The organism is Eubacterium oxidoreducens, assembly GCF_900104415.1.
Lineage (GTDB): Bacteria > Bacillota > Clostridia > Lachnospirales > Lachnospiraceae > Eubacterium_C > Eubacterium_C oxidoreducens.
Genome location: NZ_FMXR01000019.1, coordinates 1 through 57,538 on the forward strand (window position 1 = coordinate 1; position 57,538 = coordinate 57,538).

The window sequence follows — 57,538 nt, forward strand, 5'->3', positions numbered from 1 at the left end:
GTACGGTGGTTACTCCTTTCAGAGCATTTCACACAGACCTCCCTAGGTACCACACGTTTCTTCCTCTCCATCCATCTGCCTCATTTATCATGCATGATTCCGTGTAGTTATTGGGCTTCGACTTGGATTGCAGCCTTACCCTCATGCATAACCTCGTATGAGATTTCTGTTCGTCAGACCAGAGATTTGCCCGTGGGTTAGTGTGTTCCCCACATCCAGCTTCCTTCAGATTCCACCTCGCGGCGGACACCCTTGCCTTCGGCTATATCCTTCCCACTACCGGGCGGATTCGGGACTTGAACCCGTTAGAAACGTGCGCCGCTAGGCGCACAACGCAAGCGGTCCGCAAGATTTCTCCTGCAGACCGCTTACGTTCTAACTCAGCCGAAGCCCCTTCCCCGTCTGAGTTCACCTCTTCTTTATGTTACAGCATATTCTCAGCCGAGTTCTCATCTCGGCTAAGAATACGGATGTGGTCTCTTAGCAACACACGCAGCATAGAATATAACGTTCTTTATCCTTTGCTGTCCCCCCACATCTGTAAATTCACTCTGAAAGCTATTCTAAGGGCACCTGTCTTAATTGTATAGTACCCCTATGGTTACTTCGGCTGTTTTTTTATCTCTATATTTTTCTCTTTCTTCATCATCCACGATATACCCAGCCGATTCTTGCAGCTTTTCGTTCTGCTTCCGCTCTATTTTTCACACCTAGTTTCTTATAAATATTACGATTATGCTTTTTTAATCCATCATAACTAATCTGCAGTTCCCTGCAAATATCATCCATTGCCATTCCGGCACAAAGCATCGAAAACACCTGTGACTCTCTTTTCGTAAGAGATATGCTTTCCTTAGGAATAAATCGCATATAATCCGGGTAAAATCCAGCGACTCGAATGCTCTCCTCGTAGATCTGTTCAAAAAATTCCTGGTGGATATCCTTTAATCCTTCTTCTTTTATAATTTTTAAAAGCGGTAATACTGCGCATCCCTCAATGGAAACAAATCTTACAAAATGATACTCCTGTGCTTTTTTTAAGGTGTCATACATCTTCACTTTCCATTGATCATTTCCTAAGCGATACAGGATAATTGCTTTTAGAAGTTCATTTTCCATTCCGCAAAAGTGCCGATCATAGGACGAATAATATCCGGTCAAAAACATTGCGGTATCCATGGCCTCATAAAGCCTGTTTTGTGCAATCAGACACTTTATTTTCACCATTTGCCGGTATCTGTCCGAAATTTCAAATTTCTTCTTTGCATCCGTGGTCCCATCAATATAGGTACTGCTGCCTTCATTATTTCCCGAAAAAAGAGACATCCAGACTTCAAATGCTTCCAAATTAGGATATAGATATTCTGCTCTTTCCGCCCTTGCCTTTTCAAAAAACGATTGCGCAGCTCTCTTTGCTGACGGCAACCATCCTTCTATAATCTGCTGTCTTGCCTGAATCCCAATCGCCGCAAAACACATCTCAATCTTACCGCCATGCGTTGCCTGCCCATATCCATCACTACAACGCGACAACACTTCATACGACGACATCTTCCCTTTTTCAAAACCACTCTCTGCCAGAGCCAAGGTAACAAGTCCTTGTCCATACGAACCGGTAATTACCTCAACCGTCTTTCCCATAAACCGTGCAATATACGTATCATTTTTCGACCACTCGCTAAAGTCCAATCCTCCGTTCATAAGGGATGGCATATTTCCCGTAACCGAAAATTCCGGGAGTACCACATCGCCTTTGGTAATCAAATTAAAAACATCTCGCATAATGCGAAGAATCCCTTTTGTTCCACGATGTGGAAGCGCTATATCCAGATAGGCCAATCTTGTCCTCGCTTCTTTTCGAAGCTCTCTGCTATTGGCTTTATCATTTTCAAAATTCTCAAGTTTTGCATACCACTCTTCCGACTTTTCCGGCATCAGCATCAGTGCATACAACATGCTCATTCCTGCCATTAATACCGGTACTTGAGCAATGTCTTCCTCTGGCAATTGAAAATAATACTCCTTGGTATCTACATAATGTCCCACTCCCGGATGATTTTGTGCATTTCGAACCAGAATCTCCCTGATTTTCTTTGTCGCATGTGCCTTGCTGTAATACTTTAATGCATTTGGTACATCTTGCATTTTCTCATAATACTCCGCCGCCATACGATTATTTTGCTCAATCAACTCTTTTGTCCATAACAAATCCCGTTTCCACAGATAATATCCCCGAATTTCCGGTCTAAAATAATAATTACCATCATCATCGATCCATAGTTGATTCATTTTTTCGCGACAGTATTCTATTATCGCACTTACATTCTTATTTCCTGTTATGTACTCTGCCATCTCTTGATGAAATCGTTCAAATACGCATACGCAAAGTGCAAAATGCCAAAATTCTTCCGACCATTGCTTCACCAGCCGTGCATCCCACATGTGGTAGATGTCTCGCACAACATTTGCATTTAGACTTTCCGAAATCTTTTCTCCTGCGATGATTCTAGTCGCATAGCAATGAAGGGCACAGACATACCCTTTTGAAAACTTTGTGATTTTAGCTATTTGTTCCGGCGTAAGTAATATACCCTTATCTTCAAAATATTCACTTACTTGCGTTTCTTCAAACGCAAAATCTTTTTCAAAAATTCTTACAAATCCAAGTTCTATATCATCAAGCGCAAAAGCACTTGGCAATATTCCTCGGCTAATCATGATTACCTGCAGCCCTTCTGTATAAAGTAGTTTTCGAAGATATTGCACGGATTCTTCCTGGCTTAACCATTGCATATCCTCTATCACTACGATATTTTCACGAATTTTCCCCACCGTTGGCATCTCATTTATAGCTCCGTTTATGCAGCGCAATATACGCGTCGCCTTTCTGCGATAGTAGTATTCAACTGCCGCACTCTTCCCCCAACAAGTTGCAGCACTGATAAACACAGGTAAGTATAACTCCTCTGCTTTTTTTAGCTTTTCATAAACCTTGGGCACTTTAATATATCCCATAGTTTCCTCCCAAAATCCCTTTTTACGTTGATATTATACTATCTGTTTTTCCAAAGCAATACCCTGCCGCTATCTTAGCTGAGAACTTTTTTCTGCCAGCTTCGTTTTCCGCATTCCGGACATTTCATATATCTCGTTCTCCCCATATGCATAGCCAGGTTTGTCTGCCAGTATGTCGGAACATATCTGTGGTGGCAATTCTGGCATTCATAGTATCCGGCCTTTTGCTCAATGCCCACAGCGATAAACGTAGCTGTAAATATGAGCACGAGTCCAAATACGATAAGCACGATTCTAAGCCAAACCGGCATTTCTATGAATGACGCAACAAACCCCATAACCAGTCCCGCAATGACGGCAGGGAATGCAATCCCGTATTCCATCCTAAGCATCTGTCTGTTCTTTTCTTCAACCTCTCGTCTCATCGCCAGCAAGTTTTCTTCTGCCCTTTTGTCTGATACTTCTGTCATAATTCTTTCGCCCGACAGAAGTTCATTGACGCTAATTTTCAAATAATTACAAAGTTCCAACATAATTCCGGAATCCGGCATAGACTTTCCGTTCTCCCATTTTGATACTGCCCGGTTACTGATTCCAAGCTTTTCGGCAAGGACTGCCTGCGTCATGCCCTGTTCCTTCCTGCAGGAAGCAATGAATTTTCCAATTTTGATTTGATCCATATCGGGCACCTCCTTTCTTGACACAAGCATATCCGGTATCATCCTGTTTTTACACGAACCGTAGGTTGATTTCCTAAAACTCGCTATATTACGTGGCTTTCACACTTATTTTTTTCTTATCATCAAGACTATCGTCTCAAAAAGCGAGAGTATTACTAACATATCGACAAGCTGGAATTTGCGCTATTCAAACCACGCAACCGCGCGTATAGGCGACCCATCACAATCCTTGATCTTCAGTGGAAAGCAGCTGAACCAAAAAAGCTCAGAGCCACATTTTTCCAGATTGCATAAATTTTCTATGTTGACAATGTCCTTGCTCTTAAACAGTTTTTTGTGCCGCGTAAGATTTACATCTGCAATAGGATCAAGACCTATCACATCAAACCCTATCCCTTTATAGTTACCATCAAGAATATAATCCAAAACGGAGTCATCAACACACGGGTAATCTCCAAAGTATTCCTCTGTACTCCAGCGTTCATCCCAGCCAAGATAGAATAACAGGAAATCCGCTTCTTCTACCTTTTCTCCATAAGGCAGCAAATGCTCCATTGTGATCGGTTCGCCTTCATTTAATGATGTGCAGTCAATAACCAGTGCTTTGCCGATAAATTGATCCGGAGGAAAAGCGTCCAATGTAGTCCTGCCCCGGAAAAGGTGAGCAGGCGGATCCATATGAGTTCCTGTATGTGTAAACATGGAAAGTCTTGTTTCCTTAAACCCATCTTTCTCATATGTATTAGCTGGTTCAAAGGTTGGTGGTTCCGTACCCGGGTAAACAGGCATCGTACTTTCAATAATATGTGTTAAATCAATCACCCTCATTTTAGACGCTCCTTTACAAATCACTGATTATCGTCTTTGCTTAGTCTTTGATGAGCTTCACTCATACAGATCCGTTCTTCGAAGAGATGTGTATGGCCGCTCGTTACGCCTTATGGCAGCTCCACCGAGATTCACCTCTGCCAGTATCAGTTCTTCCTGATTGTCCGCCAATGCAATCGTCTCTCCATCAAATCCTACAACAATAGATTCACCGGAAAACTCCATATTTCCTTCTCGTCCAATTCTGTTGCACATTGCTACGTTTACGCTGTTTTGGAATGCCTGAACCTTAACTTCCCACCTAAAAAGCTCAGATGGCTCCGACTTTGTGTTTGCTGTAGGGACAATAATCAGCTCCGCACCGCGCAAAGCCTCGGTGCGAATGCTCTCCGGATAATGACGATCAAAGCAAACAACAATCCCTATTTTACCCAACCTCGTATCAAAGACCATAAACCCTTCTTCAGATGGAGTGTAATAGCTCTGCTCATAAAACATTTTACACTGAGCGACATGGACCATCTTCTGTCTTCCTATGATTTCTCCTTGATCGTCAATCAAAAGGCTCATATCGTATCTATGCCCTTTTTCCTCAATATAAAAATTGGGTGAAGCAAATATATGGTTTTCTCGGCAGGCATTTCTTATCCCCTTCACATAGCTACTGTCTTCCGTCATGGCATATTCGCTCACATCACAGTCTGGGAATTGGGGAAAGAATGGAGAGAGCTGGATTTCCGGAAAGCAAATCAGATCTGCTTTCTTTTCCGCCGCCTCACGAATAAGCTGCAATGACTTTTGGAAATTCTTTTCGATATCTGTATCCATTTTCATCTGCGCAAGAGCAATCTTCATCCCGTTTACCTCATAAATTCAATTCGATCATAACCCCACCGATTTCAACGCCTGATCCAAATCTGCTATGATATCATCCGGGTCCTCGAGTCCGACACTAAAGCGGATAAAGCCTTTTCTGAATTTCTCCGGATATAGGTTGATTCGCTCATCATAACTCGGTTGTGGGAAAATCAGGCTTTCATCATGTCCAAGAGATACGGCAAATGTTACGACCTTAAGTGCCGCGCAAAAGCGTTCAACGGTCTTATCATCTGTATTTACGCCAAAGGATATCACTCCACCGTAGCCGTTTTTCATCTGCCGCTTTGCTAATTCATGACCCGGATTACTCGGAAGTCCCGGATAGGATACAAAAGTTACGTTTTCCCTCTGCTCAAGCCACTCGGCTATCTTCTGTGAAGATTCATTGATTCGCTGCATTCTGAGAGGGAACGTCACCGAACCTCTGAATATCTGCCATGCATTGAAAGGGCTGATCACGGAACCCACATTGACCTGCGCTTCATAGCGGATACGATCCATTGCCTCAAGATCATTCGAGATAATTGCGCCGCCCTGCGCATCGCCATGACCGTTAATAAACTTTGTCAGCGATTCCACGACAAAATCGGCTCCAAGTTCAAGTGGTTTCTGATTGAACGGAGATGCAAAGGTATTGTCAACAGAAACGAGCGCTCCATTTTCATGAGCTATTTTTGCAATGGCTTCAATATCTGTAACGCCATTCGTCGGGTTATCCGGTGTCTCAATATGGACAAGCCTTGTTCCCGGTGTGATCACCTGCTTCACAGCATCAAGATCCGTCATATCCACCATTATCGTTTCTACGCCAAACTTGCGGTTAAACAGTTCATGAAACATGCGATAAACCGCCATATAGCTTACATTGGGATAAATCACGCGGTCGCCTGACTTAAGAAGCGTCCAGAACAAGGCATGTAAAGCTGCCACGCCACTTCCCAGTACAATAGCATCATCCGCATCATGTAATGCAGCCACCTTCTCCTCAAGCCAATGTTGATTGGGATTTCCATTTCTGGAATACATCAAAAGATCGGTTGATGAATAGTTGACCTGCGACAAATCGTCAGGCAGCTTATAGCTGTTTGCCATATGAAGTGGTCTTCTTACTGCGCCGGTTCCTTCATCATAATCTGTTCCTGTATGAATTGCCTGTGTTGTGATATCGTATCCCTTATATTTGTTTTCTTTCTTAGCCATCTTTAGTTTTCCTCCGCTTAAAACTTTTTCCTCACAAATCCTCCGCCCGATAGGTCACATAATTTAATTTTGAAAACTGCTCCCATATAAAATCCAGGTATTCCTTGCTTGATGCCATTACTCCGCCTCCCTTTTCGAATTCAATAATTCCTCCGCAGAAATATCACGTTAAAGTAACCAGGCCCAATACACCGGAATAAAAACAATTCCGTCCTTTTCATAATAATCGGCAGTGTGCAGAATATAAGGCACATCCAACTGCTCGTTAAATCTGCTCATAAATTTCCCCAGTGAAGAATATGTATATCGTTTTCCGGATTTCACTTCAATCGGAGCTACATTATGTCTGTTCGTCGGATTTTTCTTCGAGATAAGAAAATCGATTTCCATTCTCTCATCCTTGTTCTCTCTGGACGAGTTGGAGTAGAAATATAATCTATGTCCGGAAGCTGTAAGCATCTGTGCAACTACATTTTCAAAAACCATGCCTTCGTTTACTTCCAGCTTTCCCAGAAGCAGTTTTTTATATATTTCTTCTTTCACCAATCCGTTTTCGTCAAATGCATGGCTGATGAGAAGTCCGGTATCTCCCATATAAATTTTTAACGTGTTCCTGTTCCTATTTAATTTTATGCCAACATTTGGAGCCGTGGAATTATAACAAACATTACAGATCATAGAGTCTTCAAGCCATAGAAAAGAACTCTCGTAGCTTCGGTACTTCGCCCCTCTCCCAAGCGATGCTAACATAAACTTTTTTTCATGTTTCGACAGTTGCTCCGGGATTTCATCAAATACAGACTCCACTTTTCTCTCGTATCCTTTTGCATGCTTCGCTATATCTTCTCTGTAAAGAGATAGAATATCTCTTTTGATCTCATCTGTTTTTTCAAAGCTTTTTGTTTCAATATATGTATTTACTGCCTGCGGCATTCCTCCGACGATCACATATTGCCGGAATAATGTCATGGCCTTTCTGTGAAGTGCCTGTCCCATTGCCTTCTTTTTTTCAAAGGACAAGCGAATGACATCTATAAGCGGCTGTTCATTCATCGCCCAAAGGAATTCTTCGAAATCCATCGGATACATCCTGATGTGGCGTTCTTCAGAAGGAATAACAATATCCTTTACATTTTCACGAATCGACATCAGTGATCCTGTTTCCATATAATGAAAGCGGCCATCCGCAACCAAAAACTTTATTGCTGCCCGTGCTCTTGGAAACAACTGAACTTCATCGAGGATGATCAATGACTCCTGCTCATAGAGGGTGACCCCATAAATTGCAGAAAGATACATAAAGAAAGAATCCAAATCATTCAGATTATTAAGGAACAAGTCCCTTACCTCATCTCCTGCTCTGTTAAAATCTATCAAAATATAAGATTTGTAATTTGCTTTTGCAAATTCTTCCGCAATATAACTCTTTCCGACTCGCCGGGCTCCATCAATCAACAGCGCGGTTTTTCCAGCGCTGTCTTCTTTCCATTTAATCATCTTGTTGAATATTTTCCTCTTCATTTTCACACCTTTTCACCAACAATTCGTTCCGCATTCAACACCTTTTCACGATTTATTCGCTATCTGTTTTGCACCTTTTCGCGATTAAATTAACAATAACACCTTTTCACGTTTTAATCAACTATAAGTCAAGACTCGCTCGCGAGTCTTGCGCGCCGGATTCGGGTCTGCTTCAGCAGACAAATTCCTGTCCGAATCCGTGCGCATCCTCGCGGAGCGTTTAACTCAGTCGGAGCTTGTACCCCGACTGTATAGTAGATTATATTTCCCACTATGAACGCCCAGAACATAATCCTTTCAATATTTCCAACTTTTGCGAGGAATAATGCTGCAACAAATACCAGAGATGCCGCAAAAACAATATATCTGATCCATCCGATCTTTTTACGCGGTGTCTTTGGAATCTTGTACGGAAGGAAATCAAGTACCATTGCCGTCCAGCAGGCATATCCACACCATCCTCTGCCGAATATCAAAGGCCCGACTATCTTTGCTACGGCGTAGTGTATTGTTGCTGCTTCAAATACTCCTGTAAACAAATAATACCAAAAGCCCTCAATCTGCATATTCTCGTTGCAGATCAACCCTAAATATATCAGCATATATAGTCCGACAAGGAGCTGTACAACACGGCGGGCATGCTTATATTTCCTGATAAACAGAAAACCGCCAAAGGATATAGAAAGTCCAATATAGCTAAAATTAAAAAGATAAAACAGATTATCTTTTGTCAGCCATAACGTCACAGCTACTATTTCAAAGATCACCAGCATCACTATCGATGGCCAATACTTTTTCAAAGTGTCACACCTCTCTTCTCTCACCTTTAATCCGATGATAATCCTCCATCTCGACATCAAGAGTGATTGTTTTCTCCCGGGTGTTGCTCATTCGCTGTAAAAGCGCAATACTTTCCACATGGCAAGAGTGGACATTATGAATGTCAAAATCGTCTCTCCCCGTTTGCGGGAAATTGTCATACCCTTTTGCTCGTTGTCGGGAAATTGTCTACCGACAAACTTGAATTTGATATTCTTTCTTCATCATTCATTATCATTCTTTCCTTCACCAATCCCATGTGTTATTCTGAATATCAAGTTTCAGCAGTTTCAGTACTGCCTCTGCAGCTTGAGATGGAGAGATTACATCGTTGGATATGATATATTCAATCATAGAAAAGTATAACCCTCCGACCAGGAATTGTCGTTGAATGTCAAGCATCTCTTTGTCTGCGTGGTATTTGGACAGCATTGTATCAAGGTACTTGCTAAACGGGGCATAAAGCAGCGCGTCTAATCCATTTTCTTTCAGAGATACGATTTGCTTCGTATTCTTTTTCCAATAGGTGAAGCAAATCGTCAATGCTTCCAGCAGATTTTTTGCCTCTGTGTTTTCAATTGTCGAGAGATATTCTGAAAAAAGTGCCTGAAATCGATAGTTCAAAACTTCTTCCTTCGTCTCAAAATGCCTGTAAAAAGTCAGCCGCGCAACGCCTGCCTTTTCAGTGATGTCCTTTACTGTAATTTCGTCAAACGGCTTTTTCCTCATTAGTTCCGTCAGCGCATCGGAAATCCATTTTTTACTGCGCTTTGACTGTGCATTCTCCGCCATGTTCCCTCCAAACTGTAACACTTCATGTGGATCTGTATCTTTCAATTTTCAACAACTCAGCTATAATATAAAGTGTAACAGATGTTACTATAAAATCAAGTGCAACATGTATAGGAGGGCTTGTCAAATGGAAGTTTTAGCAATGTGTCTGCTGGTAATCAGTGCGGTGGCTTGGACTATCGTTTATATAGAAAGTATCCGTGTTGGCTTTCGTGACAAAACTTATTGTATGCCACTGTGGGCATTGGGGCTGAATATCTGTTGGGAAGTCATTTATGCTTGTAACGGGATCGCAAATCCGTCCGTTCAGGCTGTTGCAAATGCTGTATGGGCGGTGTGTGATGCATTGATCGTTGTCACCTACTTCAAGTTCGGAAAGGACAAATTGCCCGAAAAACTGAGAGATAAATTCATACCGTACAGTGTTCTGGCTTTTGCTTCCTGTTTGGTATTACAACTCTCGTTTTTCCTGTACTGTGAGTCCTATGTAGAAGCAGCTCAGTTCTCTGCTTATGCTCAGAATGTGGCAATGTCTATCCTGTTCATCATAATGCTCTATAAGCGTGGCAGCAGTGAAGGACAGACAATGATGATCGCTGTTGCAAAATGGATCGGAACACTTGCACCAACGATCCAGCAGGGATTGGTGCAGGGCTTTAATATTTATGTGCTGCTGACAGGCCTGCTCTGCTCTGTCTGGGATATTATCTACATTGTTCTTCTGAAGAAGCAGATCGGGAAAGAAAAATCGGAGGTATCTGTGTAATGGAAAAAACAATCAGTGAAAGACTGCTTTCTTCTGTTTTAGTATGCGGATATCTTTTTGCTGTCTGTATTCTTGGGGTGTTCACAAAAAATATGATAGTATTGATACCGTTCGTGTACGCTGCTGTTATTTTTTCTTCCTATGTGTTCTGGCTAAAAACGGAAATGAAGTTTCCTTTTTACGTCCATATTGGAATGACCTATCTTGTGCTTTGCCACTTAGAAAGCCTTTCTGTCAAGAATTGGATTTTAGTGTGGACAGCAATCGCTTCACTTGCCATATTGGCACAAATGGTGCTTGGTATCAAAAATCACGAATCTTTCGGAAAAGATTCTGCTTTAAAGGTCATATATGAAAGATACAGATTGACTGTCTCGAACAATAAAAAAAGACTTTACAGAACAACCGTTCATACACTTATTCTGTTCTTCATCGCCTGGTCTGAGCTTCTGTTTTACGATTATCGCGGATATTGGATCATGATCTCTGCTTGTGCAGTGTTCATCGGTGAGGATTACGGAAGGATACAGATAAGAGGTCTGAGAAGAATTGCGGGTGCTTTTCTTGGCTTTGCTGTCGGTTGGATAATAATGATATGTAACGCCGGAACAATATCATGTATTGCGTGCTTTGTATGTGCCGTTATCGTAACCGCGATAGTAATGCCCGATAAATATATCTTAGGCAGTGCAGGAATCAGCTTGCAGGCTGTATGCGGATATGCAATGTCTGAGGGCAGCCTTACTCTGGATTTACTTTCGGAAAGATTGGTATGGACGATAGTAGGAGCTTCGCTTGCTATCCTATTATGTATGTTGTCTGATAAAATATTTAACAGTCTGTATGAAGATAAAACGAGGTACAAGCTAATAGAACGCTAAATCCCGATTTATAAGTCTGTACTTCTCATCAATCTATAAAGCGTGACCCCTTCCGGTCTGAAATCCATTTGAACTTCCCAAAACTCGACACCTGCTTCTGCTGCTTCTTTGAAGGTTTGTGATACCTCCTCATAGTGCGTTGACCTGAGCCGCTCCTTCTTCTCTGTAATACGATACTGATAAACCTGCAGAAAAACAGCTTTCTCATGATCTTTAAGTGATCCGGCCAGCTCGTTAAGGTGCTTTACCATCCTGTCAGTTGATGAAAATGGCTTAGGGGGAAGAGTCTTTATGTCCTTCCCATACTTCACATTGATCGTTGTCAGCGGAGTCTTTACCTCCAAATAGGTATCTCCAACTTTGAAATCCAGCTTGGATATTCCCAGATTCACTTCTCGCTGAACTCTGTCAAAATCAGAAACGATCGCGTCCAGTTCGTGTTCGTTGAAAAAGAACTCTACCAGTCTGTTGGAAAGGATCTGATTGATCCCCACCCAGTTATCATCATCGGAAAGAAGCACCGCCTCGATATCATATTTCAGCTTGCGCTTCGGATTATCATGATATGACAGAAGGCACGGTAGATTCTTATTCTCCACATCGCCGATGCGGTTTGTCGTCGGAATATGAGCGATCAGTTCTTCTCCGTCTATATCCACCAAAGCTGTGAACTGGCTTTTTCTTTTTAACATCGTTCCTCTGATCAGAGGCTTCTCAAATACATATGTGCTCATTTCTTCACCACGATGGTCAGCATGACCAGATCTTCCTCTCCTGTATTAATGATAGAGTGTTCTGATCCTTTCGGACAGATATGCATGACGCCCGGTCTCAGTTCTTCTTCTGCACCATCGCAGATCGCTTTGCCTGTCCCGCTGATGATATAGTTCATGTCGTCTCCGGACTCCTGCCTATGGGTACCGATACTTCCTCTCGGATGAATCACTGTCGGGATGATCCGATAGGAATCATCATTATACATACGGGCACTCATAGTACCGGTGCCATTGTTCATGCCCGGAAACGTCATTGAATCTATATCATTGAAATCTATGAGCATAATCTTCACCTCTAAAAATCTTGTTTTTTCTATCTCTTCTTCCGAGTAAGCAGCTCTGGATACATTGTGTCAAGCAACTCTCTCAGAAACTCCCTGTTTTCCACATCAGCTACAAGCAGCATTTCCTTCGCACCTTCATACGGCAGTTCCATATCTGCGTCCGGCATCATGGCAACGGCTGCCTTCACAGGTTTCACAAGAAAGCGGTCATCGTAAATGCCACCGACAACCTTGCCCCGATAGTAGATGATGTATTCTCCCATCATTGCACAATAAGATATGTCATCCAGCCCGGAAAGTTGATCCAATATGTATTCCAGATAATCTTTAGATGATGCCATGTCATTTCTCCTCTTGCCATCCGCCGATGCACTCATTGATCTGATCTGTTGGTATCATCACACCATATCGAAAACGCCCAAAAACATCTCTGCCGCCGCCTATGTTGATACCGACCAGTTCCATGCTTTCGTTATACACCGCGCTTCCACTACTGCCGGGTGCTTCATATGCACTATGCTTTACGATCAGATTGTCAGACTGATCATCATTGAAACTGAAGTTCTCCGGTTTACTGGATTTGATTTTTCCGTATGTACTAACAAACTTCTCTCCTTCCGGATTGGATATCACAGCTATTCGATCTCCCTTCTTAGGCATTGTTTCTGAGATTTGTACGACGGGGATTTGCTTGTTAGACTCAAATGAAATTACGGCCAAATCAGATTCTTCTTTCTCAAATTCAACCTTTACTTTAGGAAGCTGATTATAATACTCTTCCTGTCCTGCGCCTTCATGCTCTCTTTTGTAGTCGAAAACGGACGGATCATCCGGTGTTATGACTACAAAATAATCGATTTCATCATGCGCAAGAACATGAAATGCGGTCAAAGCATAATACTTGTTCTCTGTTTTTTCTATTACAACTCCGCTGCTTCCGGCACCATATGCAATTCCCCCATCATGCTTATCGACTGAAACAATTCTGATGTTTGCATTCATCACATCAGAAAGATCAGTCTGCATATCAGTGTATATGCGATGCTTTGCCTGATAGTCTGTAACTGATGGAAGAATACCGATCAAAAGCGCGAGAGTAAGCACAATGCCAATTATTAGAATGATACCGATGCTCTTCTTCATATCATGCTGCTCCTTACAATTACAATCTGCCGTTTTCATCCCTGACATCTAAATAACGCACTCACCCCCCGACATCTAAATGGCCTACTCAACCCTCCGGCAAAATGACCTGTAGATAAGTTTCCGGCGAGCGTTTTTCAGGCTGCGCGAGTGGCCGTCCTGATAGGAGGCAAATCGACAAATGGCTTGTTTTCAAGCCTTTCAACACCTCTTACCTGTCAGCACGTGACATCAATACTACGCACTCAACATGCACACTATGCCCAAACTGATCCACTGCTCTTCCCTTCACAAACTCATAGCCATGCTCGCTCAGATACTTAAGATCCCTTGCAAGCGTTGCGCTGTCACAGCTGACATAGACAATCCTCTCCGGCGCCATCAAAACCATCGTCTCAAGAAGCGCCTCATCGCAGCCCTTTCGCGGCGGATCAACCACCATCACATCCGGTCTTAAAGCTTTTTCATCAAGATTAGATGCCCCTTCATTCATCTCTTTATAAAAGGAAGGCACAACTTCTTCTGCCTTTCCAACAAAAAAGTTTACATTCTCTATCCGGTTAAGGGCAGCATTCCTTTTGGCATCTTCGATTGCCTGCGGCACGATTTCAACACCGTAGACCTGCTTTGCCTTGCGCGATAAAAACAAAGAAATCGTACCAATCCCGCAATACAAATCCCAAACCGTTTCCTTCCCGGTAAGCTGCGCATATTCCATTGCCTGACGATATAGCCTTACAGTCTGACGTGGATTGACCTGATAAAAAGAAAGAGGCGAAATCTGAAATGCGATTCCGTCCAAGGTATCGGTAATATAATCCTGCCCCCAGATGGTTCGTATCTTACTGCCCAGTATCACATTGGTCTTTTTTTTGTTGATGTTCACGGTAATACTTGTCATCCCGTCAATCTCAGACAAGCGCTCTGCCAGGATCTCTTCCCCCGGCATCTGATTGGCATTAATCACGAGACAGACCATCACCTGCCCAGACTCAAATCCGTATCGAATCAGCACATGACGAAGAATTCCGCTGTGAGTCTCCTCATCATACGGTGCAATTCCAAGTTCATTAACCGTATCAAGAACTGTCTTCATCACCTTGGCATTCACCGGCGCTCCGATTGGACATTCCTTAACCTCAATCAGACTATGCGTTCTGGCTGCAAAGAATCCGGCGACAGCCTTTCCATCCTTTCCCTTACGAATCGGAAACTGCTCCTTATTTCGAAAATGATAAGGTTCCTCCATTCCGATAATCGGATCGAGTTTAAGGCCTTTCAGTCCGCCAATTCGCTCAAGATTACCTAACACCTTTTGTTCTTTAAATGTAAGTTGCCTTTCGTAAGACATTTCCTGAATCTGACATCCCCCGCACCTTCTAGCAAGCGAACATCTTGGCTCTACACGGTCTTTGGAAGGTTCTATCACCTCCATAAGTCTTGCATAACCATATTTTTTCTTTAGTTTGGTAATCTTCACACGGGCGGTATCTCCGATAATGGCATCCTTTACAAATAATGCCATACCATTTATTTTTCCGATTCCTTCCCCACCGTTTCCGATATCTGTAATTTCAATTGTAACTTCCTGATTCTTCCTAAGTTCTTCCACTTCTATCCTCGTATCTTTTTCCTAAACCATTTGCCGGTTGTGCTAAGCTGCGACTTCTTCCAGCCATACTTTTTTGCACAGGAAGACTTAATAAGAGCACTGTCTTCCCCTTTATTCGACAGATTCCAGGCCACATAAGAAATCTTATGCTTCTTCATCCACTTCATCCAGGCATTGCCTTCAGACTTATTGATATTGCCGTCCCCCGAAGCATCCGTAATATTACATTCACTGACAAACACCGGCACTCCGGCATCAATCGCTTTTTCAGCCTTGTCGCGAAGCCAGCTGCCATGCGTACCCGCATAAAAATGAAGCGCATACATCACGTTGTCATCCCCAAGCTGATGTCCTATTACCGCGTCCACATCCTGCGACCAGGTGCCTGTTCCGACGATTACAACCGCCTTCTTGTCATACTTTCGAATGGCCTTAACCACCTTCTTCGCATAAGGGCGAATCGTCTTGGTCCAGCTTACATTGCCACCATTTGGCTCATTGCAGATCTCGTAAATGACATTCGTATAACCCTTATACTTTTTCGCCATTTTCTTAAAGAATTTGACAGCTGCTTTTTGGTGCGTCTTCGGATTGCCATCGCTTAAGATATGCCAGTCGATGATCACATACATCTTGTTCATCGCCGCATACTTTACGCCTTTGTCAATAAGCGCTTCTAAGTTCTTTCGACCGGCCGCATTCGTATTGCAGTATCCGCCATACTCTTCGGTGTAAAGAGCGAGGCGCACAACATTGGCCTTCCAGTCCTTTTTTAATGTGGAAAATGCCTTCTTATTCACATACTGCGGATACCAGGCCAGTCCATGGGTACTGACGCCCCTAAGCTGTACCTTCTTTCCCTTCGCATTCACAAGCTTTGTATCGCTGACATGAAGTCTAGGAAGAGCTGTCTTACCAACTTCCAGCGATACTGCTGCCTGCGCCTTGGTAATACTTCCTGCCGTGCCCCCTATTGCACCAATGCAGATTACCATCGCAACAAGCAATGCCATCCATTTTTTCATAATCTCACCTGCTTTAATCGAGCGTTGTCTTTCTTACATTGGATTCAAGCAAACGGTTATACCCCAGCCATTCACCCGGAGCTGCTCCTGCATTTGCCGCAAACAGCTCTTTCATCGTTTCCATCTTCGCATCAATATTATCGGCAAAATTCAGCGCCATCGCCTCCGCAAGCGCCGGCTTTTTCGGAGAACCAAATTCAAGCTCGCCGTGATGTGCGATAATACAGTGCTTTAACTCATTTCCAAGTCTAACCGGAAATCCTTCAACACTTCTGATATAACGGCCAATCCACTCCGTACCGATAACGATGTGACCGAGAAGCTGTCCCGGGTCTGTGTAATCATTTTCCGGAAAAGTTGACAATTCTTCTAACTTTCCAATATCGTGAAGCATCGCTGCCGTAATCAAAAGATCACGATTCAATATCGGATACGTCTTTGCCATAAAGTCACACATACCGGTAACCCCCAGCGTATGTTCTACAAGACCGCCCACATATCCATGATGAACGGTCTTTGCTGCGGAATGAAATTTAAATCGTTTTTCCAGCTCCTTTGATTCCAAAAAAATCTTAGACAATAGCTCATGTAAATATGGATTTTCCACCGACTTTGCATATGTTTTTAGTTCTTCGTACATCTCATCGATATTACGCTCAGAGACCGGAAGATATTCTGCCGGATCATATTCTCCTTCCTCTACCTTACGAACTCTTTTGATATTGAGCTGCAAAGCTCCTTGAAAACTTGTCACATCCCCCATTACCATGACATAATCAAGTGTATCAAACTCCTCAATCCCAGAAGATCCCAAATCCCAGATTTTACCATCCATCGTCCCTGTCTTGTCCTGTAAAATGAGCGAATCGTAGTTCTTACCATTCTTTGCTACAAGCGTACGCTTTTGCTTGCACAAATATACCTCACTGATTCTATCGCCTTCTTTTAAATCCTGAATGTATTTCATTTCCATCTATATCCTTTCTATCCTTACTATTCTTGGAAAGTCTCACCTGCAAGTATCGCCTTACAAGTAATATCTTGATAAGATCCCGTCGTGCTAAGACGCTTTACTTTGATGACAATCGCATCATCCGCCTGATAGCCGGACAAAACCTTTTCAAATTCTTCTTGCGTAGAAATGCTCTTATCGTCAATAGCCGTAATCACATCCCCGCTTTGCATTCCAGCTTCCATAGCCGGTGAATCCATCACAATTTCCGATACATAAACACCATCCGGAAGATTGTGTTCCGTTGCCATCGTCTCTGTCACAGTTGAACTCTTAATCCCCAGATAGGCAAATTGCTCTCCTTCCAGCAATGCATCTAAAACCGATGAAAGTTCCGAAACAGACACAGCTGTTATCATATCATCTGCACCACTTAAAGAAAAGTCCTGCATAATAATTCCTTCAATTTCTCCTTCTGTATTGATGAAAGCCCCCTGTGCATTCTCACTTCCGCTAATATCCGTTGTAATCACTAAATAGTTGTGATCAACACTGCTGACTTTCCTTGTCACGTCCGATACACACCCAACCTCTACAGATCGAATACTCCCAAGCGGACTACCTATTGCAATAACAATGCTGCCACGATCCAGGTTATCTTCAGATGCAAGCGCTGCTACCGAAATAGCGTCCAGCGTCTCCTCCGAAAGCTCTGACAATGCCACCGAAATCACTGCCAGACCTGTTACCGTGTCATAGCTTTTGAGCTTAGCCTTCGCTGTGGCATCATCCACAAAGCTAACCGTAATAGAATCGGCATTCTTTATCGTGCTATACCGTGTCAAAATCGATATCTTTTTATCGCCTTTCTTAAGTATGATTCCACCACTTTGTCCCTGCTGACTAGACTCTGTTTCAAACCAATCTTCTCCTGCTACAATCCCCGTGACGGTCACAATCGCAGAATCCATCTTCGTTCCAATCTGATAAAGCTTTTTTTGCTGCGCCGACAGATTTGATACATCCGCCTCGTCCAATCCACTTTCAACCTCTGATTGGATCATCGACTGAATCTCTTCAAGCACAAGCGAATTGTCTATCAAAGAATCGGTCTGTTGCTCGGTCATAACCGTTTCATCATCAATCGCCAATACATTGCTTAAGCCTGTCTGTACAAAGAAAAATACAACCGCCGCCACGGCGCCAAGCACAATTCCAAACACAACAACCATCACAAACTGCCGTGTTCGTTTCTTTTTACTGACCGGTTTGTCTTTAATTTCTTCTGAAATAAGTTCATATTCATCCTGATTCAGGCTCATACGCATTCCTCTCAGCTGCTTTTTTAGTCTGTGCTAATTATACAATTTTAGACGTAACGCGACAAGTTTCCCCGCGTGGCATCTTTCCTAAAAGCCATCTTTAGGATAAAATAAGATAAGTACAATAAATGATAAGGAAGTAATCTATGAACCAAAAAGTTCTACATACATTAGAATTCGATAAAATTATACATTTGCTAGAAGAACAAGCCTTTAGCGAAGGAGGTAAGACCCTTTGCCATGAGCTTGTTCCTTCAGATGATATCAATCATATTATAAAAATGCAGCAGCAGACCTTTGCCGCACTTGGAAGAATCTTTCGCTGCGGAAGTATTTCTTTTTCCGGCGTTCACTCTCTTTCATTTGCCTTGTCAAGGCTCGAAGTCGGCGGTGCACTATCTGCCGCAGAGCTTCTTCGCATCAGCCATCTTCTTGAGGCTGCCAAGCGCGTTCGAGCCTATGGTGCTACAGATAGTACAGAGAAAAAGGACTGCTTGTCTGATCTGTTTTTGGCAATCGAGCCACTAACGCCGCTTTGCGATGAAATACGAAGATGCATTCTCTCAGAAGATGAAATTGCTGACGATGCTTCTTCTAACCTTCGTCATATCCGAAACCAGATGCAAAAGATGCAAGGACGCATCCATTCACAGATGAATGAGATGCTTGCCAATGCCTCTACGCGAGAACATCTGCGAGATCACGTGATTACTATGCGTAATGGCCGCTATTGTCTACCGGTAAAAGCAGATGCCAAATCGCTCGTTCCCGGTATGATTCACGATCAGTCTTCTACCGGTTCTACCTTATTTATCGAGCCGATGGCTGTAGTCAAACTAAACAACGATTTAAAACAGCTTTCTTTGGATGAGAAAGAGGAAATCGAGAAAATTCTCGCCAATTTAAGTGAGCAGGCAGCCGCATACTCTACTTGTCTTGCCGAAGATTACCGTCTGCTTACGCAGCTTGATTTTATCTTCGCACGAGGTATGCTTGCCAAAAATATGAATGCCTCAAGACCGATTCTAAAAGAAGATGCCGTTGTAAGAATTCGTGGAGGTCGTCATCCACTTTTAGATCCCAAGAAAGTGGTTCCAATCGATGTACATCTTGGATACGACTTTCATCAGCTTATCATCACAGGTCCCAATACCGGTGGTAAAACAGTTTCACTAAAGACCGTTGGTTTATTTTGCCTTATGGCTCAGGCCGGACTTCACATTCCGGCACTTGACCGATGTGAGATTGGAATATTTCACGAAATCTATGCGGATATTGGCGATGAACAAAGCATTGAGCAAAGTCTTTCTACTTTCTCTTCCCACATGACCAATATCGTTTCCATCTTAGAACATGCTAACCACAAGAGTCTGGTTCTATTTGACGAATTATGTGCCGGAACCGATCCAACGGAAGGTGCAGCACTTGCTATCTCGATTCTAGATTGTCTGCGCCAAAACCATGTTTTAACAATGGCAACAACACATTACAGCGAGATGAAGGCCTATGCCCTAAGCACGGAAGATGTGGAAAATGCAAGCTGCGAATTCGACGTTAAAACCTTATCTCCAACCTATCATCTGATGATTGGAGTTCCCGGTAAAAGTAATGCATTTGCCATATCCGGCAAACTCGGACTTGACCAGAATCTAATCGACAATGCCCGTGAGCGCATGAGCCAGTCCCAGATTGATTTTGAAAATCTCATCTCCGACTTAGAAAACAGCCGTGCCAATGCCCGTCGCATGGAACTTGAGGCTCAAAGCTATAAGTCAGAAATAGAAGTTCTCAAAAAGCGTGCTGAGGAGAAAGAACAGCGAATTTCCACCAATCGGGATAAGATTATTCGTGAGGCTAACGAAAAAGCACAGGAAATCCTAAGTGAAGCCAAAGAAATCGCCGACAAAACCATTCGTGATTTCCAAAAATACGCTTCCTCCAATCCGGATATTCGCAAAATGGAACAGCAACGTGCGCTCGTCCGTGAGCAGATGAAAAAATCAGCCAATGCCTCTACTATGAACTCTACTCCAAAGAAAAAGAAACCGCTTCCGAAAAATCTTCGAATCGGTGACAAAGTGAAAGTTCTCTCCATGAATCTTACCGGTACCGTTCACTCCCTTCCTAATGCAAAAGGCGAATTGACTGTACAGATGGGAATCTTAAACTCCAAAGTACAACTTAACGATCTTGAATTCATCGAAGAGGCTATCGATTTTCAGAGCAAAACACCGAAAACTTCTGCCGGTAAACTTAAAATGAACAAAAGCCAGGCTGTTTCCACAGAAATCAATTTGCTTGGAAAGACCGCCGACGAAGCGATCGCCCTTTTGGACAAATATATCGACGACGCAGTATTAGCTCATATTCCTTCCGTACGAATTGTACACGGTAAGGGTACCGGAGTCCTTCGCAGTGCCGTCCAAAAATATCTAAAAACCAATCGCAGCGTTGCATCCTATCGTCTAGGCGCCTTTGGCGAAGGTGACAGCGGTGTAACGATTGCAGAATTAAAATAGGGGAGGAGCCAATCAATGGTTGCAAAACAAAAAATTCTTATTGTTGATGATGATGCCAATATTGCAGAACTAATTAGTTTATATCTGACTAAGGAATGCTTTGATACCATGATGGTATTAGATGGAGAAGAAGCACTTAAGGCCTTTTCGGAATATAAGCCTAATCTCATTTTATTAGACTTAATGCTCCCGGGAATAGACGGTTATCAGGTCTGCCGTGAGATTCGTGCCAAAAGTTCTGTCCCGATTATTATGCTTTCAGCCAAAGGTGAAGTGTTTGATAAGGTTCTTGGACTCGAACTTGGGGCAGACGACTACATTATTAAACCATTTGACTCAAAAGAACTTGTCGCACGTGTAAAAGCCGTACTAAGACGTTATACACCGGAACAAGAAAAAAACAACGGTTCCGATACGCGATGTGTCGAATATCCGGATTTATCTATTAATCAAACCAATTATTCCGTTATTTATCAGGGAAAACAGATTGATATGCCACCAAAGGAACTTGAACTGCTTTATTTTCTGGCCTCTCAGCCAAATCAAGTCTTTACTAGAGAACAGCTTCTCGATCATATATGGGGCTATGAATATATCGGGGACACGCGAACCGTTGATGTTCATGTAAAACGAATTCGCGAAAAGATTCATGATAATAATAACTGGAGCATCTCTACGGTATGGGGAATCGGATATAAATTTGAGGTAAAAGCATGAAAATATCAATACGATTGAAACTGATTATCGGATATATCTTATTTGGCATCGTCGGTTTTATTCTTATTTCATCATTTACATACAAAAACGCCTTAAAATCTACGACTAAGTCACGTGCACAGTCGCTCTACAAGGAAGCAACATCCATTTCTCAGTCCTATGCAACCGAGTATTATGGAAATACTTTAAGTGCGCAGGAAATGAAACGCATCTTGACTTCTCTATCAAGCTTTATGGATGGTGAAATCTGGCTTGTATCTTCTGCTGGTAAGATTACGCTAAGCACAGACACTTCCCGCGTCGGCACTGCTCTAGATCAATTTGACGTTACGGATTTTGGAAGTCACAATTATGTCATCGGTGATTTCTACAATATTTTTTCCGCAGAATATCTAAGCGTCTATGCACCGGTTACAACGGACTACACGGTGCGCGGTTATGTTCTGATCCATCTTCCGATGAGCGCCATAGAATCGGATGCATTAAATCTACTTAACACGGCCTATCTGACTTACTTATTTTTAATGCTGATTCTTCTTGGCTGTATGCTGCTTATTTTGTTCACTTGGATTCGCAAGATGGAGAAAGTAAAAAAACATCTTAAAGACTACCATAATGGCAATATCACAACTCCAATTACATTTTCTGCGTTGGATGATATTAGCGATATTACCGCATATATCTCTTATATGGAACAAAGACTTGGTTCTCTTGAAGAAGATCAACGTAACTTTATTTCCAACATCTCTCATGATTTTCGTTCTCCATTGACTTCTCTAAAAGGTTACATTGAAGCCATGCTTGACGGCACTATTCCACCAGAGATGTATAATAAATACTTAAAGATTGTTTTAACTGAAGCTAAGCGTCTTAGCAAATTATCGGAAAGCCTCTTAGAGCTTAATAAAACCGGCTCTAAAGGCGCACTTTTAGACATAACAGACTTTGATCTTCACCAAATGATTCGCTCTGCTCTTATGACATTTGAAGGACAATGTAAGGAACGCGAAATCCATTTTAAACTATCTCTTACCGGTCAAAAGCTCTTCGTTTCTGCCGATATGTCGAAGATTCAACAGATTCTCTACAATCTTATTGATAATGCCATCAAGTTTAGCTTCGACCAATCTGACATTCATATAGAAACCTCTATTAAGGGCGGCAAAGTCTTCGTCTCTGTTAAGGATCATGGCGCCGGCATTGCCAAGGAAGACCTTCCTAAGATCTGGGATCGTTTCTATAAGAGCGATTCCTCAAGAGGTAAGGATAAGAAAGGATCCGGTATCGGGCTTTCGATAGTGAAAGGCATTATCCAGGCACACGGTGAAAATATTAATGTTGTCAGTACGGTTGATGCCGGCACGGAATTTATCTTTACGCTGCCACTTGCAGATCGTGAGAAATTATAGAAAAAAGAGTTGCCGCAATGCGACAACTCTTTTTTTATCAAGATCTAATATGTTATACAAGCTCTAACAGAACTTCTAAAGCACCGTCACCTTTACGCTGACCAATCTTAACGATACGAGTATATCCACCGTTACGATCTGTGTACTTTGGTGCGATCTCATCGAATAATTTAGCAACAAGATCAACTTCCTTAGCCTGCTTCTTAGCTCCATTTTCAGCAGCTTCCTTAACAGGATAAAGAACTTTTAACATCTGACGTCTAGCATGAAGACGAGAAGGCATATCCTTCTTAATTGTCTTTTCTACTTCATCATAAACAGTCTTCTTCTTACCATCTACAACTTCTTTTACACGCTTTCCATCAGCAGTCTTCTGTGCCACTTTAGCCTTTACAGTAACTTCTTCAAAGTTATCCTTTTCCTTTACTGCAAGTGCAATAAGACCTTCTGCAACCTTACGAACTTCCTTAGCTCTAGCCTCAGTTGTAACAATCTTACCATTGTTCAGTAATGCAGTCACCTGACTTCTGATTAACGCTTTTCTCTGATCAGATGTTCTTCCTAATTTTCTGTACTTTGCCATTATATAATTCCTCCATTATTGTGGTGCATTTGCAAACGCTCTTTGGTCTTACTTCGCAGATGACAATTTCCTCCACTATGCTATTATCAGCTCATGGATTGACCGGTCAAGCTGCCTTGTGGTCTTACGCGGCCAGCCAAATGATTAACTTTAACTATTATTATGCCTCTTCGCCCTGATTTAATTCTAAGCCAAGCTCTTTCAACTTTGCTAACACTTCTTCGAGAGACTTACGACCAAGGTTACGTACCTTCATCATGTCTTCCGGAGTCTTGTTAATCAGTTCTTCAACCGTATTGATACCAGCTCTCTTTAAGCAATTATAAGAACGTACCGAAAGTTCCAATTCATCAATATTTAATACTAGAGCCTTTTGCTTTTCATCCGGATCTTTCTCGCTCATTACCTCAACTTCTTTCGCTGTCTCAGATAAGTTAATGAACAAGCTAAGATGTTCGCTTAATACCTTAGCAGCAAGTCCTACTGCTTCATCCGGCTCTATTGTTCCATTCGTATATACATCTAATGTCAGTTTATCATAGTCTGTAATCTGACCTACTCGTGTATTTTCTACTGTAAGATTAACACGCTCTACAGGTGTATAAATAGAATCAACTGCGATTACACCGATTGGTGTATCTTCCGTTTTGTTCTTATCCGCACTAACATAACCTCTTCCTTTTGTAATGGTAAGTTCCATATACAATTTGGAATCAGTACCGCCATTTAAAGTAGCAATATGCAAATCCGGATTCATAATCTGAATATCGCTATCCACCTGAATATCTGCAGCTGTCACATTGCCTTCGCCTTCAAACTCAAGGTATGCAACCTTAGGTTCATCAGACTGGCTATTGTTTCGAATGGAAAGATTCTTGATGTTCATAACAATTTCCGTAACATCTTCTTTCACTCCAGGAATTGAACTAAATTCATGAAGAACTCCATCAATCTTAACCTGACTAACCGCTGCTCCCGGCAAAGAAGAAAGCATAATTCTTCTTAAAGAATTTCCAAGTGTTGTTCCATAGCCTCTTTCTAATGGCTCAACAACAAATCTACCGTATTTTTTATCTTCAGAGATTTCTGCAATCTCAATCTTAGGTTTTTCAAAATCAAACACGCTTTTTGCTCCTCCTTTTCGGGCCGTAAATATTTGCTAATTAACCGAATCTTACTTAGAATATAACTCGACGATCAACATTTCATCAACTGGTACGTCAATTGCGTCACGATTTGGTAATTCCTTAACTGTTGCGCTTAAATTCTCAGCGTCAACATCAAGCCATTCAGGTACAAGTCTACCAGCTGTTACTGCAGTAATATCCTTAAATCTCTGAATACCCTTTGACTTTTCTTTAATCTCGATTACATCACCGGCCTTAACAAGATAAGAAGGAATGTTTACGATCTTACCGTTAACTGTTACATGCTTGTGATCAACAACCTGTCTTGCTTCTCTTCTGGTTCTTGCGAATCCAAGACGGAAAATTACATTATCAAGACGGCTCTCTAAGATGACCATAAGGTTTTCACCAGTCATACCTTTCATCTTATCTGCCTTAACATAATAGTTATGGAAAGGTTTTTCCAAAACTCCATAAATGAATTTTGCTTTCTGCTTTTCTCTTAACTGAAGGCCATACTCTGACATTTTTCTGTTAGAGCGCTTCAGTGATCTATTAGATTTCTTATCTACGCCTAAATATACCGGATCTAGACCAAGTGATCTACATCTTTTCAGTATTGGTGTTTTATTTACTGCCATCGATCAATTACCTCCTGATTATACTCTTCTACGCTTTGGTGGGCGGCATCCGTTATGAGGAACCGGAGTAACATCCTTAATTGATGTAACTTCAAGACCACATGCCTGAAGGGCACGGATTGCTGCTTCACGACCTGAACCAGGTCCTTTAACCATTACGTCTACTGTCTTTAATCCATGAACCAAAGCTGCCTTAGTAGCTGTCTCTGCTGCCATCTGTGCAGCATATGGAGTAGATTTCCTTGAACCTCTAAATCCAAGACCACCAGCACTAGCCCATGATAACGCATTACCTTCTGTATCAGTAATTGTTACAATTGTATTATTGAATGATGACTGAATATGTGCCTGTCCACGTTCAACGTTTTTCTTTACACGACGTTTTGTCACTTTTTTTGTAACTTTTTTAGCCATATTTAAACTAACCTACTTTCTTAAAATCAAAATTGGGTTGCTACTTATTTCTTCTTATTAGCAACAGTTCTCTTTGGTCCTTTTCTTGTTCTGGCATTGTTCTTTGTGTTCTGTCCACGAACAGGAAGACCTTTTCTATGACGGATTCCACGATAGCATCCGATTTCCTGTAATCTCTTGATGTTCATGAGGATTTCTCTACGAAGATCACCCTCTACAGTCTGAGTTTCATCAATTACAGCGCTGATTCTCTTTACTTCATCGTCAGTCAGATCTCTTACACGAGTATCTGGATCTACTTTAGCTTCTGCAAGAATACGATCTGCACTGGTTCTGCCAATTCCGTAAATATATGTCAAGCCAATCTCAACACGTTTTTCTCTTGGTAAATCTACACCTGCGATACGAGCCATGTGTGTTTACACCTCCATAATTTCTAAATCTTTTCTATTCTTGAAATGATTCCCCCATGCAGCTCCGGTTGCCCGGCCTGAAATGTGTGCATTTCCTAATCATTTCACCTACGATTTTGTACCCTATGGTACGTTCCCTTCTTCGTAAATATCCTCTCGGTATAAAAGACATTTATCCAGCGAAGTAACTGTTATTATGAACAGTCGCCTTAAGATAGTCAGCGACTGCAGCCGCACATAATTAAATAGTCTGCAAATAGTCTGAGAAATTATCCCTGTCTTTGCTTATGCTTTGGGTTTTCGCAGATAATTCTTACACGTCCTTTTCTCTTAATGACTTTGCATTTTTCACAAATAGGTTTCACTGATGATCTTACTTTCACGTCAAATCCTCCTTTCTGTTAAAGCCTGTTTTTTGCATAACTATTAGGGCACTATAAAAGCGTCCGCATGATATTATATCACGGACGCTTTCCCTTTGCAAGATTATTTTAACCGATTTTTTTGCTTTATTTATCTCTCCAAACGATTCTTCCTTTTGTAAGATCATATGGAGAAAGCTCTAAGGTTACAGTATCTCCCGGAAGAATTCGAATATAATTCATGCGGAGCTTTCCACTAATATGTGCCAGCACCTGATGACCATTCTCAAGTTCTACCTGAAACATCGCATTCGGTAACTTCTCAACAACTTTTCCTTCAACTTCAATTACATCTGCTTTAGACATTTTAAACCTCCATCTATCTACCTGTCTTGATAAGCTTTTAATGCTTTTCTTATTTGTGCATTCTCATCTTGAACATCTTCGCTTAATATATCGACAACCTTTTGTGGAATCTGAGTAATAAGCTGTAGATGTTTCTTTTTTTTCTTCTTAGGATGCTCAATTTTTTTAAGGTAACCATCCGTAAGATAATAATAGTTATCATCTTCTTTGCATATATAATAAACCTTACCGGTATCATGACCGGCTTTGGATCTAGCTAATCGAATCATATATTTACACCTTCCAGATGCCTTCTTTCATCTCATCTTCTGTCAAAGTGAGAATCTCAGGCTGACCATCCGTGATAAGAATTGTATTTTCGTAATGTGCAGATAACGAACCATCCTCTGTAACGACAGTCCAATCGTCATCCATCCACTCTACATCGAGTCGTCCTGCATTAATCATCGGCTCAATTGCAAGTGTCATTCCCTTTTTTAGCAGAATTCCTCTTCGGCGCTGGTAAAAATTCGGAATCTCCGGTTCTTCATGGAGATTAGATCCAATTCCGTGTCCAACGAGATCTTCAACTACACCATACCCTCTTTCTTCACAGTAAGACGCAATCGCATTAGAAATATCATGCAAATGTCCACCGTCAACGGCCTTTTTTATCCCTTCGAAGAAACTTTGTCTTGTATGAAATATCAAATCAGCGGCTTCTTTAGAAATCTCACCAATACCATGAGTTCTTGCAGCATCTGAATGATAACCTTTATGCTTAACTCCAATATCGAGACTTACGATATCTCCTTCAACAATGATACAATCTGCTCTTGGAATACCATGCACAACTTCATCATTTAATGATACACATACAGATGCGGGATAGCCCATGTAATTTTTAAACGAAGGCTCACATCCATAACTACGTATCATTTCTTCTCCAAGCTGATCAATGTCAAGTGTTGACATTCCCGGTTTTAATGCTTTTCCCAGATCTTGATGAACTTTCGCCAAAATCTTTCCGGCTTCTTTCATAAGTTCAATCTCTCTGGCAGATTTAATTGATACTGGCATATCTTAGGCCTCTAGAATTGCAGTAATATCTGCAAATACTTTCTTCATATCCTGTGTACCATCAACGCTCTTTAAGATTCCTACCTTCTTATAGTAATCGATAAGAGGTTGTGTCTGATCATGATAAACTTTAAGACGATTCTTTACTGTCTCAGGCTTATCATCATCTCTAAGAATTGTTTCTTTTCCGCATCTATCACAGATTCCTTCTACTTTCGTTGGAATCGTAACAATATGATAAGTTGCTCCACAATTTACGCATGCTCTTCTTCCTGACATACGCTCAATAATATTTTCATCCGGCACATCAACATCGATTGCATAATCCATTGCTTCTCCGGCTTTTTCAAGTGCTGCTGTAAGTGCCTCTGCCTGTGGAATCGTTCTTGGAAATCCGTCAAGAACAAATCCGTTCTTACAATCATCCTGTCCGATACGATCGACAACAAGATCTACTACCAATTCATCCGGCACAAGATCTCCCTTGTCCATATACTCTTTGGCTTTCTTTCCAAGAGGAGTTCCTTCTTTAATATTAGCACGGAAAATATCTCCTGTAGAAATATGCGGAATCGTATATTTATCTGCGATTTGTTTTGCCTGTGTACCTTTTCCGGCACCAGGAGCCCCCAACATAATAATCTTCATGATTAAAATCCTCCATAATTTTCGTAAAAACACATACAGAGATACGGATGATCCGTATCTCTGCATAAATCATTATCATCCTTGGTAATTAAGCATCTAAAAATCCCTTATAGTTACGTACTACCATCTGAGATTCAATCTGTTTAATCGTTTCAATTACAACTCCAACAATGATAATGATGGATGTTCCACCGAAGGAAACATCAGCACCAAACCATCCATTGAAGAAAATTGGTATAAATGCTGTAATCGAAAGTCCGATTGCTCCAATAAAGATAATATAACCTAAAATTCTTTGTAAATAATCACTGGTTGATTTTCCCGGTCTGATTCCCGGAATAAATCCACCCTGACGTTTCATATTATTTGCAATTTCCAAAGGATTAAATGTAATCGATGTATAGAAATATGCAAATGCAATAATTAGCAGAATATATACCGCAAGTCCAATAGAGTAAATCGGCTGATCCGGATTACACCAGTTTGACTGGGACAATCCTTTCAAAACCTTTCCCCAAAAACCTGTGCCTTCTGACTGTCCTGCTAATGTTGCAATAACAACCGGAAACTGCATAATCGATTGTGCGAAGATGACCGGAATAACTCCGGCTGTATTGACCTTCAGAGGAATATTGGTGGATGCACCACCAACCTGACGTCTTCCTTGAAGTTTCTTCGAATACTGTACAGGTATCTTTCTTTCCGCACCTTGAAGTACTACGACAAATACGACTGTCAGTATTATAATCGCTGCAATAACAACGCCTGCAAGTGTTCCTCTTGCAATCGTCTTTCCTGAAATAAACTGCTCAAATAACGAACCAAGGTCATCAGGAATTCTGGAAATAATATTAATTACCAAAACGATAGAAATACCATTTCCAACACCTTTTTCCGTAATGCGTTCACCAATCCACATAAGGATTGTCGATCCTGCGGTGAGTACCGCAACAACAGAAATTACATTTATTGCCGTAAATTCTGTCAAATAACCGTTTCTACCAAATCCGATTGCCATTGCTACTGACTCAAGAAGTGCAAGTCCAACCGTAAGATAACGGGTAATTGCGGTAATCTTCTTTCTACCTTCCTCACCATCACGATGCATTTCCTCAATCTTAGGAATTGCAATCGTCAATAACTGCATAATAATGGATGATGTGATATAAGGTGTAATATTTAATGCAAAAATAGACATATCCAAAAAAGAACCGCCAGTTACTGCATCAAAAAAGTTGAACGCATCATTAGATTGACTTGAGAACCATTCGGTGAATAATTCTGTGTTAATTCCCGGTGCAGGAATCTGCGATCCAACCCTGATTACGATCAGCATTAAGAATGTAAATATTATCCTCTGACGTATATCTTTTACCTTAAATGCATTTCGCAAAGTTTCAAGCATTAGATCACCTCTGCTTTTCCACCAAGAGCCTCAATTTTTTCTTTTGCGCCAGCACTAAAAGCATTAGCCTGAACTGTGAGTTTCTTAGTAAGTGTACCATTGCCAAGAATCTTAACTCCATCACGAGGGTTCTTAACAATACCTTTCTCTATTAATGTATCAATAGAAACTACTGCATCATTATCGAATACTTCTAAAGCTGACATATTAATTGCAACAATGTCCTTTGAATTTCTACAGGTGAATCCACGTTTTGGAATTCGTCTGTATAAAGGCATCTGTCCACCTTCAAAGCCCGGCTTTACTCCGCCGCCAGAACGAGCCTTCTGTCCTTTATGTCCTTTTCCGGCTGTCTTTCCATTTCCGGAACCATGTCCACGGCCTCTTCTGAAATTATCACTGTGCTTAGAACCATCTGCCGGTTTTAAATTTGATAAATCCATTTCGACACCTCCTCTAACTTAATAATTATAATTAAATTTCTTCTACTTTTACTAAATGTTTTACCTGGAATACCATTCCCTGAACAGCTTTATTATTTGGAAGTTCTACAGACTTATTTAATTTCTTAAGTCCAAGAGCTTCAATTGTTTTCTTATGTTTAGGGATTGCTCCGATTGGAGATTTTACCAATGTAACTTTTAACTTATCTGCCATTTTTATATGCCTCCTTAACCGAGAATCTCTTCTACGGACTTACCGCGAAGTTTTGCTACCTCTTCAGGGGATTTTAACTGGCTAAGAGCATCAATTGTAGCGAGTACAACGTTCTGCTTGTTATTAGATCCTAAAGATTTTGTACGAATGTTTTTGATTCCCGCAAGTTCACACACGCTACGTGCCGGACCTCCGGCAATAACACCAGTACCTTCAGGTGCTCTCTTTAATAAAACAGATGCTCCAGTATGTTTTCCTGAAATATCATGTGTAATACTGTTATTTTCATCAAGCTTTACAGTAATCAGCTTCTTAATAGCATCTTCTTTTCCTTTGCGAATTGCTTCCGGAATTTCAGTTGCTTTTCCAAGTCCTGCACCAACATGACCTGCATTATCGCCAACAACAACCAAAGCTGTGAAACGCATGTTACGTCCACCTTTTACAACTTTTGTTACGCGCTTGATGGATACTACTTTTTCCGTTAATTCCAATTGACTTGCATCAATGATATTACGCTTCATGTAACCGTTTCCTCCTTAAAATTCTAATCCAGCTTCTCTTGCTGCGTCAGCTAAAGCTTTCACTTTACCCTCGTAGATAAAACCACCTCTGTCAAATACAACTGTAGTAATACCTTTATCTAAAGCCTTCTTTGCAATTACAGTTCCAAGATGAGCTGCTGCTTCAACATTGTTTGTCTTATCCAGTCCATCTTTAACTTCTTTTGAAAGAGTAGATGCTGAAACGAGTGTATTTCCAACTGTGTCATCAATAATCTGAGCGTACATGTGGTTATTACTTCTAAATACTGCCAGACGAGGTCTTGCAGATGTACCAGCCAAATGATGACGAATTCTTCTATGTTTCTTTGCACGAACCTGTGCTCTTGATTTCTTATTAACCATTTTTCGTCACTCCTTTACTTACTTACCTGTCTTACCAACCTTACGTCTGATTACTTCATCGACATATTTGATTCCCTTGCCCTTATAAGGTTCTGGTCTTCTCTTATCTCTGATTTCAGCAGCGTACTGGCCAACTTTCTCTTTATCGATACCTGATACAATGATCTTGTTTCCGTCAACTTTAGCTTCAAGACCTTCTGGATCTTCCATCTCAACCGGATGAGAGTAACCAAGGTTTAATGTAAGCTTATTGCCTGACTTAGATGCTCTGTATCCAACACCGTTAACTTCAAGCTCTTTTGTGTAGCCTTCTGTTACACCAATAATCATATTATTGAGCAGTGTTCTTGTTAATCCATGTAATGATTTCATTTTCTTTAAATCATTTGGTCTGGAAACGATGATTTCTTCGCCTTCCTGCTTGATTTCCATTTCAGGTGCGAGATTTCTTTCAAGTGTTCCCTTTGGACCTTTTACAGTCACTTGATTATTTTCTGCGATTGTGACAGTTACGCCTGCCGGAACCGCGATTGGCATTCTTCCTATACGTGACATGCCCGTACCTCCTATAATTGGTTTAAAAAATATTTCTACTAAATTCTGTTACATTTTGTACAGTGTCTGAGACTCAATTACACTTAACAGTGAGAACGGCCTTACACTAATTTCGACCTTCGCTTCTCGGCTCGCTCTCATTAAGTTGCTTTCTTGGTTCTCTTTACTAAGCTCACTCTTCGCTGTCGCCAGGCTTCGCTAAGTTCCGAGAACGTCCTACCATACAAATGCTAACACTTCGCCTCCTACAGCGAGTTTTCTAGCTTCTTTATCTGTGATGATTCCCTGATTTGTTGAAAGGATTGCAATTCCAAGTCCTCCAAGAACCTTCGGGATTTCATCTTTTCCGGCATAAACACGAAGACCAGGTTTAGAAATTCTCTTGATTCCTGTAATAATCTTTTCGCTCTTATCCGGTGTAAACTTAAGAGTTACACGAATTGTATCAAAACCATTGTTTTCGATCATTTCGTATTTCTCAATATATCCTTCATTAACTAAGATATCAGCAATTGCAACTTTCATCTTAGAAGAAGGGATATCAACTGTATCATGTTTTGCAGTATTTGCATTACGAATTCTTGTAAGCATATCTGCGATTGGATCGCTCATTGTCATGATCTTTTTTCCTCCTATATCGTGTTATCTAAGAATCTTACCAGCTTGCTTTCTTAACTCCAGGAATCTGACCCTTGTATGCCAACTCTCTAAAGCAAATTCTGCAAATTCCGTATTTTCTTAAATAAGCATGTGGACGACCACAAATTCTGCAACGGCTATATTCTCTGGTAGAGAATTTCTGCTTGCGCTGCTGTTTAACTTTCATAGCTGTCTTAGCCATATCTATTTCCTCCTAAAAACTGAAACCCTACTGTGCAAATGGCATGTTGAATAATGTTAATAATTCACGTGCCTCTTCATCTGTCTTTGCTGTTGTAACGAAAATGATATCCATGCCTCGAACTTTGTCGATCTGGTCATATTCAATTTCAGGGAAGATAAGCTGCTCTTTAATACCAAGAGCATAGTTACCTCTACCATCAAATGCATTAGGATTAATACCTCTAAAGTCACGCACACGTGGAAGTGCAAGATTAATCAGGCGATCAGCAAATTCATACATCTTTTCACCTCTTAATGTAACTTTACATCCGATTGGCATTCCTTCTCTTAATTTGAAGTTAGCAATAGAATTCTTAGCTTTAGTCGTTACAGGCTTTTGTCCTGTAATCTGCTCCATATCTTTCATGGCAGCATCTAAAATTTTAGCGTTTTCTTTTGCTTCACCAACGCCCATGTTCACAACAATCTTGTCGAGCTTTGGCACTTCCATAATATTCTTATATCCAAATTTCTTGATCATAGCATCTACGATCTCATTTTGATATGTATCTCTAAGTCTACTCACTTAAACGGACCTCCTCTCTAAATTAATCAATCACTTCGCCGCTCTTCTTAGCATAGCGAACTTTCTTGTCTCCATCCATCTTGAAACCTACACGAGTAGGAGTTCCTTTATGAAGGAGCATTACGTTAGAAATATCGATTGGTCCTTCCTGGTGAAGGATTCCGCCCTGCTGGTTCGCCATGCTTGGCTTAGCATGCTTTGTAACCATGTTGATTCCTTCAACAAGGAGAGTGTTATTCTTAACATTAACAGCAATTACTTTGCCTTCTTTATCTTTATCTTTTCCGGCGATAACTTTAACCATGTCGCCTTTTTTAATTTTTAATGATGACATCTAAAGTACCTCCTATAATACTTCCGGAGCCAGTGAAACAATTTTCATAAACTGCTTATCACGAAGCTCTCTAGCTACAGGTCCAAAGATACGAGTTCCTCTTGGAGTATTATCATCTTTAATGATTACTGCAGCATTTTCATCAAATTTAATATATGATCCATCTTTACGACGTGCACCACGAACTGTACGAACTACAACCGCTTTAACAACATCGCCTTTTTTAACAACACCGCCTGGTGTTACATCTTTAACAGTAGCAGTGATAACGTCACCGATGTTCGCATATCTTCTGGTAGAACCGCCCATAACGCGAATGCATAACAGTTCTTTTGCGCCGGTGTTATCAGCGACTTTAAGTCTTGTCTCCTGTTGTACCATGTTGGCAGCCTCCTTTTATTATTTTGCTTTTTCTACGATTTCTACAAGTCTCCATCTCTTGTCTTTAGAGAGTGGTCTTGTTTCCATAACTTTAACAGTGTCACCAACATGGCTCTCATTGTTTTCGTCATGAGCTTTTAATTTATAAGTCTTCTTAACGATCTTGTTATATAATGGATGTCTTACATTATCACGTACCGCAACAACGATTGTCTTGTCCATCTTATCACTAACGACTTCGCCGATACGTGTTTTTCTAAGATTTCTTTCTTCCACGATATGATCTCCTTTCCTCTACGGATATCTATGCCTTACGCTTCAGCCTTTGTAGCAATTACAGTCTGAATTCTGGCAATGTTTCTTCTCACTTCTTTGATTCTACTTGTGTTGTCAAGCTGATTAGTTGCATTCTGGAATCTCAAATTGAAAAGTTCTTTTTTAGCATCAACGAGCTGTGCATTTAATTCTTCAACGCTCTGTGTTCTTAATTCATCTAAATATGTCTTAGTTTTCATTTGATTCACCGCCTTCTAAATCTGCACGTGAAACTACTTTACATTTAACCGGTAATTTATGTGTAGCAAGACGAAGAGCTTCTCTAGCTGTCTCTTCAGGAACTCCGGCGATTTCAAATAACACACGGCCTGGTTTTACTACAGCTACCCAATACTCTAATGCTCCTTTTCCGGAACCCATACGAGTTTCAGCTGGTTTTGCAGTTACTGGTTTGTCTGGAAAAATCTTGATCCAAACTTTACCGCCACGCTTTACATGACGTGTCATGGCGATACGGGCTGCTTCGATCTGGTTTGATCTGATCCAAGCCGGCTCTAATGCAACGATACCGTATTCACCATATGTGATTTTATTTCCTCTAAGCGCCTTACCTTTCATGCTGCCACGAAACTGTTTACGGCGTTTAACTCTCTTTGGCATTAACATTATTTATCGCTCCCTTCCTTTTCCTTTACAGGAAGTACTTCGCCCTTATAGATCCATACCTTTACACCTACTTTTCCGTAAGTTGTATCAGCTTCAGCGAATCCATAGTCAATATCTGCTCTAAGTGTCTGAAGTGGAATATTTCCTTCGCTATAGAACTCTGTACGAGCCATATCAGCTCCGCCAAGACGTCCTGATACAGAAGTCTTGATACCAAGAGCTCCCGCCTTAAGAGCTCTACCCATGCAGCTCTTCATAGCACGACGGAAAGAAATACGGTTCTCAAGCTGAAGTGCAATGTTTTCTGCAACAAGCTGAGCATCCTTGTCCGGCTTCTTAACTTCTTTGATATCTACGATTAACTTCTTAGCAACCTGCTTTTGCAGTTCTGCCTTTACTCTTTCGATTTCAGCTCCGCCTTTACCGATAACAACACCAGGCTTAGCTGTGTAAAGAATAACCTTTACGCGGTCAGATGCTCTTTCGATCTCGATCTTAGAAACACCTGCATTATATAACTTAGTCTTCAGGAATTTTCTGATATTGTAGTCCTCTACCAGAAAATCTGCGAAATCATCTTCAGCATACCATTTTGAGTCCCAGTCTTTGATAACTCCGACTCTCAGGCCATGAGGATTAACTTTCTGTCCCATGATTGTCCTCCTTATCTTTCATTCAGCACGATTGTGATGTGGCTCATTCTCTTTTCGATTCTATAAGCTCTACCCTGTGCTCTTGGTCTGATTCTCTTCATTGTTGGTCCTTTATTAGCATAACACTCTTCAATATAAAGGTTTTCTGCTTTAAGTCCGTTATTGTTTTCAGCGTTTGCGATTGCTGACTTAAGCAGCTTTTCGATTACGCTTGAGGCATATCTTGGGTTGTATGCTAAGATTGCAAGTGCAGTCTCTACATCTTTTCCTCTGATTGCATCTAATACGAAACATGCTTTTGTTACTGACATTCTAGCGTAAGATAACTTAGCTGAAGGTCTTGTATCTTTCTGTGCATTTCTTTCTCTTTTTATCTGGGATCTATGTCCTTTTGCCATGAATGAAAACCTCCTTTACTATTATTTTACTCTAGATTTCTTTTCATCTTTTCCATGTCCTCTATATGTTCTAGTAGCAACGAACTCTCCGAGTTTGTGTCCTACCATATCTTCTGTAATATATACAGGCACATGTTTTCTTCCATCATGAACTGCGATTGTATGTCCAACCATCTGTGGGAAGATTGTAGAACGACGAGACCAGGTCTTAATTACCTGCTTATCTCCTGCTTCGTTCATTGCTTCAACCTTCTTTAATAAACTTGCATCCGCAAATGGTCCCTTTTTAAGTGAACGAGCCATAATTAACCTCCTATTTGTTCACGCAAAGCAATTATTTAATTGCTCTACCATCTCTTCTTCTGACGATCATCTTGTTAGACTGTTTCTTCTTCTTTCTGGTCTTCAGACCCAGAGCAGGCTTGCCCCAAGGTGTACATGGACCAGGACGTCCAACTGGTGCTCTACCTTCACCACCACCATGTGGATGGTCATTAGGGTTCATAACAGAACCACGTACCGTTGGGCGGATACCCATGTGACGCTTACGTCCTGCTTTACCGATGTTAATCAGATTATGATCCGCATTTCCTACAGTACCGATTGTTGCACGACACTGAATTGGAACCATTCTCATTTCTCCGGATGGAAGACGAAGTGTTGCATACTTTCCTTCCTTAGCCATAAGCTGAGCTGAGTTTCCAGCAGCACGAACCATCTGTCCGCCTTTTCCTGGAAGCATCTCAATGTTATGTACCTGAGTACCTACCGGAATATTCGCAAGTGGTAAGCAGTTACCTACTTTGATTTCAGCTTCCGGTCCGTTCATTACAGTCATTCCGTCTGTAAGTCCCTGTGGAGCAATGATATATGCTTTTTCACCATCAGCATAGCTAATCAGTGCGATATTAGCTGTTCTGTTTGGATCGTATTCGATACCAACTACAGTAGCCGGAACTCCGTCTTTATTTCTCTTAAAGTCGATAATTCTGTATTTTTGTCTATTTCCACCACCATGGTGTCTAACGGTAATCTTACCCTGATTATTACGTCCAGAATTCTTTTTCTTTTTAGCAAGCAATGATTTTTCCGGTGTTGTCTTAGTAATCTCGGAGAAATCAGAACCCGTCATATGTCTTCTGGAAGGTGTATATGGGTTATATGTTTTAATTCCCATGACTAATCTCCTTTCAATGTTTCGCTATCTTATAAGCCAGCGAAAATCTCGATATCCTTGCTGTCCTGTGTCAGCTGAACGATTGCTTTCTTTCTCTTAGCAGTTCTTCCGATAACGTATCCACGTCTTTTCTTCTTACCAGGCTCATTTAATGTGTTGACCTTGGCAACTTTTGTTCCTTCGAACATCTTCTCAACTGCTTCTTTAATCATTGTCTTATTAGCCTCTGGATGAACATAGAAAGTATATTTCTTTTCAGCCATAAGGTTCATGCTCTTCTCGGTTACTACCGGTTTGAGGATTACATCATAATATTGAATGTTTGCCATTATGCATACACCTCCTCGATCTTAGCAAGGGCATCTTTGCTTAATACAACCGTGTTGTATTTCATTATATCGAATACATTGATTGTATTTGGATAAGCCGTCTTTACGTCTGCAATGTTCTTTGCAGAGATTGCTACATTCTTGTTATCAGCTTCAATAACAATAAGTGCTTTATTTACATCCAAGCTCTTTAATGTGTTAGCGATTGTCTTTGTCTTGATTTCATCCATCTTCATGTCATCGATAACGATTAACTTGTTATCCTGAACTCTTGATGTTAAAGCAGATTTAAGAGCTGCTCTTTTTTCTTTCTTGTTCAACTTGAAAGAATAATCTCTTGGTGTAGGAGCAAACACAACTCCACCACCTGTCCACTGTGGAGATCTTGTAGAACCCTGACGTGCATGTCCTGTTCCTTTCTGTCTCCATGGTTTTCTTCCGCCTCCGCGAACTTCAGAACGTGTCTTTGCCTTCTGTGTTCCCTGACGGTTATTTGCAAGCTGCTGTGTTACAGCCATATGCAGTAAATGTTCGTTAACGTCAACTCCGAAGATTGCATCGTTTAATTCAACAGTGCCAACTTCTTTGCCTTCCATATTATAAACAGCTACGTTAGCCATCGATAAGTTCCTCCTTTCTTATTGAGCGCTTACTTGCTCTTTACAGTCTCCTTGATTGTTACTAATGATTTCTTAGGTCCTGGTACAGCACCCTTAACCAGAAGCAAGTTGTTTTCAGCATCAACTCTTACAACTTCAAGATTCTGAACTGTAACTTTTACGCTTCCCATATGTCCCGGCATTCCTTTACCCTTGAATACTTTACTTGGGCTAGAGCATGCTCCGTTGGAACCCTGATGACGATGGAACTTAGAGCCGTGAGCCATTGGTCCTCTGTGCTGACCATGTCTCTTAATTGCGCCCTGGAAGCCTTTACCTTTTGAAATTGCAGTTGCATCAATCTTGTCACCTTCTTCAAAGATGTCAGCCTTGATCTCATCTGCAAGATTATATTCGTCTGCGTTCTCAACCTTAAACTCTCTGACATATCTTTTGCTGCTTACGCCGGCTTTATCGAAATGTCCTTTCTGAGCCTTGTTTGTTCCGTGTCTATGTGCGATTTCTTTCTTTCCTGTTGCATCCTTAGTAACGATTCTGTCTTTCTTGTCTACGAATCCAACCTGAATTGCACTATAGCCATCATTTTCTACAGTTTTGATCTGTGTTACCACACAAGGTCCAGCCTGCAGTACTGTTACCGGAGTAAGAACTCCTTCTGCATTGAAGATTTGAGTCATTCCGACTTTTGTAGCTAAGATTGCTTTCTTCATACTAAATTTTACCTCCTGTTTTGTCTACAGCGGAACGCTTTCGCGTTCATCCTAGAACAGCCTCATATCATATCATTGGCCCTTCAGGATTTTTACTTCATCTTAATGTTGATATACACACCGGCCGGCATCTCAAGACGTGATAAAGCATCTACGGTCTTTTGTGTCGGTGCTGTGATGTCGATCAGTCTCTTGTGAGTTCTCTGCTCAAACTGTTCTCTGGAATCTTTGTACTTATGTACAGCTCTAAGAATCGTAACAACTTCTTTCTTAGTTGGAAGTGGTACAGGTCCACTCACCTTAACTCCGTTCTTTTTTACAGTTTCGATGATTTTCTTAGCAGATGCATCAACAAGTTTGTGATCATAAGCCTTTAATGTAATTCTCATTACTTGACTTGCCATAAAAAAAGTCGCCTCCTTTTCGCACTTTTAATTAGTACGACAAGCGGTGACTGTACACTACTCCGTGTGTGTCATGATTCTTCTACACACGAATCTACCTTGTTTTAATCTGTAGATAAATTTCTGTACAGTGACTTGTCGCCAGTTTCCTAACTTGACATTCGCTCCACGGAAAACCCGCAATTTCTTGCGGCAACCTCACGCTTCTACGCTATCAATGTCACAGCAAGTTGTATTATACATGAATTCATCTAACTTTGCAAGACCTTTTTTTCATTTCATTTTTGAGCTTATATTTGGCCAAATCAAAAGATTCACCTCAGCCAAATGTTACATCTTCAGCAAAGGTGAATCTGTGTTTCTTCTATATTAATAGTATGCCTTGGAGGGAGCGTCCCCCACCTAATAGAAAATCATATTATCAATCACTGTTCCACTAATCCCAGCCTTCTTCGCACTCTCAACTGTTCTAAAGTACAGATACTTAAATTGCGAACCACCTTCTAGAATCTCCTTGGCAGCCTTCACACAATCACTATAACCGTCATTTTTCTCATTTGCCAGATAGTAAGCAAAAATTCCGCTTCCCACCGGAGAAAACTGACCCGATTGGTAGATTACACCTTTGATACTGTTCGGGAATTTACTGCTGGCAACCCGGTTAACCACCACACTTGCCACCGCTAATTTCGATTTGTAAGATTCTCCTCTGGCCTCACAGTAAATAATGACCGATAGCAATTCCTGGTCGCTGGCACTCGCCGACACTTTCGTACCGGTCGTAGTCTCTTCCTCTTCTTCTTTTATCTCTGCCAGCCTTGCAGCCTCTTCCTTTGCCGCCTTTTCTTCTAGTTGTTTTTGCTTTTTCTCCATCTGTGCAAGCTGCGTTTCTATATCCTCTTGCGACTGCTGCGCTTTTTCAAGATTTTCTTGCGATGTTGCAAGTTCGGACTTCGTCTCGGTCAATAGCTCATCCATCTCATCTTGTTTATCTTCATAGGCTTGTTTTTGTTCCTCTAACGCCTCTTCCTGCTGCGCCAACATCTCTTCCTCTGCTTCTAGATCCGTCTGTAATTTCGCAATCTGATCGACAGTATCTTCGTACTCCGTCAATCTGTCTCGATCATAATTATTAATCGCATTCACATATTCCATACGATTCAAAAAATCAGCAAAACTCTTAGATTCAAAGAAGACCGCCAGGTAACTTTGTGCACCATTTTCATATATAAACTGGATGCGTTCCTTCATATTACTTAACTGCGCTGCTGCAGTCTCCTTTGCCTTAGTCAGTTCTTTTTTGGTCTTTTCAACCTGCTCTTTTACGCGTTCATGCTCCGAACTAGTCTTATCAATCTCAGCTTGTGCTTCATCAATCTCCGCGGTCAGCGTTTCCATCTTGCTATTATAAGCCTCCACTTTTGTCTGCAAATCCGCTGACTCATCGGTCAAATCATCTACTTTCTCTTCCGCTTCTTTTTGTTGTTCCTTTAAATCATTCACCTTTGACTTCGTATCATTCAATTGTGAATTTGTCGAAGCCGACGCAGGCATTGCTCCAAGCGTCAGTGCCGCAGCCAGACAGATTGCAACATTTCGATATTTAATTAAATGTCTCCTCGTCATCTTTCTTTTCATGAATACGCTGCCTTTCCGTTATTTCTTACTCCATCTTGCGTATATCGTCGTATTTTTCTTAAGCTTTGTATTCTTTGTCACTTTCTTGCCACCGCTTTTTTTCGTATACCAGCCTTTAAATACATAGCCTGCTTTTGTAGGCTTTTTCAGCTTCCCAACCTTCTTATACGCATAGGCCGTAAAATATTTCTTTCCGGAAAGCTTTCCTCCATTCACTTTATAAGTTACCTTAATCGGTAACATTGTTTTTTTAAATTTCTTAACACTACTGTCTTTATACTGATCTTTCACAGCAATCACTTTTAATTTTTTCAGTTTTGCTTTTGTCAGTTTAAAGCTCTTTTTGTAAATATTAGAAATTGTAGCCGAACAATCAGGTGTCTTTCCATTCGTTGTATAATAAATTGTCGCACCCGATGTTGCGCAGCTTAACGTCACCTTATATTTCTTTCCGGAAAGCTTCACCTTGATTTTCGGAGTTGCAACCTTCTTACTGATTGCTTTTGGTCCCTTCGCTGTAGAAACGGTAGAACCCGAATCCAGTGTACATGCAGGAACTTTTCCGCTCCAAGCTGCTTCCGCAGTATGATAAGCATAATAGCCCGCATCTACCTCTTTCATTTTGGCATTACTTCTAAGATAATACCAATATCCAGCTCCATCATCATCCCAAGTCACATCAATATTGTACCAGGAATCATTGAGGCGAACCTTGTTCCACGCATGCGCTTCCGAGGTTACTGCCATACAGTCGATTCCGAGCGCATTGCAAAGAAGTTCCATTGACAGCGAATAGCCGGCACAAACCGATTGTGCTCCCGCATCTCCTAGCACACTATAAGCACTTTGCGTAAAATACGTCTCATCTCCATAGCTGCTTTCTTCGCCATCGTAATAACTTACCTGCTTGCATATATAATCATGAAAATACTGTACCCGCGCCGCATCTGATGAATATTTCGACTTCGCCGTATTTACAGCAGTATCAATCTTGCTTTTAAATTTACTAGTCGCAGACTTTCGATCACTTCCATCTGCAAAATCCGAATAAACAGCCATCATCAAGATGCAATAACTTCCATAATAATCTACTGCATATTGACTACCGACAAAATAATATTGCGGATTGGAGTATTTAAACAACACAAACAGCTGATACATATCCGTCTCACTTAATCCTTCCCCATAAATCACAGTGGTTCCGTAAGTTCCGCTATAATTCTGTGCATCATTTGTTGTCGTTAACAGGTTACGACATGCAGCGTCCATTTGATCCCACACTGCCTTCTTAGCCTTCGAAAGTTTGTTGTAAGCATAATTATTCGAATACTTATCCCACTGCGTATGATAGACCGTTGACCCTTTTGATGCCGAAGAAATATTTACGTTTCCCTCTACCGCTTCTGAAAGGTCAATATCTAGCTTCTGCGCACTTGAAACCGGCGCCGTTACACTTACTTCGCTCTGCTGCGCCGTCTGTAGTTGTGCTGCACCTGCCGGCATCGCGCCCCCTACAATTGCAGTCACAGCTATTGCCATACTGGTTATCATGGTAATAATCTTCTTTTTCATATTATTCTCCTGTCATCCTCCACTATATAAAAGTTCACTTTTTATTTTATCATCCGGTATCTTGTTTTTCAACTTTGACAAAAATAAGTGATTCCCTTTAGGATTGACGAACACCGCTACTGCCCCTATAATATGGAAAGACTACTTACAAAGGAAAGGAACCATATTATGTGGATAGCTGAGCATTGGAAAGACTATGAAATTATAGATTGTTCAAAAAAAGAAAAGTTAGAACGCTGGGGAGACTATTACCTGCTTCGTCCGGATCCGCAGGTCATCTGGGATACTCCCAAAAACGCAGCCGAGTGGAAACATCTTAATGCACATTATCACAGAAGTAAAAAAGGTGGCGGCGAATGGGAATTTTTTGACCTTCCCAAACAGTGGAGCATTCACTATCGCGACTTAACCTTCCAATTAAAACCTTTTAGTTTCAAACACACCGGTCTGTTTCCGGAACAGGCTGTCAATTGGGATTGGTGTGCAGAAAAAATAAAAAATGCCGGACGCGAAATAAAAGTATTAAATCTTTTTGCTTATACCGGCGGCGCAACCCTTTCCGCTGCCAAAGCCGGCGCCAAGGTTACACATGTTGATGCTTCCAAAGGCATGGTTACATGGGCAAAGGAAAATGCTGTATCTTCCGGCCTCAAAGATGCACCGATTCGCTGGCTTGTTGACGATTGTGTCAAGTTCGTTGAGCGGGAAATTCGACGTGGCAATCATTACGATGCTATCATAATGGATCCTCCGTCTTATGGACGCGGCCCAAAAGGGGAAACCTGGAAGATTGAAGAAAGCCTGCATCATTTTGTGAAATTATGTGTTCAGCTTTTAAGCGATGATCCGTTGTTTTTCTTAATCAATTCCTACACAACAGGCCTTGCCCCTGCCGTATTAACTTATCTACTAAAAACCGAACTAAAACAGTTCCACGGTCACGTAGAAGCCGATGAAATCGGTCTTCCGGTTACCGCTTCCGGACTCGTTCTTCCTTGCGGCGCCAGTGGACGTTGGAGTAAAAATTAATTCTAAAAGGTGCTTCCCCTAACTTTCTTTCGAGCGAAGCACCTTTTATTTATAAAGAAAACATCCATTTTAAATTCTGTTTTTTCCATTCCTCCTGCCCATTTTGAGCCAACACTTTAAGTTCTTCTTCTCTTGTCATCAACCCACGAATACGATCATACCCTTCCTTTTTCCATACATCAAACAAAGCATATCCATCGTCCATCTTTTCTGTCAAAAAAGAACAACCATCTGTAATCAGCGCGCAGCCATTTGCAAATGCATTTGCTCCGCGGTCGTGAAGTCCCTCTGTAAAAAGCGGTTGCAGATTCAAAATTGCTTTTGCATTCGCTTCCATCTCGATAATTTTCTCATAAGAACAACTTCCACTCCAATGCAAAAGCTTGTGACTTGCCTTAGGATACAAATCCCAATTAATGCCGCAGACCGTCAAAGGAATTTCATATTCTAAAAATGCATCCACCAGATGCTCTCTTTCCCATGCTCGAATATATCTGTCCACATACGACAATGGCGCCAGGTTCTTATATGGTGTAAGCAGGCGATCTTTACACACTTTTTCCACCGCAGTTTCAAATCCGGCTCCGGCTTTCATCTGCTCTAGAATCTCGCCGCTCAATACCCAGATTTTTTCGGAAATCCCTTTTATTTTTTCTTCAAAAAAATCAAGCGGAGCATATGTAGCCGCAAATAGCAATTTATACGTTCTTTGCTCAAATGGAATCTCATTTCGAGCTTTGATTCCGGGATAATGCATTGTCTGCACACTTTTTATATGCGGATAATGACTCTTCACGTATGCGGCATGCCCTGCATCAACACAAACCACGTGATAATTTCCAAGAAGCGCCCGAAGACGTTCATCCAAATGCATCGGGTGATCTAGTATCACCTGATAAAACGGAGCATCTATCAAATCGAGCAAATATTTACCGTCCACCGTCACAACCGGCAGCGTTGAATTGATATCCACAATTGCCCGGTACTTTTTGCCAATCAGCCCTCGAAGTCGCTCCTCTTCTGTTTCAATAGCGCCAAGAAAGCAGACTTTCGTCTGAAAGCCTGCTTTCCCAAATTGTTTTATCATCTGCTTAAAAAACACTTCTTCCGAAGAATAACTGAGCACTCTGGATCTAAGAAATAAAATCGTATTGCACATAGCCACTCCTTATAGAATCGCAAAGAATACTAACGAAACAATAATATCCACAATCACCATCAACCACGGATTTGGCTTAAAGCGTTTCTTGACATAATAATTCACACCAGCCAACACCACAATAAATATCAAAATCACCCATCTTGATACTCCGGTTGTCTCATCTAGCGCCATCCCGGAATTGATTAGCGCCAGCATCACTTTAACGAGCAGTCCGCACACAATCGGTCGAATCCAGCGTCCGATAAATTCTATAGCTTTCATCTTCGAAATTCCGGAATACAAATAATAGATGAGATAAAATGCCGCACAAGATGCTCCAACTGAGCAGGCAAATGCAGATATTCCGGTCAAAATACCAAGTGCTGCAACCCCAGTGGTTCCATATCCCATATAAAACCCAATACCAAATAATGTCTTACATAAAATAGACCCCGGAAGTACATTTACAACTGTAATAATCTGACTATAAAAAATATCCTCCGATATATATCCTTGCTCTACAAACATTCCGTCTGCAATGGTCAGATAGGCATCCCCGCCTCCAAAAGACATAAACGTTGAAAGCAAATCACGAAGTAAAAACGGCACTGCATCTTGCAAAATCACAACTGCCGGAATCGACAAAACCACTATAAAAATCAGCCAGCTCCAAAATGTCTTTCTTATTCCCACGCGGTCCAATTCCAGACGCACCTTTGTCTCCCTTACGGAACTTATCAGACCGACCACCGACAATACCAGCATCAAAATCTCCACAACCGGCAGCAAAAACGGTATCTGCGATAAGAATCCGGCCTTACCATTTGCCAGCATAAAAAGGAAACTCAATACCAAAGTTGTTGTTATATGTAGTGCATCCCGATTTCCATGTAACCAAAAAGCGATAAAGAAAGCCACCGCCAACATATGAACTGTGCTGATACTAAATACTGAAGTCACATCAACCCCAAGCAGCTTGTATATCGCGCTTCCGCAAGTAAAAAAGATTACAAGCCCCACAACTAAATATGTCCGCTTAAATCTCCGTTCACTAACTATTTTATTTCGGGCAAATACTTTTGCAATATAATCGCACAAAAGAGCAATAATAAATCCCGCAACGCCAACAGCTGCAATATTAATATAATTCAATGCCCCTTCACTAAGTGAAGAAAGAACCATAAATAATACCGCTGCCATAATCACGCCCGGGAGCGAAAATAACACCGGGCCAAGCAACATTCCCTTCGGCCCAAATGCATGATTTCCAAGTGCACTTGCCAGTTCAACCGGCAAGGCTCCCGGTGTCAGATTCGCCACAAGTACATCCTTGTCGTAAGTCTTTTGATCTTCATCAAATTCATCATTCCGGACAAATGCCTCCTCCATAACCGGAACCAAAGCATTTCCTCCGCCAAATCCAACAAAACCGACCTTGAAAATCTCTATACAAAAATCTTTAAATTTTCTTTTGTTCTCACAAGATGCTGTCTTATTCGCATTTTGATTTTCATTTCTTCGTTTCATTCATGCATCCGATAAGCTCTATGCAGTCGCCGTCGTATCCTTACCACTACAGATACAGTTCTTGCCATTTTGCTTAGCCTGATACAAATTCTGATCCGCCTGATCGTACAATTCTTTAAATTCTACCTGCGAATCAAAATCGGTATATGCGATTCCCATAGAAATCGTTACATACGTATATTTAGCCGCAACAGCATGGCGCATTTTGTAATTATAAACCATATCCCGCATGGCCTTCGCACGATCTTTTACCTGTGCCATGTTCATTCCCGTAAACACAACCAGGAATTCCTCGCCTCCGACACGTGCTACAATATCATTGCGTCTGCGAGCATTTTTCTTAATCTGACGAGCAACCATCTGAATACAGGCATCGCCCGCCGGATGGCCAAACTCATCATTATATTTTTTAAAATCATCAATATCCATCATAAGAAGCGCAGCCGGAATATGATGGCGCTGACACAATTGCCAGATTCCACTGACTCTTTCTTCAAGACCTCGTCGATTACACAATCTAGTCAACGGATCTGTCTGCGCATCATGAACAGCACGTCTTAGATAATACTCATTATGAATCTTACGTATATAGCTTCGATATGCCAGTAATGCAATCACCATTGCAAATCCTTGAACAATCACCATCGACGCAACCGCATACGAATTCCATCCATGTATCATCGAAACACATACCAACGCTCCAATCTGTCCAAACAGCCAGATGATAGTATGCTTCTCCTCCCAAAGCATCGCCCAGGCTATCGCAATTGCTGCAATAGAAAATAGAAGCAATGTCACAAGTGTATTATGAATCAAAGCCGCTGTCAAATCCAAAAATCCTGCCAAAACCGCCATATAAACATTGCGATTTAGCCAGGAAAAACTCTTTCGATTGCAACTGCAATATCCAATAAATGCGCAAATCACCGCCGCTACTTCTATTGCAAATAGAAAAAGCGATGTACTCCCAACCACGGTGCCTTGTGCATAAACCGTCTGGTTCATTAGCAAAAACGGCATAGCAACACAAATCAGTACGCATACATGGAAACTACGCCTCCCCGCCTCTATCTCTAACTTCCTATTTATGTATTTTTGTTCTGTGCGACTAAATTGCCGCTTGTCAATACTCATTCCAGTATCCTTATTCCCCTAAATATCGTCTCTAATTAATTCATCTCTACCAAATATTGTATCTTTTTTACCACAAAAAAGCAATAGCCAAGCGCTTAGGCTTTACAAGCTAAAGTCGAAACTTTGGTACCCCAAATGCGTTTCCTTATATTCTAAAAGCATACCGGATAATTCTCCCCTCAAAGCACCGGCAAAGCATTCCATAGCACGATCCACATTTTCAGAATTTATCACTCCCGCATCACACAAAAGAGCAAGTTCACTTTGATCTGCGCGCTGCGCAATATCCTCTAAAATTTCTGCAAAATGTTCTTGCAAATATGTTTCATATTTTTCCCGGTTTTGGCTTGTAAGCATCATCGCATCTTTGAGTCTCGATGCCGCCATCTTCGCCTTTTCTTCCAAAATCCGATAGGTGTCCCATGCCTGATCATACTGCTCAAATCCGTAAATGCTTCCATTAGGCTCAGGTAACAAAAAGGACATCATCTCATCTCTTCGATAGCGCGGAACTTTTGGAATATACAAAGTGATTCCGCAATCCTTAAGCACAAGCTCATCAAGCTCATCGCAGTGCTCAAATGCACCTTTTTCTACACATTGCACAGAGGCAGGAATCGTTAGTTTCACAAGGCCGCCTCGAAAGAAACTCCCCGTTTCAATACGCCAGACCGAATCCGGTATCGTATACTCCTTTTCCACACCGAAATACCACATCAAGCTTAGACCTTGCTCCCCTATTCGATAAAGCGCGTCTTCATCAATTGCAAAATGCGCATTGCCCTTTTCAATTGTCACTTTGTGAAACCCACGCTCACTGGCATTCCAGTTAAAAGTATGATTCACAGCTCCTACGCTAAGTGTCGTAAGTGACTTTGGCAGATGTATCTCTTTCAGATTCGTACATCCCCGAAACGCACCGTTTTCAATGCGTATAAGACCTTCCGGGAGATTCACCTCTCGCAAAGCCATGCAGCTTTCCATTGCATCCGGACCAATCACGCGAACACTGTCAGGTAACACAATCTTCTCAAGTATTTCATTCCCGCTAAAAGCACTTTGTTCAATCTCTACCGTTCCATCCTGCACCCGATATTCTTTGGCCTTATTTAAAAGATGCATCGCAACCATATGCCATCCATCCTCGCATTTTTTATAAAGTGCAAAATCATCCGACTTGTAATAAGGACTATCCTTCGCAATCGTCCACTCAAATTCTGCCATATCATAAGGCGCATGAATCATCCGCACACTTGCCGGTATATGAATCTTCGATACTGAAGTAACAAAGAAGATCTCATCCTCGAGCTCTTCTACCCCTTCCGTCATTACAACGTCTTCTAGCGCAAGGCAGTATTTGAAAGCTCCATGACAAATCTTGCGAAGATTAGCCGGTAATACAATGCGTTCCACATCCGTTGCTTCTGAAAATGCTTCTTCTCCAATTTGCCTGACCGGTTTTTGATCCAGCATCTCCGGAATCTTCACATCCACTTCGCTACCGGTATATGCCGTAATTCGCACTCCATCTTCTATTCTTTCATAAACAAAATCTTTTTCCGAAACCATTATTCCTCATCAATCGAAAGCCGGCTCAAATCCAGCTGTTCTAATTCATTTGCAATCTCCATCTGTCTTTCATGGATCTGAAATTTTTTATTATATTTAAAATATTTTTTGCATCCATATTCTGCAATAAACTTCGCGCTGGCATAATTAATCGTAAGATCCGTCACCAGAACAAGCATCTCATTACCATCTCCAAACACCTTCTCAACAAAGGTAAATAAGTGATCTAGTTTTTGCGCGATTTGGTCGGTATGACGTTTTAGTTCTCCAACCGAAAGCTCGAACTGGTTTTTTAGATATGCAAATGCTTCCTTCGGCTCCGTTGTGCCTTCAATCTTGATCTGTCGCATATAACGGCGCAGCGTGTCTTCCGCCTGCATATAGGTATAACGATCAAGACTTCCAAGTGCATTGGCGGCATCCTCCTTAAGCATCTTCTCATGGATGGCATCCGCTTTCGCTGTCAGCACATGTTCGATATATTCCGCCGTCTTATCCTCTGCAAATATAAGGTCGCCTTTCACCTCGCGAAGCATCCGCGTAAGATAACGAAGCGTCGACTCCCTTTTTACACTGTCGCGAATACTTTCTTGCAGTGCATCCATAAGCAGTCCCATAAGTGAAAGACGTTCATCAAATCCTGCTTTTTTGGCTCTTTCCAAAATCGACTTTCCAGCTTCCCCATCCAGAATCTGATGCACCTGATAATCCTGTTTGTATTTACAATAAAGATCATAATATGCTGCAAATTCCCTTGCGATCTTTTTATTTCTAAGGAACTGACAGGCAAGCGTCTCCCCTACTGCATATTCTTGTTCTTCATACAAGTATAAGGTTTCCGATAAATCTTCCCAGCCTCTTGCTGTAACATAGCTCTTACCATCCACCGTATTTTCAATCTGATAAAAATCTGATTTTTTCACATCCAGATAGGTGAGAATCGCACTGTGAAGCCCTTTGTTCACCGCATAGTTTCTCCATGTATCATAATCAGCTTCTACTTCAAGCACGCGAAGACGGTCCATTGTTACCACATCAAACTCGCGCACAGAACGGTTAAACTGCGGTGGATTACCGGCAGTTGCCACAATCCATCCTTCCGGAATACGATGCTTTCCAAAAGTCTTGTATTGCAAAAACTGTAGCATAGAAGGCGCAAGCGTCTCTGACACACAGTTAATTTCATCCAAGAACAAAATGCCTTCCTTTTTTCCGGTCTGCTCCATCATCTCATACACAGAAGCTACGATTTCACTCATCGTATATTCTGACACATCAAATTCCTGATCCCCATAAACTTTATGTCGAATAAACGGCAGCCCCAGCGCACTTTGTCTGGTATGATGCGTCATAGAATAGGAGACCAGCGCAATATCTAGACTTTGCGCAATCTGCTCCATAATCGCGGTCTTACCGATGCCCGGCGGTCCCAGCAAGAAAACCGGACGCTGCCTTTCAATCGGTATCTTATATTGTCCGAATTCATCTTTTCTCAAATAGGTGCTGACTGACTGTTCAATCTGCTCCTTTGCTTCCTTGATATTCATTCTATTTCGTCCTCCTGTAATACCAGCCGGATTGCCCAGTCCGGTGTCTTTGGAATCGTATATCCCTCTTCAATAAAAACAAATGCCGTCTCATATTCCGGCTGCTTCTCCGGAAATGTTCCATTCCCATCCGTAAAATAAATCAGCCCTTTAAGATTTTGGAATTCATGCCTGCGAATCAAACCGTCTACATATTCGAAGACCGGTCTAAAATCCGTCCCGCCAAATCCAACAAGCTCGACATCCTTCATATATGCCTCAAATTCTTCATCCGTAGTTACTTTTTCATCGTGCTGCACTTTTGCATCGCATTGGATGATATGAATATTAACCCGTTCAAAATAACTCTCGGAACTTTTCAATATCGAATACGTCTTTCTCAAAAAACGATGAATCGTCTCTCCTTGACACGATCCCGACGTATCAATTGCAATTACAAACTCCCGTATCCGTTTGTTTTCCCGGTACTCAAGCGGCTCAATCAGCGGCATATTTTCATATAATTCCATCCCATAAGTATAATAGATGTAATCAAACTCATCATCGTTGATATGCATCTCCTCTCCAAGGACGGCAAATTTTTTCAAAAATTCCGTATAATCAATTTTATCCCGAACAGCTTCCTGAAGATTCATAAGAAGACCACTTGAGCCAAATCCTTGATCTTTGGAAAACATCTGCAGATCGGTCTTAGCATGTTCCGAAATTTCTTCCCAGCCATCTCCACGCTGACCGACAAGAGCCTCATCCACGGGTTCTTGTTCCCCGTCTTCTCCTTGATCTGCTTCGTGACATCCTACTTGTCCTGTTGCGGTATCAATGTTGTAATGATCGTTTCTATCCTCAGCATTCGTCTCTTTCTTTGGCATCCATACAATATGATCGTCCATCTCAAATAACGCCTGCTTTTCAAGATAATACGCAAACCGCTCCGGCTCCCTGTTAAAATAACGATAGAGGTGCTCCGCCGTCAGCATAGGCACCTCTTCTTTTAACCCTTCCAAAATCCGCTTTTTTGCAGCATCCGTCTTCAGCTCACAGCCCGGAATATTCATATCCATCACTGCATACTCAACTGCCAAATCGCAGGCAAGATCCCAGCTTTCCCGATACATTTTCTCATAATGAAAAGGATGTGAAAAAATACAATGAAAAATCATATGCAAAAAAGCTCTCGTAGGATAATTCTTTTCAGTTTTAAACAATTCCAATACCCGCACGGTATTATACAAAACATGCTCCCCTGTGACGCCAAACGCCTCCACCGTCTCACTCTCAACGAACGGCATCTTAAAAAGAGCTCTGTCTAAAAAACGCATTGACACCATAATATTGTCCCTTGCATAAATCATTACCTTACGTGCCAACACCTGTGCGGATTGTCTGATATCCTGTTCCATCTCGTTTCCTTATTTAGAAAGTTCTCCAAGTGTCCGAAAGATTTCAAGATCTTTTTCATTTACCTTCATATTGGATGTGACCTTTTCTTCTCCCGGTTTTGTTACACTGATTTCCAAAATTGTCCCCTCCGGAAGTCCCGTCATAATTTCATCTCTAAAAAAATGAGAAACGCCCGGATGATTTTGTGCAAATTCATCCCTTATCCCCTTAAGCTTCATCAAAGCCCCAAAATTCATCATATCTTCAAACCTCCTATAATGTCTGTATGAATCTTCTAAATGCCTCTCGGCCTTCTTTTGTACATTTATAAACGCCTGCATCTTCTAACACATGAACAAAGACTTGACCCACTTCCTGTTCTATAATGCTGTGAATATTGTCCGCATTGATGCTATCATATTTTTCCAAAATTTCTTTTGCCCAGGCTGCATGCTTTTTTAGCATTTCATTACTTTCAAGATCCTTACCCGTCAAGATTGCCTCTTCAAGCATTGTAAGTTCTTTATCCAGTCTAGCCGGCAACACAGCCAATCCCATCACCTCAATCAGCCCGATGTTCTCTTGCTTGATATGATGATACTCCTGATGCGGATGATATAACCCAAGCGGATACCGCTCGGTCGTTATATTATTACGAAGCGCCAAATCCAATTCAAAGACGCCTTCTTTGCATCTTGCAATCGGCGTAATCGTATTATGTCGTTCTCCATCCGTCTGCGCATAGATATATGCCTGCTCATCCGTATAATCACGCCATTTTTTCAAAATATGATCCGCCAAATCAATCAAACGGTTCGCATCCTTATGACGAATTCGAATCACCGAAAGCGGCCAATTTACAATTCCCGCCTCAACATCTTCAAATCCCGAAACGACAAATGTTTCTTCATAGGACGCCCGTTCCATTGCGAACTCATAATGGCCTCCCTGAAAATGATCGTGGCTTAGAATTGACCCTCCAACAATCGGAAGATCCGCATTCGAACCCAAAAAATAATGCGGGAACAGCTTGATAAAATCAAACAGTTTCACAAAGGTTCGACGGTTAATCTGCATCGGTGTATGTTCTCCGTTAAACACAATACAATGCTCATTATAATACACATACGGCGAATATTGTAATCCCCATTTTTTATCATCAATAGTGATCGGAATAATCCGGTGATTTTGCCTGGCCGGGAAATTGCCACGACCTGCATAGCCTTCATTTTCCATGCACAGCATACACTTTGGATAATCCGCCTGCTTGGCATTTTTGGCTGCCGCAATATCTTTCGGATTCTTCTCCGGCTTAGACAAATTAATCGATATATCAATCGTCCCGTATTTACTTTCCACACTCCAGCGACGATCCTTTTGCACCCGTTCACTTCGTATGTAATGACTATCGATACTCAGCTTATAAAAATATTGCGTCGCATCCTGCGGCGATTTCGTATAGTGCCGATCAAATTCTGCTACCACCTCACTCGGTCTTGGCATCAGACAGTTCATAAGTCTTGTGTCAAACAAATCCCGATCCGTTATATGATCTTCTATCAGCCCCTTTTGCACTGCTGCATCCAGAAGAACTTCAAGCGTAGCCGAAAGATTCACTTGTTGCTGCGGTATACATTTTTTTAGTTCATCTTCTTTCATAACATCCAAAATCAGATTCATCGCATACTGCCTGTCTTCTTCTTTCATCAGTCCCGTTTCAATTCCATATTGAGCCAAATTCCATATTGCCTGCTGCATCTAATCTCCACCTGCCTATTATGATTCTATCGCAATTTCTCTTGCGCCATCTCCAATTTCCGCCACATAGACTTTCGGTCGGATTCCGAATTTCTTTTGATACTCGCCAGTCACTTTTTGTGTAAAAGCTTCCACTGCTTCTTCCTTCACGAGTGACACGGTGCATCCGCCGAATCCGCCTCCGGTCATTCTTGACCCTAGAACCCCCGGCGTCTCCCATCCAAGTCGGGCCAGAAAATCCATCTCCTCACAAGACACCTCATAGTCGTCTCGCATGGATACGTGCGATTCATTCATAAGCTTTCCAAATGTCTCAAGATCCCCTTCTACCAAAGCATCCACTGCCTTTAGTGTTCTGGCATTTTCATGCACAACATGTCTTGCTCTCTTTCGGCAGATGTCATCCTTTATAGCACTTTGATAAGTATCAAACAGCTTAGGCGATAAATCACACAGTTCATTAATCCCCATAATCTCCTGTAAGTCGCAAAGCGCCCGCTTGCATTCACTTTGCCGTTCGTTATACGCTGACGAAACCAGAGAATGCTTTACCATACTATTGACAATTACAAGCTTTTCATCCTTAAGTGGAAGTTTGACATAATCAAAATCCAACGTATTGGTGTCAAGAAATATTGCCGTATCCTTCTTGCCGAGTGCACTTGTGAACTGATCCATAATTCCACAGCTAAGCCCGTTGTAATGATTCTCCGCGTACTGACATAGCTGCGCAATCTTAACCAATCCAACATCTTCTAAGTTAAATAAATTCTTAATCGCAATTGCCGTTACTACTTCAATCGCGGCAGAAGAAGAAAGCCCAGAGCCGGCCGGAATATTGCCGGCATATGCAATATCTATTCCTTGCGGCAATGAATATCCCCATTTTTCATATGCCCAAATGACGCCTTGCGGATACGCTTCCCATCCCAAATCCGTCTCCGGCATCAGATGATCCAAATCGCATTCTATGATTTCTTTTGGCATATTCAAAGAAAAGAGTCGCACCTTGCGGTCTTGTCTTTCCCGCACTGCGGCATAGGTTCCATATCCTAATGCACATGGAAACACATGCCCTCCATTATAATCCGTGTGCTCCCCAATCAAGTTCACTCTTCCCGGCGCAAAAAAGAGACGAATCTGTCCATGTCCACCATAAAGTTCCTCAAATTGTTCCAACACCAGCTTCTTTTCTTTCATGCCATCCTGCTCCTCCATCCTACTTTCTTACTCCTTAACAAGTTCCATATAATACATTCTAGATGAATAGTCCTGAAAATAACGAACCTCTTCACTGTATCCGGTTCCTGCAAATGCATCCTTTAGTGTCACTCCGGCATACATCAAATTCTCTCCGGTTACTGTATAATCCTCTTGCTCCCCATACATTGTTACAAATCTCGCCACCACATTATGTACCAACGAACCTTGTTTGATATGAAATGGCGCCTGAGTATTAATCAGATCCCCAAACTTACGCACATCATACTTGCGCTTTTTGTTATAAAAATGATATAGCCCTTGCGGCAAAAGACCTTTTGCCTGATAAGATTCTGCCTGTGTATTGGCAATCACCTGCTCTTGAAGCAGCATTCCCACTGCCTGCTCCTTATTCTCATTGACACAAGTCCATTCGTGAATTCGTCCACTTCTTCCCCGATAAAACTTTCCATATTGGAAGGTGGAACGGAACTTTTTATAAGTATCAATCTGTTCCCGAATCGCATCAAGATCTTCTTTTGTCAGATCACTCAGGTTGCACTCATAGCCTAAAACACCGTAAGCTGCCACATTAAATCTCGTCGCCATTGGTGTCACCCGCAGCGTCTGGTGATTCGGACACGACGATACATGCGCGCTAATCGCAGATAACGGATATCCGTAGCTATACCCCTCTTGAATATAACTTCGCGCAATCGCATCGGTATCATCACTAGCCCAGATTTGCGGAAAGAAGCTCAAGATTCCCAGATCAAATCGATTTCCTCCGGCTGCACATCCTTCAAAGAGAATATACGCAAACTTCTCTGTCAAAGTCTTCATAATCCGATAAAGCCCCATCACATAACGATGAAAGACTTCGCCTTGTCGCTCCGCAGGCAGGTATCTCGAATAGACATCTGAAAAGATACGATTCATATCCCATTTCACATACTTGATATTCGCACTTTCAAACACCTCACTCATTTGCTCAATAATATATTGCTGCACTTGAGGTCTGGTAAGATCCAGCAATCTTTGATTTCGTCCTTGTGAATGCGGCTTTAGCGGGATATCGATTGTCCAGTCCGGATGTTCGCGATACAAATCGCTCTCCACATTTACCATCTCCGGCTCTACCCAGATTCCAAAATCCAGACCCATTTCATTTATTTTCTTGCAAATTCCTCCAAGTCCTCCCGGAAGTTTTTCCGTATTGACCTTCCAATCGCCAAGCGCATGCGCATCATCATTTCGCTGTCCAAACCATCCATCATCCATAACAAACAGTTCGATTCCAACATTCTTTGCTTCTTTAGCCATTTTAAGAAGGCTGCTTTCCTTAATATCAAAATATGCAGCTTCCCAGCTGTTAAGCAAAATCGGTCGTTCCTTTTTCTTCCATTCTCCGCGCACTACATGTTCTTGCACAAATTCATGCATATTATGACTCATCTTCGTAAATCCTTCGTACGAACAGGTCATCACCGCTTCCGGTGCCTCAAATACGTCACCCGGCTCTAGCACAAAGCTAAATCCTCTCGGATTGATACCGCTTACTAATCTCGTCTTTCCATATGCATTTTGCGACACACTCGTATAATGATTACCACTGTATATTAAATTGAATCCATAACACATGCCGGCATCTTCTGTTGCATGAACTTCATGCAGCATTGTAAAAGGATTGCTTCGATTCGATGACGTTCCCGTAAACGAACTATTAATATAATTTCCCGGCCCTGCCATAACCGTATGCTTTTGCATTTCTCTGGCCCATGCTCCATGGAACGAGGTAATGGCATAGGTTCCTCTTGCAAGATCAAGCTGATTACTCATCATTTTATGAAGACGTATGGTCTCATTCGACGAATTAACCAAAACCGCAGTGCGAACAATGCAATCACATTCTTCATAGACTTCATAGCGAAGCTGAAGCTGCAAATCGTAGGACGCATCTTTGAGCGTCACAATCAGCTGCTGTATCTTTTGACTCTCATCATATGCACTCGGCAGCGATGTCAGCGCTTTCTTATCGTCCATAATCTGCGCCTTTTCAAACAAGAAATCACTTGTCACCGATCCATCCGCATGCTCTATTTCAAGGAAAGACTCTCCGATATCCCCTTTTCCACTTGCAGACATTTCTAGACAAATATCTTCCAAAATGAGGTTTTTATGTGCATCATCATAGACAATACTATTGCCCGGCTCAAACGCCCTTTTTTGCCGAAAAATTTCTGCACTTGGTTGTTCGAGTCTACGCCCATAATACAGATGTTCTAGATGTCCACTCTCGAGCATGCTAAAAACATAGGTCGTGTTTTTTGTTGCTAATATAAAAGTCTGATCATTTTGTAAAATCATTCTATCTCTCCGATTCTTTTCTTTCGTTTATTATACTAAACC

At 41.6% G+C, this 57,538-nt stretch carries 66 protein-coding genes; 6 read left to right on the top strand and 60 right to left on the bottom strand.

The features are described 5' to 3' along the window. Window positions 1–645: 645 nt before the first annotated feature. The 8 genes from BLS20_RS11595 to BLS20_RS11630 form a co-directional block, all read right to left on the bottom strand. A complete protein-coding gene (locus tag BLS20_RS11595; RefSeq protein ID WP_090174532.1) occupies window positions 646–3,015 on the bottom strand; it encodes a response regulator transcription factor in 2,370 nt (789 codons plus the stop codon). A gap of 74 nt (window positions 3,016–3,089) precedes the next feature. Continuing rightward, window positions 3,090–3,695, bottom strand: coding sequence for a helix-turn-helix domain-containing protein (locus BLS20_RS11600; RefSeq protein WP_090174533.1), 606 nt, complete (start codon window positions 3,693–3,695; stop codon window positions 3,090–3,092). A 183-nt stretch (window positions 3,696–3,878) separates the two neighbouring features. Continuing rightward, window positions 3,879–4,523: a cyclase family protein gene (locus BLS20_RS11605; RefSeq protein ID WP_090174534.1), complete on the bottom strand. Its 645-nt coding sequence runs from the start codon at window positions 4,521–4,523 to the stop codon at window positions 3,879–3,881. A gap of 57 nt (window positions 4,524–4,580) precedes the next feature. Beyond that, on the bottom strand, window positions 4,581–5,378 hold the full coding sequence (locus BLS20_RS11610) for a carbon-nitrogen hydrolase family protein (protein WP_090174535.1): 798 nt from the start codon (window positions 5,376–5,378) through the stop codon (window positions 4,581–4,583). A 27-nt stretch (window positions 5,379–5,405) separates the two neighbouring features. After that, window positions 5,406–6,602 carry a trans-sulfuration enzyme family protein gene (locus BLS20_RS11615; RefSeq protein WP_090174536.1) on the bottom strand — a complete coding sequence of 399 codons (1,197 nt, stop codon included), beginning with the start codon at window positions 6,600–6,602 and terminating at the stop codon, window positions 5,406–5,408. Between the two features lie 168 nt (window positions 6,603–6,770). Beyond that, window positions 6,771–8,099 (bottom strand): ATP-binding protein, encoded by a 1,329-nt coding sequence (locus tag BLS20_RS11620; RefSeq protein ID WP_242870580.1) that lies wholly within the window; start codon window positions 8,097–8,099, stop codon window positions 6,771–6,773. Window positions 8,100–8,251: 152 nt separating this feature from the next. Further along, entirely contained in the window at window positions 8,252–8,923 is a 672-nt protein-coding gene (locus tag BLS20_RS11625) for a hypothetical protein (protein ID WP_341443233.1), read from the bottom strand. 265 nt (window positions 8,924–9,188) lie between these two features. Next, a complete protein-coding gene (locus BLS20_RS11630) occupies window positions 9,189–9,734 on the bottom strand; it encodes a TetR/AcrR family transcriptional regulator (RefSeq protein WP_090174538.1) in 546 nt (181 codons plus the stop codon). A 127-nt stretch (window positions 9,735–9,861) separates the two neighbouring features. Here BLS20_RS11630 and BLS20_RS11635 point away from each other — a divergent pair, with 127 nt between their 5' ends. Together BLS20_RS11635 and BLS20_RS11640 are read left to right on the top strand one after the other, a co-directional pair. Further along, complete coding sequence (locus BLS20_RS11635; RefSeq protein WP_090174539.1) at window positions 9,862–10,500, top strand: transmembrane-type terpene cyclase; 639 nt, start codon at window positions 9,862–9,864, stop codon at window positions 10,498–10,500. After that, window positions 10,500–11,381, top strand: coding sequence for an FUSC family protein (locus BLS20_RS11640; protein WP_090174540.1), 882 nt, complete (start codon window positions 10,500–10,502; stop codon window positions 11,379–11,381). The genes BLS20_RS11635 and BLS20_RS11640 overlap by 1 nt, the downstream gene beginning before the upstream one ends. An 8-nt stretch (window positions 11,382–11,389) precedes the next feature. On the opposite strand, the gene BLS20_RS11645 is transcribed toward BLS20_RS11640, so the two are convergent. From BLS20_RS11645 to BLS20_RS11680, 8 genes are all read right to left on the bottom strand, one after another. After that, the gene (locus BLS20_RS11645; RefSeq protein ID WP_176762398.1) at window positions 11,390–12,073 is read right to left on the bottom strand and encodes a DNA/RNA nuclease SfsA; all 684 of its coding nucleotides are present in this window, start codon (window positions 12,071–12,073) and stop codon (window positions 11,390–11,392) included. Between the two features lie 38 nt (window positions 12,074–12,111). After that, the gene (locus tag BLS20_RS11650) at window positions 12,112–12,441 is read right to left on the bottom strand and encodes a cupin domain-containing protein (RefSeq protein ID WP_090174542.1); all 330 of its coding nucleotides are present in this window, start codon (window positions 12,439–12,441) and stop codon (window positions 12,112–12,114) included. Between the two features lie 29 nt (window positions 12,442–12,470). Then, on the bottom strand, window positions 12,471–12,782 hold the full coding sequence (locus BLS20_RS11655; RefSeq protein ID WP_090174543.1) for a TfoX/Sxy family protein: 312 nt from the start codon (window positions 12,780–12,782) through the stop codon (window positions 12,471–12,473). Window position 12,783: 1 nt separating this feature from the next. After that, window positions 12,784–13,632 carry a S1 family peptidase gene (locus BLS20_RS11660; protein WP_090174544.1) on the bottom strand — a complete coding sequence of 283 codons (849 nt, stop codon included), beginning with the start codon at window positions 13,630–13,632 and terminating at the stop codon, window positions 12,784–12,786. Window positions 13,633–13,795: 163 nt separating this feature from the next. Next, the gene (gene rlmD / locus BLS20_RS11665; protein ID WP_090174545.1) at window positions 13,796–15,196 is read right to left on the bottom strand and encodes a 23S rRNA (uracil(1939)-C(5))-methyltransferase RlmD; all 1,401 of its coding nucleotides are present in this window, start codon (window positions 15,194–15,196) and stop codon (window positions 13,796–13,798) included. 2 nt (window positions 15,197–15,198) lie between these two features. After that, a complete protein-coding gene (locus tag BLS20_RS11670) occupies window positions 15,199–16,221 on the bottom strand; it encodes a glycoside hydrolase family 5 protein (protein ID WP_090174546.1) in 1,023 nt (340 codons plus the stop codon). Window positions 16,222–16,234: 13 nt separating this feature from the next. Next, the gene (locus BLS20_RS11675) at window positions 16,235–17,188 is read right to left on the bottom strand and encodes a 3'-5' exoribonuclease YhaM family protein (RefSeq protein ID WP_090174601.1); all 954 of its coding nucleotides are present in this window, start codon (window positions 17,186–17,188) and stop codon (window positions 16,235–16,237) included. Between the two features lie 26 nt (window positions 17,189–17,214). Next, window positions 17,215–18,495 (bottom strand): S1C family serine protease, encoded by a 1,281-nt coding sequence (locus BLS20_RS11680; protein WP_176762399.1) that lies wholly within the window; start codon window positions 18,493–18,495, stop codon window positions 17,215–17,217. A 146-nt stretch (window positions 18,496–18,641) separates the two neighbouring features. Between BLS20_RS11680 and BLS20_RS11685 the strand changes: the two genes are divergently transcribed. The 3 genes from BLS20_RS11685 to BLS20_RS11695 are packed head-to-tail and all read left to right on the top strand — an operon-like array spanning window position 18,642 to window position 23,140. Next, entirely contained in the window at window positions 18,642–21,014 is a 2,373-nt protein-coding gene (locus tag BLS20_RS11685; RefSeq protein ID WP_090174548.1) for an endonuclease MutS2, read from the top strand. Between the two features lie 15 nt (window positions 21,015–21,029). Beyond that, window positions 21,030–21,731: a response regulator transcription factor gene (locus BLS20_RS11690; protein WP_090174549.1), complete on the top strand. Its 702-nt coding sequence runs from the start codon at window positions 21,030–21,032 to the stop codon at window positions 21,729–21,731. Then, entirely contained in the window at window positions 21,728–23,140 is a 1,413-nt protein-coding gene (locus BLS20_RS11695) for a sensor histidine kinase (RefSeq protein ID WP_090174550.1), read from the top strand. The genes BLS20_RS11690 and BLS20_RS11695 overlap by 4 nt, the downstream gene beginning before the upstream one ends. Before the next feature lie 52 nt (window positions 23,141–23,192). Here BLS20_RS11695 and BLS20_RS11700 read toward each other — a convergent pair whose 3' ends face one another. From BLS20_RS11700 to BLS20_RS11865, 34 genes are all read right to left on the bottom strand, one after another. Then, window positions 23,193–23,723 (bottom strand): bL17 family ribosomal protein, encoded by a 531-nt coding sequence (locus tag BLS20_RS11700; RefSeq protein ID WP_090174551.1) that lies wholly within the window; start codon window positions 23,721–23,723, stop codon window positions 23,193–23,195. Between the two features lie 160 nt (window positions 23,724–23,883). After that, a complete protein-coding gene (locus BLS20_RS11705; RefSeq protein ID WP_090174552.1) occupies window positions 23,884–24,846 on the bottom strand; it encodes a DNA-directed RNA polymerase subunit alpha in 963 nt (320 codons plus the stop codon). A gap of 51 nt (window positions 24,847–24,897) precedes the next feature. Next, entirely contained in the window at window positions 24,898–25,491 is a 594-nt protein-coding gene (rpsD, locus tag BLS20_RS11710; protein ID WP_090174553.1) for a 30S ribosomal protein S4, read from the bottom strand. 18 nt (window positions 25,492–25,509) lie between these two features. Then, complete coding sequence (gene rpsK, locus BLS20_RS11715) at window positions 25,510–25,905, bottom strand: 30S ribosomal protein S11 (protein WP_090174554.1); 396 nt, start codon at window positions 25,903–25,905, stop codon at window positions 25,510–25,512. A 44-nt stretch (window positions 25,906–25,949) separates the two neighbouring features. Next, window positions 25,950–26,318 (bottom strand): 30S ribosomal protein S13, encoded by a 369-nt coding sequence (rpsM, locus tag BLS20_RS11720; protein WP_090174555.1) that lies wholly within the window; start codon window positions 26,316–26,318, stop codon window positions 25,950–25,952. Window positions 26,319–26,587: 269 nt separating this feature from the next. Continuing rightward, window positions 26,588–26,701 (bottom strand): 50S ribosomal protein L36, encoded by a 114-nt coding sequence (gene rpmJ, locus BLS20_RS11725; RefSeq protein WP_022749217.1) that lies wholly within the window; start codon window positions 26,699–26,701, stop codon window positions 26,588–26,590. A gap of 126 nt (window positions 26,702–26,827) precedes the next feature. Further along, window positions 26,828–27,046: a translation initiation factor IF-1 gene (gene infA, locus BLS20_RS11730; RefSeq protein WP_090174556.1), complete on the bottom strand. Its 219-nt coding sequence runs from the start codon at window positions 27,044–27,046 to the stop codon at window positions 26,828–26,830. Window positions 27,047–27,063: 17 nt separating this feature from the next. After that, window positions 27,064–27,315 carry a KOW domain-containing RNA-binding protein gene (locus BLS20_RS11735; RefSeq protein ID WP_090174557.1) on the bottom strand — a complete coding sequence of 84 codons (252 nt, stop codon included), beginning with the start codon at window positions 27,313–27,315 and terminating at the stop codon, window positions 27,064–27,066. A gap of 4 nt (window positions 27,316–27,319) precedes the next feature. Further along, window positions 27,320–28,105, bottom strand: a complete 786-nt coding sequence (gene map, locus BLS20_RS11740; RefSeq protein ID WP_090174558.1) for a type I methionyl aminopeptidase — start codon at window positions 28,103–28,105, stop codon at window positions 27,320–27,322. A gap of 3 nt (window positions 28,106–28,108) precedes the next feature. Further along, window positions 28,109–28,753 carry an adenylate kinase gene (locus BLS20_RS11745; protein WP_090174559.1) on the bottom strand — a complete coding sequence of 215 codons (645 nt, stop codon included), beginning with the start codon at window positions 28,751–28,753 and terminating at the stop codon, window positions 28,109–28,111. Between the two features lie 88 nt (window positions 28,754–28,841). Then, window positions 28,842–30,158, bottom strand: coding sequence for a preprotein translocase subunit SecY (secY, locus tag BLS20_RS11750; protein ID WP_090174560.1), 1,317 nt, complete (start codon window positions 30,156–30,158; stop codon window positions 28,842–28,844). Further along, the gene (gene rplO / locus BLS20_RS11755) at window positions 30,158–30,601 is read right to left on the bottom strand and encodes a 50S ribosomal protein L15 (RefSeq protein WP_090174561.1); all 444 of its coding nucleotides are present in this window, start codon (window positions 30,599–30,601) and stop codon (window positions 30,158–30,160) included. Before rplO ends, secY begins: the two co-directional genes overlap by 1 nt. A 31-nt stretch (window positions 30,602–30,632) precedes the next feature. Then, complete coding sequence (gene rpmD, locus BLS20_RS11760; protein WP_090174562.1) at window positions 30,633–30,815, bottom strand: 50S ribosomal protein L30; 183 nt, start codon at window positions 30,813–30,815, stop codon at window positions 30,633–30,635. Between the two features lie 14 nt (window positions 30,816–30,829). After that, complete coding sequence (gene rpsE / locus BLS20_RS11765; protein ID WP_090174563.1) at window positions 30,830–31,339, bottom strand: 30S ribosomal protein S5; 510 nt, start codon at window positions 31,337–31,339, stop codon at window positions 30,830–30,832. 15 nt (window positions 31,340–31,354) lie between these two features. After that, entirely contained in the window at window positions 31,355–31,723 is a 369-nt protein-coding gene (gene rplR, locus BLS20_RS11770; protein ID WP_090174564.1) for a 50S ribosomal protein L18, read from the bottom strand. 18 nt (window positions 31,724–31,741) lie between these two features. Beyond that, window positions 31,742–32,278, bottom strand: a complete 537-nt coding sequence (gene rplF / locus BLS20_RS11775; protein ID WP_090174565.1) for a 50S ribosomal protein L6 — start codon at window positions 32,276–32,278, stop codon at window positions 31,742–31,744. A gap of 216 nt (window positions 32,279–32,494) precedes the next feature. Beyond that, a complete protein-coding gene (gene rpsH / locus BLS20_RS11780; RefSeq protein ID WP_090174566.1) occupies window positions 32,495–32,896 on the bottom strand; it encodes a 30S ribosomal protein S8 in 402 nt (133 codons plus the stop codon). A 37-nt stretch (window positions 32,897–32,933) separates the two neighbouring features. Beyond that, window positions 32,934–33,119 carry a type Z 30S ribosomal protein S14 gene (locus BLS20_RS11785; RefSeq protein WP_087271693.1) on the bottom strand — a complete coding sequence of 62 codons (186 nt, stop codon included), beginning with the start codon at window positions 33,117–33,119 and terminating at the stop codon, window positions 32,934–32,936. A gap of 27 nt (window positions 33,120–33,146) precedes the next feature. Beyond that, window positions 33,147–33,686 carry a 50S ribosomal protein L5 gene (gene rplE, locus BLS20_RS11790; RefSeq protein ID WP_090174567.1) on the bottom strand — a complete coding sequence of 180 codons (540 nt, stop codon included), beginning with the start codon at window positions 33,684–33,686 and terminating at the stop codon, window positions 33,147–33,149. Window positions 33,687–33,708: 22 nt separating this feature from the next. Further along, a complete protein-coding gene (gene rplX, locus BLS20_RS11795; RefSeq protein ID WP_090174568.1) occupies window positions 33,709–34,020 on the bottom strand; it encodes a 50S ribosomal protein L24 in 312 nt (103 codons plus the stop codon). Window positions 34,021–34,032: 12 nt separating this feature from the next. Then, window positions 34,033–34,401: a 50S ribosomal protein L14 gene (gene rplN / locus BLS20_RS11800; RefSeq protein WP_090174569.1), complete on the bottom strand. Its 369-nt coding sequence runs from the start codon at window positions 34,399–34,401 to the stop codon at window positions 34,033–34,035. 18 nt (window positions 34,402–34,419) lie between these two features. After that, window positions 34,420–34,677, bottom strand: coding sequence for a 30S ribosomal protein S17 (rpsQ, locus tag BLS20_RS11805; protein ID WP_090174570.1), 258 nt, complete (start codon window positions 34,675–34,677; stop codon window positions 34,420–34,422). Window positions 34,678–34,712: 35 nt separating this feature from the next. After that, window positions 34,713–34,916 (bottom strand): 50S ribosomal protein L29, encoded by a 204-nt coding sequence (gene rpmC, locus BLS20_RS11810; protein WP_090174571.1) that lies wholly within the window; start codon window positions 34,914–34,916, stop codon window positions 34,713–34,715. After that, window positions 34,906–35,343, bottom strand: coding sequence for a 50S ribosomal protein L16 (rplP, locus tag BLS20_RS11815; RefSeq protein ID WP_090174572.1), 438 nt, complete (start codon window positions 35,341–35,343; stop codon window positions 34,906–34,908). The genes rpmC and rplP overlap by 11 nt, the downstream gene beginning before the upstream one ends. Continuing rightward, entirely contained in the window at window positions 35,343–35,996 is a 654-nt protein-coding gene (rpsC, locus tag BLS20_RS11820; RefSeq protein ID WP_090174573.1) for a 30S ribosomal protein S3, read from the bottom strand. The genes rplP and rpsC overlap by 1 nt, the downstream gene beginning before the upstream one ends. 11 nt (window positions 35,997–36,007) lie before the next feature. Then, window positions 36,008–36,394, bottom strand: a complete 387-nt coding sequence (rplV, locus tag BLS20_RS11825; RefSeq protein WP_090174574.1) for a 50S ribosomal protein L22 — start codon at window positions 36,392–36,394, stop codon at window positions 36,008–36,010. 21 nt (window positions 36,395–36,415) lie between these two features. Beyond that, the gene (gene rpsS, locus BLS20_RS11830; protein ID WP_090174575.1) at window positions 36,416–36,697 is read right to left on the bottom strand and encodes a 30S ribosomal protein S19; all 282 of its coding nucleotides are present in this window, start codon (window positions 36,695–36,697) and stop codon (window positions 36,416–36,418) included. Window positions 36,698–36,728: 31 nt separating this feature from the next. Next, entirely contained in the window at window positions 36,729–37,571 is an 843-nt protein-coding gene (gene rplB, locus BLS20_RS11835; RefSeq protein WP_090174576.1) for a 50S ribosomal protein L2, read from the bottom strand. 29 nt (window positions 37,572–37,600) lie between these two features. After that, window positions 37,601–37,900 (bottom strand): 50S ribosomal protein L23, encoded by a 300-nt coding sequence (rplW, locus tag BLS20_RS11840; protein ID WP_090174577.1) that lies wholly within the window; start codon window positions 37,898–37,900, stop codon window positions 37,601–37,603. Beyond that, the gene (gene rplD, locus BLS20_RS11845; RefSeq protein ID WP_090174578.1) at window positions 37,900–38,520 is read right to left on the bottom strand and encodes a 50S ribosomal protein L4; all 621 of its coding nucleotides are present in this window, start codon (window positions 38,518–38,520) and stop codon (window positions 37,900–37,902) included. The genes rplW and rplD overlap by 1 nt, the downstream gene beginning before the upstream one ends. Before the next feature lie 29 nt (window positions 38,521–38,549). Next, window positions 38,550–39,230, bottom strand: coding sequence for a 50S ribosomal protein L3 (gene rplC / locus BLS20_RS11850; RefSeq protein WP_090174579.1), 681 nt, complete (start codon window positions 39,228–39,230; stop codon window positions 38,550–38,552). A gap of 92 nt (window positions 39,231–39,322) precedes the next feature. After that, window positions 39,323–39,634 (bottom strand): 30S ribosomal protein S10, encoded by a 312-nt coding sequence (rpsJ, locus tag BLS20_RS11855; RefSeq protein ID WP_090174580.1) that lies wholly within the window; start codon window positions 39,632–39,634, stop codon window positions 39,323–39,325. A 402-nt stretch (window positions 39,635–40,036) separates the two neighbouring features. Beyond that, window positions 40,037–41,272 carry a cell wall hydrolase gene (locus tag BLS20_RS11860; RefSeq protein WP_090174581.1) on the bottom strand — a complete coding sequence of 412 codons (1,236 nt, stop codon included), beginning with the start codon at window positions 41,270–41,272 and terminating at the stop codon, window positions 40,037–40,039. Window positions 41,273–41,290: 18 nt separating this feature from the next. After that, window positions 41,291–42,844 (bottom strand): InlB B-repeat-containing protein, encoded by a 1,554-nt coding sequence (locus BLS20_RS11865; RefSeq protein ID WP_090174582.1) that lies wholly within the window; start codon window positions 42,842–42,844, stop codon window positions 41,291–41,293. A 168-nt stretch (window positions 42,845–43,012) separates the two neighbouring features. On the opposite strand from BLS20_RS11865, the gene BLS20_RS11870 reads away from it, so the two are divergent. After that, a complete protein-coding gene (locus tag BLS20_RS11870) occupies window positions 43,013–43,873 on the top strand; it encodes a class I SAM-dependent methyltransferase (RefSeq protein WP_090174583.1) in 861 nt (286 codons plus the stop codon). A 49-nt stretch (window positions 43,874–43,922) separates the two neighbouring features. Here the strand turns inward: BLS20_RS11870 and BLS20_RS11875 are convergent, their stop codons facing one another. From BLS20_RS11875 to BLS20_RS11920, 10 genes are all read right to left on the bottom strand, one after another. Then, window positions 43,923–45,032, bottom strand: coding sequence for a hypothetical protein (locus BLS20_RS11875; protein ID WP_090174584.1), 1,110 nt, complete (start codon window positions 45,030–45,032; stop codon window positions 43,923–43,925). 9 nt (window positions 45,033–45,041) lie between these two features. Next, the gene (locus BLS20_RS11880) at window positions 45,042–46,541 is read right to left on the bottom strand and encodes a chromate transporter (RefSeq protein WP_090174585.1); all 1,500 of its coding nucleotides are present in this window, start codon (window positions 46,539–46,541) and stop codon (window positions 45,042–45,044) included. Between the two features lie 18 nt (window positions 46,542–46,559). After that, a complete protein-coding gene (locus BLS20_RS11885; protein ID WP_176762400.1) occupies window positions 46,560–47,546 on the bottom strand; it encodes a GGDEF domain-containing protein in 987 nt (328 codons plus the stop codon). 231 nt (window positions 47,547–47,777) lie between these two features. Then, window positions 47,778–49,244 carry a leucine-rich repeat domain-containing protein gene (locus BLS20_RS11890; RefSeq protein WP_090174587.1) on the bottom strand — a complete coding sequence of 489 codons (1,467 nt, stop codon included), beginning with the start codon at window positions 49,242–49,244 and terminating at the stop codon, window positions 47,778–47,780. Further along, a complete protein-coding gene (locus BLS20_RS11895) occupies window positions 49,244–50,791 on the bottom strand; it encodes an ATP-binding protein (protein WP_090174588.1) in 1,548 nt (515 codons plus the stop codon). The genes BLS20_RS11890 and BLS20_RS11895 overlap by 1 nt, the downstream gene beginning before the upstream one ends. Then, the gene (locus BLS20_RS11900; protein ID WP_090174589.1) at window positions 50,788–52,191 is read right to left on the bottom strand and encodes a vWA domain-containing protein; all 1,404 of its coding nucleotides are present in this window, start codon (window positions 52,189–52,191) and stop codon (window positions 50,788–50,790) included. The genes BLS20_RS11895 and BLS20_RS11900 overlap by 4 nt, the downstream gene beginning before the upstream one ends. A 9-nt stretch (window positions 52,192–52,200) precedes the next feature. After that, window positions 52,201–52,431: a hypothetical protein gene (locus BLS20_RS11905; RefSeq protein ID WP_090174590.1), complete on the bottom strand. Its 231-nt coding sequence runs from the start codon at window positions 52,429–52,431 to the stop codon at window positions 52,201–52,203. 13 nt (window positions 52,432–52,444) lie between these two features. Then, window positions 52,445–53,929: a UDP-glucose--hexose-1-phosphate uridylyltransferase gene (galT, locus tag BLS20_RS11910; protein WP_090174591.1), complete on the bottom strand. Its 1,485-nt coding sequence runs from the start codon at window positions 53,927–53,929 to the stop codon at window positions 52,445–52,447. 18 nt (window positions 53,930–53,947) lie between these two features. Continuing rightward, window positions 53,948–55,129 carry a galactokinase gene (locus tag BLS20_RS11915; RefSeq protein WP_090174602.1) on the bottom strand — a complete coding sequence of 394 codons (1,182 nt, stop codon included), beginning with the start codon at window positions 55,127–55,129 and terminating at the stop codon, window positions 53,948–53,950. Window positions 55,130–55,156: 27 nt separating this feature from the next. Next, the gene (locus tag BLS20_RS11920) at window positions 55,157–57,496 is read right to left on the bottom strand and encodes an alpha-galactosidase (protein WP_090174592.1); all 2,340 of its coding nucleotides are present in this window, start codon (window positions 57,494–57,496) and stop codon (window positions 55,157–55,159) included. Window positions 57,497–57,538 lie beyond the last annotated feature (42 nt).

Coding starts and splice junctions, on each gene's coding strand:
- rpsM (WP_090174555.1), bottom strand. CDS start 26,318: ATGGCTCGTATCGCAGGTGTAGATTTACCAAGAGAAAAACGTGTTGAG.
- BLS20_RS11880 (WP_090174585.1), bottom strand. CDS start 46,541: ATGAAACGAAGAAATGAAAATCAAAATGCGAATAAGACAGCATCTTGT.
- BLS20_RS11635 (WP_090174539.1), top strand. CDS start 9,862: ATGGAAGTTTTAGCAATGTGTCTGCTGGTAATCAGTGCGGTGGCTTGG.
- rplF (WP_090174565.1), bottom strand. CDS start 32,278: ATGTCACGTATAGGAAGAATGCCAATCGCGGTTCCGGCAGGCGTAACT.
- BLS20_RS11895 (WP_090174588.1), bottom strand. CDS start 50,791: ATGAATATCAAGGAAGCAAAGGAGCAGATTGAACAGTCAGTCAGCACC.
- BLS20_RS11600 (WP_090174533.1), bottom strand. CDS start 3,695: ATGGATCAAATCAAAATTGGAAAATTCATTGCTTCCTGCAGGAAGGAA.
- BLS20_RS11860 (WP_090174581.1), bottom strand. CDS start 41,272: ATGAAAAGAAAGATGACGAGGAGACATTTAATTAAATATCGAAATGTT.
- BLS20_RS11870 (WP_090174583.1), top strand. CDS start 43,013: ATGTGGATAGCTGAGCATTGGAAAGACTATGAAATTATAGATTGTTCA.
- rplN (WP_090174569.1), bottom strand. CDS start 34,401: ATGGTACAACAGGAGACAAGACTTAAAGTCGCTGATAACACCGGCGCA.
- galT (WP_090174591.1), bottom strand. CDS start 53,929: ATGCAGCAGGCAATATGGAATTTGGCTCAATATGGAATTGAAACGGGA.
- BLS20_RS11785 (WP_087271693.1), bottom strand. CDS start 33,119: ATGGCTAAGACAGCTATGAAAGTTAAACAGCAGCGCAAGCAGAAATTC.
- rplP (WP_090174572.1), bottom strand. CDS start 35,343: ATGTTAATGCCAAAGAGAGTTAAACGCCGTAAACAGTTTCGTGGCAGC.
- rplO (WP_090174561.1), bottom strand. CDS start 30,601: ATGGATTTATCAAATTTAAAACCGGCAGATGGTTCTAAGCACAGTGAT.
- BLS20_RS11620 (WP_242870580.1), bottom strand. CDS start 8,099: ATGATTAAATGGAAAGAAGACAGCGCTGGAAAAACCGCGCTGTTGATT.
- BLS20_RS11680 (WP_176762399.1), bottom strand. CDS start 18,495: ATGAGCCTGAATCAGGATGAATATGAACTTATTTCAGAAGAAATTAAA.
- BLS20_RS11615 (WP_090174536.1), bottom strand. CDS start 6,602: ATGGCTAAGAAAGAAAACAAATATAAGGGATACGATATCACAACACAG.
- BLS20_RS11735 (WP_090174557.1), bottom strand. CDS start 27,315: ATGATTCGATTAGCTAGATCCAAAGCCGGTCATGATACCGGTAAGGTT.
- rpsS (WP_090174575.1), bottom strand. CDS start 36,697: ATGGCTCGTTCACTTAAAAAGGGACCATTTGCGGATGCAAGTTTATTA.
- BLS20_RS11640 (WP_090174540.1), top strand. CDS start 10,500: ATGGAAAAAACAATCAGTGAAAGACTGCTTTCTTCTGTTTTAGTATGC.
- rpmC (WP_090174571.1), bottom strand. CDS start 34,916: ATGAAAACTAAGACATATTTAGATGAATTAAGAACACAGAGCGTTGAA.
- rplD (WP_090174578.1), bottom strand. CDS start 38,520: ATGGCTAACGTAGCTGTTTATAATATGGAAGGCAAAGAAGTTGGCACT.
- BLS20_RS11630 (WP_090174538.1), bottom strand. CDS start 9,734: ATGGCGGAGAATGCACAGTCAAAGCGCAGTAAAAAATGGATTTCCGAT.
- BLS20_RS11885 (WP_176762400.1), bottom strand. CDS start 47,546: ATGAACCAGACGGTTTATGCACAAGGCACCGTGGTTGGGAGTACATCG.
- BLS20_RS11660 (WP_090174544.1), bottom strand. CDS start 13,632: ATGTCAGGGATGAAAACGGCAGATTGTAATTGTAAGGAGCAGCATGAT.
- BLS20_RS11595 (WP_090174532.1), bottom strand. CDS start 3,015: ATGGGATATATTAAAGTGCCCAAGGTTTATGAAAAGCTAAAAAAAGCA.
- rpsD (WP_090174553.1), bottom strand. CDS start 25,491: ATGGCAGTAAATAAAACACCAATACTGAAAAGATGTAGATCACTTGGT.
- rpmD (WP_090174562.1), bottom strand. CDS start 30,815: ATGGCAGATAAGTTAAAAGTTACATTGGTAAAATCTCCAATCGGAGCA.
- BLS20_RS11645 (WP_176762398.1), bottom strand. CDS start 12,073: ATGTTAAAAAGAAAAAGCCAGTTCACAGCTTTGGTGGATATAGACGGA.
- infA (WP_090174556.1), bottom strand. CDS start 27,046: ATGTCTAAAGCAGATGTAATTGAAGTTGAAGGAAAAGTTGTTGAGAAG.
- rplX (WP_090174568.1), bottom strand. CDS start 34,020: ATGTCATCATTAAAAATTAAAAAAGGCGACATGGTTAAAGTTATCGCC.
- BLS20_RS11685 (WP_090174548.1), top strand. CDS start 18,642: ATGAACCAAAAAGTTCTACATACATTAGAATTCGATAAAATTATACAT.
- rplV (WP_090174574.1), bottom strand. CDS start 36,394: ATGGCAAAAGGACATAGATCCCAGATAAAAAGAGAAAGAAATGCACAG.
- BLS20_RS11920 (WP_090174592.1), bottom strand. CDS start 57,496: ATGATTTTACAAAATGATCAGACTTTTATATTAGCAACAAAAAACACG.
- BLS20_RS11745 (WP_090174559.1), bottom strand. CDS start 28,753: ATGAAGATTATTATGTTGGGGGCTCCTGGTGCCGGAAAAGGTACACAG.
- rplW (WP_090174577.1), bottom strand. CDS start 37,900: ATGGCAAACATTCAATATTATGATGTAATCCTCAAACCGGTAGTAACC.
- rplR (WP_090174564.1), bottom strand. CDS start 31,723: ATGGTTAATAAGAAATCAAGAGCACAGGTTCGTGCAAAGAAACATAGA.
- rplB (WP_090174576.1), bottom strand. CDS start 37,571: ATGGGAATTAAAACATATAACCCATATACACCTTCCAGAAGACATATG.
- rpsE (WP_090174563.1), bottom strand. CDS start 31,339: ATGAAGCGTAATATCATTGATGCAAGTCAATTGGAATTAACGGAAAAA.
- rpsC (WP_090174573.1), bottom strand. CDS start 35,996: ATGGGACAGAAAGTTAATCCTCATGGCCTGAGAGTCGGAGTTATCAAA.
- BLS20_RS11670 (WP_090174546.1), bottom strand. CDS start 16,221: ATGAAAAAATGGATGGCATTGCTTGTTGCGATGGTAATCTGCATTGGT.
- BLS20_RS11865 (WP_090174582.1), bottom strand. CDS start 42,844: ATGAAAAAGAAGATTATTACCATGATAACCAGTATGGCAATAGCTGTG.
- BLS20_RS11675 (WP_090174601.1), bottom strand. CDS start 17,188: ATGAAATACATTCAGGATTTAAAAGAAGGCGATAGAATCAGTGAGGTA.
- BLS20_RS11695 (WP_090174550.1), top strand. CDS start 21,728: ATGAAAATATCAATACGATTGAAACTGATTATCGGATATATCTTATTT.
- BLS20_RS11690 (WP_090174549.1), top strand. CDS start 21,030: ATGGTTGCAAAACAAAAAATTCTTATTGTTGATGATGATGCCAATATT.
- BLS20_RS11655 (WP_090174543.1), bottom strand. CDS start 12,782: ATGGCATCATCTAAAGATTATCTGGAATACATATTGGATCAACTTTCC.
- BLS20_RS11890 (WP_090174587.1), bottom strand. CDS start 49,244: ATGGTTTCGGAAAAAGATTTTGTTTATGAAAGAATAGAAGATGGAGTG.
- BLS20_RS11610 (WP_090174535.1), bottom strand. CDS start 5,378: ATGAAGATTGCTCTTGCGCAGATGAAAATGGATACAGATATCGAAAAG.
- rpsK (WP_090174554.1), bottom strand. CDS start 25,905: ATGGCTAAAAAAGTTACAAAAAAAGTGACAAAACGTCGTGTAAAGAAA.
- BLS20_RS11605 (WP_090174534.1), bottom strand. CDS start 4,523: ATGAGGGTGATTGATTTAACACATATTATTGAAAGTACGATGCCTGTT.
- map (WP_090174558.1), bottom strand. CDS start 28,105: ATGCCAGTATCAATTAAATCTGCCAGAGAGATTGAACTTATGAAAGAA.
- BLS20_RS11915 (WP_090174602.1), bottom strand. CDS start 55,129: ATGAAAGAAAAGAAGCTGGTGTTGGAACAATTTGAGGAACTTTATGGT.
- BLS20_RS11875 (WP_090174584.1), bottom strand. CDS start 45,032: ATGTGCAATACGATTTTATTTCTTAGATCCAGAGTGCTCAGTTATTCT.
- BLS20_RS11905 (WP_090174590.1), bottom strand. CDS start 52,431: ATGATGAATTTTGGGGCTTTGATGAAGCTTAAGGGGATAAGGGATGAA.
- secY (WP_090174560.1), bottom strand. CDS start 30,158: ATGCTTGAAACTTTGCGAAATGCATTTAAGGTAAAAGATATACGTCAG.
- rpsH (WP_090174566.1), bottom strand. CDS start 32,896: ATGACAATGAGCGATCCAATCGCAGATATGCTTACAAGAATTCGTAAT.
- BLS20_RS11700 (WP_090174551.1), bottom strand. CDS start 23,723: ATGGCAAAGTACAGAAAATTAGGAAGAACATCTGATCAGAGAAAAGCG.
- rpsJ (WP_090174580.1), bottom strand. CDS start 39,634: ATGGCAAGTCAAGTAATGAGAATTACATTAAAGGCTTATGATCACAAA.
- BLS20_RS11650 (WP_090174542.1), bottom strand. CDS start 12,441: ATGCTCATAGATTTCAATGATATAGATTCAATGACGTTTCCGGGCATG.
- rplC (WP_090174579.1), bottom strand. CDS start 39,230: ATGAAGAAAGCAATCTTAGCTACAAAAGTCGGAATGACTCAAATCTTC.
- BLS20_RS11900 (WP_090174589.1), bottom strand. CDS start 52,191: ATGGAACAGGATATCAGACAATCCGCACAGGTGTTGGCACGTAAGGTA.